This is a genomic window from Pseudomonas kulmbachensis, assembly GCF_963681935.1.
Lineage (GTDB): Bacteria > Pseudomonadota > Gammaproteobacteria > Pseudomonadales > Pseudomonadaceae > Aquipseudomonas > Aquipseudomonas kulmbachensis.
Window position 1 is genome coordinate 2,223,007 of record NZ_OY817088.1, and the last position, 57,671, is coordinate 2,280,677.

Annotated in this window: 45 protein-coding genes and 6 pseudogenes (1 of these 51 running past the window's edge); 29 read left to right on the forward strand and 22 right to left on the reverse strand. The window is 54.0% G+C overall.

Translation table 11 applies throughout. The features are described from left to right. On the forward strand, positions 1 to 1,114 hold the 3' portion of the coding sequence (locus U5A05_RS10130; RefSeq protein ID WP_321836252.1) for a sensor domain-containing diguanylate cyclase. The gene continues 518 nt to the left of window position 1, outside the view; only the last 1,114 of its 1,632 coding nucleotides appear in the window; its start codon lies beyond the left edge, outside the window; the stop codon is at positions 1,112 to 1,114. Between the two features lie 117 nt (positions 1,115 to 1,231). Here U5A05_RS10130 and U5A05_RS10135 read toward each other — a convergent pair whose 3' ends face one another. Next, positions 1,232 to 2,242 (reverse strand): zinc-dependent alcohol dehydrogenase family protein, encoded by a 1,011-nt coding sequence (locus tag U5A05_RS10135; RefSeq protein ID WP_261741961.1) that lies wholly within the window; start codon positions 2,240 to 2,242, stop codon positions 1,232 to 1,234. 166 nt (positions 2,243 to 2,408) lie between these two features. Here U5A05_RS10135 and U5A05_RS10140 point away from each other — a divergent pair, with 166 nt between their 5' ends. Continuing rightward, positions 2,409 to 3,347, forward strand: coding sequence for a LysR family transcriptional regulator (locus U5A05_RS10140; protein ID WP_321836253.1), 939 nt, complete (start codon positions 2,409 to 2,411; stop codon positions 3,345 to 3,347). A gap of 109 nt (positions 3,348 to 3,456) precedes the next feature. On the opposite strand, the gene U5A05_RS10145 is transcribed toward U5A05_RS10140, so the two are convergent. Both U5A05_RS10145 and U5A05_RS10150 read right to left on the reverse strand, forming a co-directional pair. After that, positions 3,457 to 3,774, reverse strand: a complete 318-nt coding sequence (locus tag U5A05_RS10145; protein ID WP_321836254.1) for a hypothetical protein — start codon at positions 3,772 to 3,774, stop codon at positions 3,457 to 3,459. Positions 3,775 to 3,948: 174 nt separating this feature from the next. Next, on the reverse strand, positions 3,949 to 4,836 hold the full coding sequence (locus U5A05_RS10150) for a LysR family transcriptional regulator (RefSeq protein ID WP_321836255.1): 888 nt from the start codon (positions 4,834 to 4,836) through the stop codon (positions 3,949 to 3,951). A 172-nt stretch (positions 4,837 to 5,008) separates the two neighbouring features. Here U5A05_RS10150 and U5A05_RS10155 point away from each other — a divergent pair, with 172 nt between their 5' ends. Beyond that, entirely contained in the window at positions 5,009 to 6,541 is a 1,533-nt protein-coding gene (locus tag U5A05_RS10155; protein ID WP_321836256.1) for an MFS transporter, read from the forward strand. Positions 6,542 to 6,966: 425 nt separating this feature from the next. Here U5A05_RS10155 and U5A05_RS10160 read toward each other — a convergent pair whose 3' ends face one another. Genes U5A05_RS10160 through U5A05_RS10170 form a run of 3 tightly spaced genes read right to left on the reverse strand, consistent with a single transcriptional unit; the run spans position 6,967 to position 9,739 of the window. Beyond that, complete coding sequence (locus U5A05_RS10160) at positions 6,967 to 7,995, reverse strand: alpha/beta hydrolase (RefSeq protein ID WP_321836257.1); 1,029 nt, start codon at positions 7,993 to 7,995, stop codon at positions 6,967 to 6,969. A gap of 25 nt (positions 7,996 to 8,020) precedes the next feature. Then, a complete protein-coding gene (locus tag U5A05_RS10165) occupies positions 8,021 to 8,524 on the reverse strand; it encodes a cyclophilin-like fold protein (RefSeq protein ID WP_321836258.1) in 504 nt (167 codons plus the stop codon). A 27-nt stretch (positions 8,525 to 8,551) separates the two neighbouring features. Continuing rightward, complete coding sequence (locus tag U5A05_RS10170) at positions 8,552 to 9,739, reverse strand: MFS transporter (protein ID WP_321836259.1); 1,188 nt, start codon at positions 9,737 to 9,739, stop codon at positions 8,552 to 8,554. 128 nt (positions 9,740 to 9,867) lie between these two features. On the opposite strand from U5A05_RS10170, the gene U5A05_RS10175 reads away from it, so the two are divergent. Beyond that, on the forward strand, positions 9,868 to 10,761 hold the full coding sequence (locus U5A05_RS10175) for a LysR family transcriptional regulator (RefSeq protein ID WP_321836260.1): 894 nt from the start codon (positions 9,868 to 9,870) through the stop codon (positions 10,759 to 10,761). 550 nt (positions 10,762 to 11,311) lie between these two features. Then, positions 11,312 to 12,835: a sensor domain-containing diguanylate cyclase gene (locus U5A05_RS10185; protein WP_261741969.1), complete on the forward strand. Its 1,524-nt coding sequence runs from the start codon at positions 11,312 to 11,314 to the stop codon at positions 12,833 to 12,835. Positions 12,836 to 13,249: 414 nt separating this feature from the next. On the opposite strand, the gene U5A05_RS10190 is transcribed toward U5A05_RS10185, so the two are convergent. The 3 genes from U5A05_RS10190 to U5A05_RS10200 form a co-directional block, all read right to left on the reverse strand. Next, positions 13,250 to 13,747 (reverse strand): lysozyme inhibitor LprI family protein, encoded by a 498-nt coding sequence (locus U5A05_RS10190; RefSeq protein ID WP_321836261.1) that lies wholly within the window; start codon positions 13,745 to 13,747, stop codon positions 13,250 to 13,252. 343 nt (positions 13,748 to 14,090) lie between these two features. Next, positions 14,091 to 15,068: an IS5 family transposase gene (locus U5A05_RS10195; RefSeq protein ID WP_106117532.1), complete on the reverse strand. Its 978-nt coding sequence runs from the start codon at positions 15,066 to 15,068 to the stop codon at positions 14,091 to 14,093. A gap of 297 nt (positions 15,069 to 15,365) precedes the next feature. Continuing rightward, the gene (locus tag U5A05_RS10200) at positions 15,366 to 15,935 is read right to left on the reverse strand and encodes a MepB family protein (protein ID WP_261741971.1); all 570 of its coding nucleotides are present in this window, start codon (positions 15,933 to 15,935) and stop codon (positions 15,366 to 15,368) included. Positions 15,936 to 16,464: 529 nt separating this feature from the next. On the opposite strand from U5A05_RS10200, the gene U5A05_RS10205 reads away from it, so the two are divergent. The 6 genes and pseudogenes from U5A05_RS10205 (at position 16,465) to U5A05_RS10230 (ending at position 23,204) form a co-directional block, all read left to right on the forward strand. Further along, a complete protein-coding gene (locus tag U5A05_RS10205; RefSeq protein ID WP_261741972.1) occupies positions 16,465 to 16,821 on the forward strand; it encodes an MmcQ/YjbR family DNA-binding protein in 357 nt (118 codons plus the stop codon). Positions 16,822 to 17,317: 496 nt separating this feature from the next. Beyond that, on the forward strand, positions 17,318 to 17,578 hold the full coding sequence (locus U5A05_RS10210) for a hypothetical protein (RefSeq protein ID WP_261741973.1): 261 nt from the start codon (positions 17,318 to 17,320) through the stop codon (positions 17,576 to 17,578). A 313-nt stretch (positions 17,579 to 17,891) separates the two neighbouring features. Then, positions 17,892 to 18,683, forward strand: a complete 792-nt coding sequence (locus tag U5A05_RS10215) for a bestrophin-like domain (protein ID WP_321836262.1) — start codon at positions 17,892 to 17,894, stop codon at positions 18,681 to 18,683. 1,102 nt (positions 18,684 to 19,785) lie between these two features. Next, a pseudogene (locus U5A05_RS10220) lies at positions 19,786 to 20,085 on the forward strand (P-loop NTPase); the annotation flags it as partial. Between the two features lie 246 nt (positions 20,086 to 20,331). Then, entirely contained in the window at positions 20,332 to 21,879 is a 1,548-nt protein-coding gene (locus U5A05_RS10225; RefSeq protein WP_321836263.1) for a sensor domain-containing diguanylate cyclase, read from the forward strand. A gap of 131 nt (positions 21,880 to 22,010) precedes the next feature. Continuing rightward, positions 22,011 to 23,204 (forward strand): MFS transporter, encoded by a 1,194-nt coding sequence (locus U5A05_RS10230; RefSeq protein WP_321836264.1) that lies wholly within the window; start codon positions 22,011 to 22,013, stop codon positions 23,202 to 23,204. 360 nt (positions 23,205 to 23,564) lie between these two features. Here the strand turns inward: U5A05_RS10230 and U5A05_RS10235 are convergent, their stop codons facing one another. Then, a complete protein-coding gene (locus U5A05_RS10235) occupies positions 23,565 to 24,503 on the reverse strand; it encodes a LysR family transcriptional regulator (protein WP_321836265.1) in 939 nt (312 codons plus the stop codon). Between the two features lie 225 nt (positions 24,504 to 24,728). Between U5A05_RS10235 and U5A05_RS10240 the strand changes: the two genes are divergently transcribed. Further along, positions 24,729 to 25,574 carry an SDR family NAD(P)-dependent oxidoreductase gene (locus U5A05_RS10240; RefSeq protein ID WP_321836266.1) on the forward strand — a complete coding sequence of 282 codons (846 nt, stop codon included), beginning with the start codon at positions 24,729 to 24,731 and terminating at the stop codon, positions 25,572 to 25,574. A gap of 1 nt (position 25,575) precedes the next feature. Further along, entirely contained in the window at positions 25,576 to 26,460 is an 885-nt protein-coding gene (locus U5A05_RS10245) for an SMP-30/gluconolactonase/LRE family protein (RefSeq protein ID WP_321836267.1), read from the forward strand. Between the two features lie 80 nt (positions 26,461 to 26,540). Here the strand turns inward: U5A05_RS10245 and U5A05_RS10250 are convergent, their stop codons facing one another. Beyond that, a complete protein-coding gene (locus tag U5A05_RS10250; RefSeq protein ID WP_321836268.1) occupies positions 26,541 to 27,257 on the reverse strand; it encodes a class I SAM-dependent methyltransferase in 717 nt (238 codons plus the stop codon). 145 nt (positions 27,258 to 27,402) lie between these two features. Here U5A05_RS10250 and U5A05_RS10255 point away from each other — a divergent pair. Beyond that, positions 27,403 to 27,698 (forward strand): annotated as a pseudogene (locus tag U5A05_RS10255) (IS66 family transposase); the annotation flags it as partial. Between the two features lie 131 nt (positions 27,699 to 27,829). Here the strand turns inward: U5A05_RS10255 and U5A05_RS10260 are convergent. After that, on the reverse strand, positions 27,830 to 28,840 hold the full coding sequence (locus tag U5A05_RS10260) for a proline dehydrogenase family protein (protein WP_321836269.1): 1,011 nt from the start codon (positions 28,838 to 28,840) through the stop codon (positions 27,830 to 27,832). Between the two features lie 448 nt (positions 28,841 to 29,288). Here U5A05_RS10260 and U5A05_RS10265 point away from each other — a divergent pair. After that, positions 29,289 to 29,509, forward strand: a pseudogene (locus U5A05_RS10265) (transposase domain-containing protein); the annotation flags it as partial. Here the strand turns inward: U5A05_RS10265 and U5A05_RS10270 are convergent. Further along, positions 29,472 to 29,861: a winged helix-turn-helix transcriptional regulator gene (locus U5A05_RS10270; RefSeq protein WP_261741982.1), complete on the reverse strand. Its 390-nt coding sequence runs from the start codon at positions 29,859 to 29,861 to the stop codon at positions 29,472 to 29,474. The pseudogene U5A05_RS10265 and the gene U5A05_RS10270 sit on opposite strands and share 38 nt — an antisense overlap. A gap of 150 nt (positions 29,862 to 30,011) precedes the next feature. Between U5A05_RS10270 and gstA the strand changes: the two genes are divergently transcribed. Continuing rightward, complete coding sequence (gene gstA, locus U5A05_RS10275; protein ID WP_321836270.1) at positions 30,012 to 30,641, forward strand: glutathione transferase GstA; 630 nt, start codon at positions 30,012 to 30,014, stop codon at positions 30,639 to 30,641. A gap of 67 nt (positions 30,642 to 30,708) precedes the next feature. Here the strand turns inward: gstA and U5A05_RS10280 are convergent. Then, positions 30,709 to 30,969, reverse strand: a pseudogene (locus U5A05_RS10280) (transposase); the annotation flags it as partial. Positions 30,970 to 31,078: 109 nt separating this feature from the next. After that, positions 31,079 to 32,335, reverse strand: a complete 1,257-nt coding sequence (locus U5A05_RS10285) for an FAD-dependent monooxygenase (RefSeq protein ID WP_321836271.1) — start codon at positions 32,333 to 32,335, stop codon at positions 31,079 to 31,081. A gap of 99 nt (positions 32,336 to 32,434) precedes the next feature. Here U5A05_RS10285 and U5A05_RS10290 point away from each other — a divergent pair. The 3 genes and pseudogenes from U5A05_RS10290 to U5A05_RS10300 all read left to right on the forward strand — a co-directional run. Further along, a pseudogene (locus U5A05_RS10290) lies at positions 32,435 to 33,304 on the forward strand (LysR family transcriptional regulator); the annotation flags it as partial. 37 nt (positions 33,305 to 33,341) lie between these two features. Beyond that, positions 33,342 to 33,419 (forward strand): annotated as a pseudogene (locus U5A05_RS10295) (integrase); the annotation flags it as partial. A 198-nt stretch (positions 33,420 to 33,617) separates the two neighbouring features. Then, the gene (locus U5A05_RS10300) at positions 33,618 to 35,744 is read left to right on the forward strand and encodes a TonB-dependent siderophore receptor (RefSeq protein ID WP_321836272.1); all 2,127 of its coding nucleotides are present in this window, start codon (positions 33,618 to 33,620) and stop codon (positions 35,742 to 35,744) included. A gap of 495 nt (positions 35,745 to 36,239) precedes the next feature. Here the strand turns inward: U5A05_RS10300 and U5A05_RS10310 are convergent, their stop codons facing one another. The 3 genes from U5A05_RS10310 to U5A05_RS10320 form a co-directional block, all read right to left on the reverse strand. Next, a complete protein-coding gene (locus tag U5A05_RS10310) occupies positions 36,240 to 39,350 on the reverse strand; it encodes an efflux RND transporter permease subunit (protein WP_321836273.1) in 3,111 nt (1,036 codons plus the stop codon). Next, positions 39,347 to 40,546, reverse strand: a complete 1,200-nt coding sequence (locus U5A05_RS10315) for an efflux RND transporter periplasmic adaptor subunit (protein ID WP_321836274.1) — start codon at positions 40,544 to 40,546, stop codon at positions 39,347 to 39,349. Before U5A05_RS10315 ends, U5A05_RS10310 begins: the two co-directional genes overlap by 4 nt. 121 nt (positions 40,547 to 40,667) lie before the next feature. Beyond that, the gene (locus tag U5A05_RS10320; RefSeq protein WP_321836275.1) at positions 40,668 to 41,258 is read right to left on the reverse strand and encodes a TetR/AcrR family transcriptional regulator; all 591 of its coding nucleotides are present in this window, start codon (positions 41,256 to 41,258) and stop codon (positions 40,668 to 40,670) included. A 291-nt stretch (positions 41,259 to 41,549) separates the two neighbouring features. Here U5A05_RS10320 and U5A05_RS10325 point away from each other — a divergent pair, with 291 nt between their 5' ends. After that, positions 41,550 to 42,596, forward strand: a complete 1,047-nt coding sequence (locus U5A05_RS10325; RefSeq protein ID WP_321836276.1) for an alpha/beta hydrolase family protein — start codon at positions 41,550 to 41,552, stop codon at positions 42,594 to 42,596. 52 nt (positions 42,597 to 42,648) lie between these two features. Here the strand turns inward: U5A05_RS10325 and U5A05_RS10330 are convergent, their stop codons facing one another. Beyond that, positions 42,649 to 43,224: an NADPH-dependent FMN reductase gene (locus U5A05_RS10330; RefSeq protein WP_321836277.1), complete on the reverse strand. Its 576-nt coding sequence runs from the start codon at positions 43,222 to 43,224 to the stop codon at positions 42,649 to 42,651. A gap of 456 nt (positions 43,225 to 43,680) precedes the next feature. Between U5A05_RS10330 and U5A05_RS10335 the strand changes: the two genes are divergently transcribed. Further along, positions 43,681 to 44,241 carry a hypothetical protein gene (locus tag U5A05_RS10335; protein WP_321836278.1) on the forward strand — a complete coding sequence of 187 codons (561 nt, stop codon included), beginning with the start codon at positions 43,681 to 43,683 and terminating at the stop codon, positions 44,239 to 44,241. 132 nt (positions 44,242 to 44,373) lie between these two features. On the opposite strand, the gene U5A05_RS10340 is transcribed toward U5A05_RS10335, so the two are convergent. Then, positions 44,374 to 44,871 carry a hypothetical protein gene (locus tag U5A05_RS10340; RefSeq protein WP_261741992.1) on the reverse strand — a complete coding sequence of 166 codons (498 nt, stop codon included), beginning with the start codon at positions 44,869 to 44,871 and terminating at the stop codon, positions 44,374 to 44,376. A 305-nt stretch (positions 44,872 to 45,176) separates the two neighbouring features. Next, a complete protein-coding gene (locus tag U5A05_RS10345; protein WP_321836279.1) occupies positions 45,177 to 46,574 on the reverse strand; it encodes an MFS transporter in 1,398 nt (465 codons plus the stop codon). Positions 46,575 to 46,687: 113 nt separating this feature from the next. Between U5A05_RS10345 and U5A05_RS10350 the strand changes: the two genes are divergently transcribed. Further along, positions 46,688 to 47,560, forward strand: coding sequence for a LysR family transcriptional regulator (locus tag U5A05_RS10350; protein ID WP_261741994.1), 873 nt, complete (start codon positions 46,688 to 46,690; stop codon positions 47,558 to 47,560). Positions 47,561 to 48,186: 626 nt separating this feature from the next. Here the strand turns inward: U5A05_RS10350 and U5A05_RS10355 are convergent. Continuing rightward, positions 48,187 to 48,642, reverse strand: coding sequence for a tautomerase family protein (locus tag U5A05_RS10355; protein WP_321836280.1), 456 nt, complete (start codon positions 48,640 to 48,642; stop codon positions 48,187 to 48,189). 96 nt (positions 48,643 to 48,738) lie between these two features. On the opposite strand from U5A05_RS10355, the gene U5A05_RS10360 reads away from it, so the two are divergent. The 7 genes from U5A05_RS10360 (at position 48,739) to U5A05_RS10390 (ending at position 57,595) form a co-directional block, all read left to right on the forward strand. Continuing rightward, entirely contained in the window at positions 48,739 to 49,698 is a 960-nt protein-coding gene (locus U5A05_RS10360; RefSeq protein WP_321836281.1) for a GlxA family transcriptional regulator, read from the forward strand. Between the two features lie 1,627 nt (positions 49,699 to 51,325). Beyond that, a complete protein-coding gene (locus U5A05_RS10365) occupies positions 51,326 to 52,264 on the forward strand; it encodes a LysR family transcriptional regulator (protein WP_261742414.1) in 939 nt (312 codons plus the stop codon). A 167-nt stretch (positions 52,265 to 52,431) separates the two neighbouring features. Further along, positions 52,432 to 53,886 (forward strand): FAD-dependent tricarballylate dehydrogenase TcuA, encoded by a 1,455-nt coding sequence (gene tcuA / locus U5A05_RS10370; protein ID WP_321836282.1) that lies wholly within the window; start codon positions 52,432 to 52,434, stop codon positions 53,884 to 53,886. Continuing rightward, positions 53,873 to 55,030, forward strand: a complete 1,158-nt coding sequence (gene tcuB, locus U5A05_RS10375; RefSeq protein WP_261741998.1) for a tricarballylate utilization 4Fe-4S protein TcuB — start codon at positions 53,873 to 53,875, stop codon at positions 55,028 to 55,030. Before tcuA ends, tcuB begins: the two co-directional genes overlap by 14 nt. A gap of 47 nt (positions 55,031 to 55,077) precedes the next feature. Next, entirely contained in the window at positions 55,078 to 56,379 is a 1,302-nt protein-coding gene (gene tcuC, locus U5A05_RS10380; protein ID WP_321836283.1) for an MFS transporter, read from the forward strand. Positions 56,380 to 56,744: 365 nt separating this feature from the next. Continuing rightward, positions 56,745 to 57,170 (forward strand): SRPBCC family protein, encoded by a 426-nt coding sequence (locus tag U5A05_RS10385; protein ID WP_321836284.1) that lies wholly within the window; start codon positions 56,745 to 56,747, stop codon positions 57,168 to 57,170. Continuing rightward, the gene (locus U5A05_RS10390) at positions 57,167 to 57,595 is read left to right on the forward strand and encodes a MarR family winged helix-turn-helix transcriptional regulator (protein ID WP_321836285.1); all 429 of its coding nucleotides are present in this window, start codon (positions 57,167 to 57,169) and stop codon (positions 57,593 to 57,595) included. Before U5A05_RS10385 ends, U5A05_RS10390 begins: the two co-directional genes overlap by 4 nt. Positions 57,596 to 57,671 lie beyond the last annotated feature (76 nt).

Below are 57,671 nucleotides of genomic sequence, written 5' to 3' on the forward strand. Positions count from 1 at the left end.
TCTGGTCGTATTCGTCTCAGAACCTATTTATGATTCCTCAAACCGTTACATTGGAATCATAGGCGGTTCGATTTACCTGCAGCAGGATAGTGTACTTCACACGTTAATCAGCCGGCACTTTAACCATGAAGGTACATTTGCCTTCATTGCCGATCAGGATCGTCAACTACTTTATCATCCTGATGCGTCGCGTATTGGTGAGACCCTCGGATGGAGCAAGACCGTGGATGCGGCTTTACGTGGCGAAAGTGGGTCCGTGGCCGTGCCTAATTATAAGGGCATACCGATGCTTGCTGGATATGCTCAGGTGCCTGGAGCCGGTTGGGCCGTCGTCGTACAGCAGCCTCGCGAGGTTAGCCTTGCACCCTTGAACACGTTGATGCACGACATGATTTTTGGGATGCTACCTGCTGCATTGATCGGCTTTGTACTGATTTGGATAGGTGCTCTGATGATCTGTCGGCCATTGCACCAGCTTTCCACGATCGCAGGGCAATTGGCTGCAACGCAAGCCTCTGAGCAACTTCGAAACGTGAAGGCATGGTATCTGGAGGCCTTTTCTATCCGTCAAGCGATGCTGGCCGGTGTGTACCTATTACAAGCAAAGATGGGGCGTCTAAGTCAGCAGGCGCTTTCTGACCCTCTGACAGGTCTGGCGAATCGTCGAGCGATGAATGATGAGTTGCGGGGGCTGGAGCAGGCAGGTCGAACTTACTCCATATTGTCACTGGATATAGACCATTTCAAAAGGGTAAATGACACCTTCGGCCATGACAAAGGTGATGTGGCGATAAAGCAGGTTGCGGAAACACTCCTCAGTCATTCACGCAATGGTGACTTCGCTTGCCGAGCGGGTGGAGAGGAGTTCTTGCTGATTTTGCCGGAGACCGGTGTCGATTCGGCGAGCATAATTGCCGAGCGAATTCGCCAGGCAATCGCTACATGCGACATTTCTGGTGTTGGGCATATCACGGCTTCTATCGGTGTCGCGACTTGTGAACACGTATCTACTACCTCAGAGGTTGTACTCAAGAGGGCGGACGAATGCTTGTATCGTGCCAAACAAGGGGGGCGTAATCGCGTGGAGTCGAGTCCTCAATCTGGATCCGAATGAATCGCCCCTTGATCGTAGACATATCCAATTACAACCCATAACGAGGCCAATCAAAGTAACAGAGGCAGCAGACCAGTATCGGCAAGCAGGGGTAATTCGAAATTACCCCTCAAGCAATTAGGCAATTTTGATAACTACCTTGCCGAAAGCTCCCCTCTCTAAATGTTCATAAGCTTGGCGTGCCTCTGCAAACGAATAGACCTTGTCTATTACTGGTCTGATTTGGTTCTCGTTGAGAAAGGCGTTCATACGGTCGAAAGCCGAGCGTGGCGCGACTGCAATGCCACGGATGGTCGTCTGCCGGAAAATCAACGGCATCAGGCCAAGCTCGGTGGTCTGCCCTGTCAGGAAGCCGATCTGTGCGATCTTGCCAGCCGCCTTGGTCGCTGCGATCGACTGGTTCAGGCCATTGCCACCGGCAACGTCCAGGAGCAAGTCGACCCCTTTGCCGTCGGTGAGCTTCAGCACTTGCTCTTCCCAGTCAGGGTGGGTCCGGTAGTTCACTCCGGCGACTGCGCCCAGTTTCATGGCAGCCTCCAGATTCGCGTCATTGCTCGATGTAACTATGACTCTGGCGCCCAGCGCGGTAGCCAGTTGAATAGCAAAGATCGACACACCGCCAGTACCCTGGACAAGAACGCTATCTCCCGCTTTGATCTGGCCGTAGTCCACGAGTGAGTACCAGGCTGTAAGCGCAGCAATAGGCAGGGTCGAAGCTTCTTCGTCGGACATATTATCGGGGGCGCGCACAGCGCTATCCTCGTGAATGATCATGTACTCGGCAAGACCGCCTGGTAGGGGCGAGCCAAAGCAGTAATCCGGTTCGTCCGGGCCAGGGGGGCCATCAATCCAGCGCGAATACAAGTGCGAGTTTACCCTGTCCCCAACCCTGAATCGGCTTACCCCTTCACCAACAGCTACTACCGTTCCAGCTGCATCACTCACGGGTATCAGCGGTTTGGGCACCTTATGTGGCTCGTAAATACCGTCGACGATGGCTTTGTCGCGGAAGTTGAGAGAAACAGCACCAACTTTGACCAGCAACTCTCCTGCCTTCGGTTCCGAAGTAGGGGTGTCACGAAGGACTAAATTGTCGAGACCAAAATCATTCAGAAGCCAGGCTTTCATTTCGTTTCTCCTTAAAGGGCACCAGTCATACCTGGTGTGGTGCAGCCATTGTTCCCTTTGAGTCGACTACGATAAATACGCTAGGCAGAACAAGACTATTTCCTCTGGAGGCAACAATGCCTTAAATTTGATGCTTTTAGCAGCAACAAAACCTATGTGAGGGTCTATGGAACTGCTTCAATCAATGCAGGTTTTTGTTCGTGTTGCCGAGCTTGGGAGCTTCACGAAAGCCGCTGATGCCACTCAATTGGGGCGGCCTCAGGTCACCAGAGCCATACAGGAGCTGGAAGCGTCTCTTGGGGTGAGACTTTTTCAGCGTACGACTCGACAAGTTCGGCTGACGACTGAGGGGGAGCAGTTTTACGAACGGGTCATGGATATTCTAGGACGCCTCGCTGAGACGACATCAATGTTCGATACTTCGGGGGCATCCCTTCGTGGAAAACTGCGAGTTGATATTCCATCGGCACTTTCCCAGCCTGCATTCATCACAAGTTTGAGAGAGTTCACCCATAGTCATCCGCAAATCGAAATGGCTTTGGGGGTTACCGATCGTACGGTGGATCTGGTCGCTGAAGGTGTCGACTGCGTGCTCAGGATTGGAGATTTGCCGGACTCCAGTCTGGTAGCTCGCCGTATTGGAATGGCAACTATGGTGACGTGCGCGGCGCCAGGATATATCCAAGAGTTCGGGGCGCCGGATACTCTGGAGGCGCTGGACACTCACCGTTGCATAAGTTTTCTCTCCGGTCAGAACCACCGTCGGCTCCCCTGGCAATTCTCGCAGGGCGGCATCGACAGGGGTTACGTAAGCCACCGCGGCATCGTCGTCAATGAGTCCAACGCTTATGTGCAATGTGGCGTAGCCGGTTTTGGCATTCTTCAGGCTCCGGGAATCGCGCTGGAGCGGTATCTGGCTGAAGGGTCGCTGGTTGAAGTGCTTGAGAACTATCGGCCAAGACCGCGCCCGGTGTCCGTGTTGTATCCGAGCAGAACGCACCTCGCCCCTCAGGTTCATGCTTTTGTCGACTGGGTAAGTCAGCGGTTTGCACTTCTTTATCCTGTATGGCTTGAAAAAATAGCTCCGGGACTGAATTGTCCCTAGTTTCGTTGACAGCTTTGAGCGGCTGCTTTGTATCCGTCCGGCGAAGTCATCTATCCCGGCCTGCAAAGCCAAGACCTGGTGTGCACTTAAATTTAAGTGGACACCAGTTCTAGCCTTTTAAGCGGGTCTTTTCATGCAGCCACAACGCCGTTCCTACTCCAAACCCTTCAAGGCCCAGGTTATTCAAGAGTGTGCTCAGCCCGGTGCCTCGATTGCCAATGTCGCGCTGACCCACAGCCTCAACGCGAACCTCGTCCATAAATGGATTCGAGTGCAAACGCAGAAAACCATGCAGCCGCTTGCGCGACCTTTCTTCGAGACCTGTTGCGATGATCCGTATCGACTCAATCTGGCTCGCCACCGAGCCCATGGATACGCGCGCCGGCACTGAAACCGCACTGGCGCGGGTGGTTGCGGTTGTTGCCACATCAGTGGGTGCCTTCTGACTGTCGCAAAGTGCGTTGACGGCACGCTGACGGTTGCCGTGGGCCAGGGGATCGCACTGATGGTTTAGCAGACGCGGCAGGCGTCAGCGCATCGCGACGAAGTGCCTGGATAGGCGCAGGTGATGGGCATCGGCGCCTACGTGGCCCAGTCCGGATCAGGCTTTGAAAAGCTCCGTGCCCATGAAGTCGATGAACGCGCGCAGCTTCGGCGCTCGGTGCTTACTCGATGGCCAAAGCATGCGGAAGGTGCCCTGATGCTGGTTGAAGTCGTCCAGCACCGTCACCAGTTCGCCGGCCGCAATGGCATCACGCACCATGAAGTCCGGCAGGCAGGCGATTCCAAGGCCATCGCGGGCGACGTGAAGCAGGGCCTCGGTGGTGTTGCATACCATCGAAGCCAAGAGGACGGGTTCTGCCTCGCCCTCCGGCCTGCACAAGGGCCACGGCTCGAGCTTGCCGGTACTCGGGAACTTATGTTGCAGGCCAGCGTGGCCACTCAGGTCGGCGGGTACGCGCGGAGTGCCGCGTGCGGTGATGTATAGGGGCGAGGCAACCAATAGCAGCTTGAAGGTGCCCAGTGTGCGGGACATCAACCGGGAGTCGGCCAGTTCTCCGGTGCGAATGACGGCATCGAATCCATCCTCAATTACATCAACCAGCCGATCCGAGAAATCCACATCCAGTTCGATGGCGGGGTAGCGGTGCATAAAGGCCGTCAGCGCCGGCATAACCAAGCTGCTGACCAGCGGAATGCTCACGCGCAGCTTGCCTTGAGGGGACTGCCTGGTTTCCGACAGTTCCAATTGCGCCGCCTCGACCTCGCAGAGGATGCGTCGACAACGCTCCAGGAACAGCGTGCCTTCGGCGGTCAGCGTGATGCTGCGAGTGCTGCGGTGGAGAAGGCGCACGCCTAGGCGCTCTTCCAGCCGGGCCACACTCTTGCCCACAGCGGAAGACGAGACGCCGAGCACGCGCCCGGCTTGCGAAAAGCTACGGGCTTCCGCCGCCTGCACGAAGAACGCGATGCCGTTGAGGGAGTCCATTCTTCACCGATATAAGAAAATTTGTCCGATATGTTCGGAACCTTAGCCTATTTTTCTTGAGCGGGCCCGCACTTACGCTGACGGCTGCACAGGTTAGATCCGGCTGTCTGCTTGGTTTTCGAGATTTAGGACGGCTGCCTGACCTTCTAATCACTCTTTGCGGATGCTTCCCATGACACAAGCCCTGACCGCCACAAGCGGTTCCACCGGACGCGACTGGCTGCAACTGCTAGCCGCATGCCTTACCGGCATCCTGATCCCGCTGTGCTTCACCGGGCCGGCCGTCGTGCTACCTGCCATCAGTCAGGAGCTGGGCGGGACCGCGATACAACTTAACTGGGTCGTCAACGGCTACATCCTGACCTACGGCAGCGCCATGATGGCAGCGGGCAGCCTGACCGACACCTATGGTCGCAAGCGCGTGTGGCTGGTCGGGCTGGCGCTATTCGTCCTGATGACGTTCTTAATCCCGCTGGCGCCGACAGTGGGCTGGATCGATGGGCTGCGCCTGGCACAAGGGCTCGGTGGCGCCGCGGCCTTCGCGGGCGCGATGTCTTCGCTGGCACAGACCTTTCGCGGCCCGATACGTACTCGCGTGTTCAGCCTGCTCGGTACCACGTTTGGTATAGGCTTGGCCTTCGGGCCACTGGCGGCAGGCTGGCTGGTGGAGGTGGCGGGCTGGCGCTGGGTGTTCCTGGCGACAGCGCTGATTGGCATGGCCGGTTTCCTGTTGGTGTGGGTCTGCGCCACTGAGTCCCGAGACCCTGACTCTACCGGCTTGGACTGGCCAGGCGCCCTCAGTTTCACCGCCGCGCTGAGTTTGTTCACATACGGCATTCTGCTGGCGCCGGAAGAGGGCTGGCGCAGTGCTTCGGTGCTCGGCACGTTGTTGGCATCAGTAGTGCTATTCATCGCATTCGTACGCATCGAACGCCGCGTTGCGTGTCCGATGCTCGACCTGTCGTTGTTCGGCAGTGGCCGATTCGTCGGCGTGCAGGTGTTGGCTGCATCGCCAGCCTTCTTCTTCGTCACGCTGATCGTGATGCTGCCGGGCCGCTTCATCGGTATCGACGGTCTGAGCGCATTGGAAGCGGGGCAAATGATGGTAGCCCTGGCTGCGCCGCTGTTGATCGTGCCGTTTTTTGCCGCGTTGTTATCGCGCTGGTTCACCTCCGGCATGCTGTCTGGCATCGGACTGCTGCTGGTGGCGGCTGGATTGGTCTGGGTGGCCCAGGTGTTGTCCGGTGGGGCAGGTTTTGCGCTGATAGCCCCCTTGGCGCTGATCGGCGTAGGTATTGGCCTGCCTTGGGGGTTGATGGATGGTATGGCCGTTAGCGTAGTGGAAACAGAGCGTGCAGGCATGGCGACCGGCATCTTCAACTGCGTGCGTGTTTCGGCTGACGGGATTGCCATCGCGGTGGCGGGCGCGCTGCTGGCGTTCTTAATTCAGGGCGGATTGCTTGGCACTTTATCCGCGACCGATCCAACCGTTGTGATCGAGGCAGCCAATCGCGTCGCGCTCGGCGATCTGGCGCATGCCAGTGCTTTGGTCAGCGGCGAGCGTGCTTTGCTGCTGGCGACCTACGATCAGGCATTCCGCTGGGTTTTGTACATCTTGGCTGCATCTTCAGCACTGACTGCGTTGCTAGTGTTCGCCTTGCTGGGTCGATCGCGTGCGCATGAAGAAGTGGGAGCCGCGGCATGAATCCGATTGGGACAGGCTCTCGGCCCCCCCCCGACCGCACATTGCATCGGCTATGCGCGGGTATCCAGCGGGGAAGGCTCGGCCCATCTTCGGTTTCATCACCCCAATGGAAGGCTACCCGGAGTTCTCCGTGCCCACGCTGGAGACATGTGTTATTGACTCGTCAAGCCGTGTTCGCCGGACGCTTACGCTGCTTTTGGCCCAGGCTGTGTAAAAACGTTTTTCAGTGCGCCAGGCACTCAAAACCAGACTGGAAGTCGCGCTTCTACGGAAAATCCACATTTGCAGATGTGCCGATAAATTCCAGATTTAACGTAGAAGCGCACACTTCAATTCTGGCGACGCGTTTTTACACACTCTGGGCCAGAAGCGGACGTTAAACAAACTCCGTTTAAACTGAAATGGTTAATTCGATCTAACAATAATCACTTCAAATTACTCTGGAAAAAGCTCGCCAGCTTGTCAAAAGGAATGAGGTCGACGCGGTCATAAAGGTCAACATGGCCAGCGCCAGGAATGATGACCAGCTCCTTGGGTTGCCCCGCGAGTTTGTAGGCTTCTTCGCTGAACTCTCTCGAGTGCGCATCGGCTCCGGCAATAAACAGCATCGGACGAGGTGAAATGGTCTCGATGTCATTGAACGGGTAGAAGTTCATAAATTTGATGTTGCTCGTCAGTGTCGGGTGCGTGGTCAGCGCTTTGGACGAACTGGCTGGCGTGTATTCGCCCCGTGGCGTGCGATAGAAGTCATAGAATTCTCGCTGGATCGGGTGCGTGTTTTCGTCCAGTTGGTGCACTGTGCCGCTGGTGTAGAGGGTTTCACCGCCCGTGAACTCTACATACCGCTGCTGTGCGGCTTGCGCGATGGTCTCTTTGCGTTGCTCAAGCGTCTGCCCATGCTTCAAGCCATTACGATTGGCTGCGCCCATGTCGTACATGCTGACCGTTGCGATGGCTTTCATGCGTGGGTCGATCTTGGCCGCGCTGATAACAAAGCTGCCGCTCCCACAGATGCCGAGTGCGCCTATCCGCTCTTTATCTATAAAAGGCCGGGTGCCGAGAAAATCCACCGCTGCGCTGAAGTCCTCAGCATAAATATCCGGTGAGACTGCATTGCGTGGCAGCCCCTCGCTTTCGCCCCAAAATGAAAGATCCAGAGACAGTGTCACGAAGCCTCTTTCGGCCATTTTGGTGGCATACAGATTAGCGCTTTGTTCCTTGATCGCGCCCATCGGGTGGCCAACAACAATTGCAGGGCTCATGGTTTTGGCATCGAGGTTTTTGGGGATGAACAGATTGCCCGACACGTTCATTTGATACTGGTTTTTGAAATTGACCTTCTGCACGGTCACTTTGTCGCTGGTATAAAAATTATCCGCGCCGTTGGACATATCGGCTCCTGTTGCTGAGAGTGAACTGACAAGAAGCGTTAATAAAACAATGATCTTTTTCATTGGAATTCCTATCGATGCAGAGCAGTCAGTTTTGGGAAAACATCACGTTCACCGCATGACGACCTAAAACCTGTGCCAGGCTCGCGTTGTCGTCCACACGCCCAAGGCGGGTGTATGCGTATGTCGATTCAAAGGTTGAATAGAAAACAACCAGGGTATCCGTGCCATACAGCATCAGATCACCCGCGTGTATCGTTCCCGGTTTGCTCGCATTGGCAGGCAGGGCTCCAGGAAGGCTGGCGTATTTTTCATTGCTGTTGAGATCGCTCATCTCCAGTGTTAGTGGCAGGAGCGTGACAAACGTACGAGCGGCTGCGTTGTCGGCCAAGGTGATGGCGAAGCGTTGTTCGCCGACTGTCATCCACATGCGAGATTTCTCCGTGATCGAGGACGCCGACGCGGCATCATTCATTAGGATGTAACTGCCAAGCACGAGAGCTGAATACAGCACGCCAGGCCAACGAAATGGCCGCTTGCCCCAGCCTTCGCGCTGTTCGGCATTTGCGGCGGGGTGAATGCTCCCGGTCATAACCCGTCTCCTGGATCGTTGCGTGGTTCAAGTGGTTCGAGAGGGGGTAGCGTGTGACGTCAGTACGGTCACCGCTGCACCCAGCAGCAGAACGATTGCACTAGCGACAAACGTGCTCTGATAGCCGTGACTATCGAACAGCATTCCACCCACGGTTGAGCCCAGAGCAATGGACAGTTGAATCACGGCTACCATCAGGCCGCCGCCAGCCTCGGCATTATTTGGCATGGCCTGTGCGATCCAGCTCCACCAGCCCACTGGGGCCGCAGTCGCCAACAGCCCCCATAAGCCCAGCAGTGCAGCAACAACGATGATCGAGTGGCCCAAAGGGATCAGTGCCAGAGCGATCAAGGCCATCAAGACCGGAATGACTATCAACGTCTGGAACAGGCTGCGCCTCAGAACACGGCCGATGATCAGGGTGCCGATAAAGCCTGCCGCACCGATCACCAGCAAGATCAACGACAGCGTGGATACATCGACGCGCGTTGCCGTTTCAAGGAAGGGCCGCAGGTAGGTAAATAGCGCAAACTGCCCCATGAAGAAGGCCCCGCAACCGACCATACCCAGCGCCACTGATCGATTCTTCAACAGTTTGAACACATTCCCGGAGCCTGGTCTGCGCGGCTCCACCGGCATGGGTGGCAGGCTGATGAGCATCCAGACGAGAGCAATCGCCGCGACGGGCACCACACAGAAAAAAGCCCCGCGCCAGCCAATAATGGAGCCCAAATAACTGCCCAGCGGTGCGGCAACTACGGTAGCCAGCGCGTTACCGCCATTGAAGATGGCCAACGCCTTCGGCACCTGCGGGGCGGGTACCAAGCGCATGGCCGTCGCCGCGGACATCGCCCAGAAACCGCCAATGACTACACCGATGAGCGCACGGCCGACCATGTAAGTTTGATAGTCGGGGGCCAGCCCGACGATCAAGCCCGAGACAGCCATTAACCCGGCCAGTGCCAACAAGAGCAGCTTGCGATCGAGGGTTCTGGCAAGCCACGAGATCGACAGGCTGGTCAGCACGGCAAATGCCCCGGAAATCGCAATGCCTTGCCCGGCCATCCCTTCGCTAACCTGAAGATCAACGGCCATCGGCGTCAGCAGGCTGACAGGCATGAACTCAGAAGCGATCAGGGCGAAAACACACAGTGTCATTGCAAAGACACCGCTCCAGTAGGCAGGAGCCTCGTTGCTGGTTGAAACAGTAGCCATCGGGGCCTCGCGGTTAATCGTATTCATACCGGTAATGGTGACGAACGAATACTCACGCGACTAGCTAATGAATGCTTAACAAGGCTATAAGCTCAGCTAATTAATAACTGTAAAAGGTGCTGCGTACCATGGTCAGAGGAAACCTCAACGATCTGCTTTCATTCGTGACAGTGGCGCGCGAAGGCAGCTTCACCCGTGCCGCCGGGGTACTGGGCGTTACCCAGTCGGCACTGAGCCAGGCCATCAGTGGTCTGGAAGCGCGCCTGCAAATCAGGTTACTGACGCGCACCACCCGCAGCGTCTCGCCGACTGTCGCGGGTGAGCGACTGCTGCAAGCGATCGGTAATCGCTTCGATGAGATCGAGGCAGAGCTGGATAACCTGACGCAAATGCGCGATAAGCCTGCGGGCACCGTACGTATCACCTGCGGCGATCATGTTCTGCGCACCACGTTGCTACCCAAACTCACTGCGCTGCTCCAGGAATACCCGGACATCAACGTTGAGTTCGACGTCAATTACGGGTTCAGGGACATTGTGGCGGATCGTTTTGATGCAGGCGTGCGACTGGGTGACACCATCGACAAGGACATGATCGCAGTCCCAATAGGCCCGTCATTACGGATGGCTGCCGTCGCTGTGCCCGCTTACTTTGCCAGCCGTGGCATGCCCAAAACCCCGCGCGACCTGATGAACCATCGCTGTATCAACCAGCGTATGCAGACATCAGGCGGGCTCTATGTATGGGACTTTGAGCAGCGAGGCAAGCAGGTGAACGTGCGCGTAGACGGCCAGCTTATTTTCAATACGTCGAGCCATATCGTGGATGCGGCCTTGGCCGGGCTCGGCATTGCGTACCTGCCACAAGAAGAGTTTGAACCGCATCTGCGCGAAGGCAGGCTGGAGCGCGTGCTGGAGGATTGGTGCCCACCGTTTTCTGGTTACTATTTGTATTACCCCAGCCGTCGACAACCCTCGCCGGCATTTACGCTGGTTGCCAATGCATTGCGCAAAGCGGGGTAGAGGAGACGGACTTCTGGTGTAGATACAGTTGGTCTGAAGCCTGCGCACCGCGAACATTTTCCCCTGCCTCAGATGACCCTCGCTGCTCAATCCAAATCGTTAGTTCCATGATGGCTGCTTCAAGGGCAAGCTGGTTTTCGTTGAATTTGTAAAGGAGGGCGGAACTAGATTTGAATTTGGCATATGTGATCCTCTGTGCAGGATCAATTTAGCTGCGTTGGGCACTGCTTGCGTGACCTGTGCACGCTATCTACTCGCCACCGCCGAGCTGGTCGAAGGCATTGCCCTGAACCTAACGCCTGAAATTTTGAGCATTACGTCCGACACCCTTGAAGCCCATTGAGTATCGTGGACACCGGCGTGCCTTGTGAAGCGGTTACATAACGTTGATCTCGCGTAGATTCATAGCGTGAGCGTTGAGATTATTAAGCCCATATTGACCCGGTAATCTGATCGCTGTGACTACGCTCAATCTGGATATTATTAATTATAGAAAATTCACAGGAAGGCTCCGCACACCCACGCTATGATGAGTTCAATGAAAACGATAATGCTCGTGTCTGGTCGATTAACACCTAAAGCCCTCTCTGTGGGCCTGATAGCTTTCATCTTCTTGGTCTGTGTCACGCTAGTCTCCGCAATTGCTTGGCAGTTAAAGCAATCGGCGGACGAACGATTGATGAATGCCCAAATTGCTGTCAGCAACATTGTTCGGGCTTCCGAGCAGCAGGCTCAAGATACCTTACGGCAGGCTGGAAGCATTCTAAGCAACCTTGCAGAGCGCGTGGAAAATGACAATCTTGACGCCAAACAGAGAACTCGTTTATTCAAAATAATGGCTAGCAATGTTGAGGCAACCGACGGAATTCAAGGGTTGTTCATTTATAACAAGAATGGCGACTGGATAGTCAATTCGTTCTCCGAAGAGACGGTCGCAAAGAATAATAGTGATCGTTCTTATTTTATCTACCACAAGAACCACCCTGACTCTGCCATCCATATAGGCCAGGTCATTTTGAGTCGCACCACCGGCGAAATGATCATCCCTGTCAGCCGCCGCACTCAATACCCAGATGGTAGTTTCAGCGGCGTGGTTTTGGCGACGTTGCCTGTCGCGTATTTTCAACATTTCTTTGAGCGTTTAGACCTAGACAAGCAAGGGGTGATACTGCTTGCACTCAATAACGGCGATTTGCTGGCCCGCCGACCAATGATTGACGGGCTAATGACGACTAATATCGCAAAGGGAGAGCTGTTTAGTCGATATTTAGTAAGCAGCGACGACGGCATAGCAAGCCTGACGTCCATCGTGGATGGGATAGAGCGAGTCTATGCCTACAGCCGCATACAGGGCCTCCCGATAGTCGCTGCAGCAGGATTATCGTTAGATTCAGTATTTGCAACATGGTGGACGTACGTCTATCAAGCATCGATTATGGTGGTGCTTGTAATTATTGTGCTGACCAGTTTGGGCTTTCTTTTTTACCGACAAATTCAACGCTTGTTGGTTGCAGAAGAAGAATTGCGTCTTGCGCAACACGATTTAGAGCATATTGCTAAAACAGACAGCCTTACGGGGTTGCCTAACCGTAGGTATTTCGACGCTACACTGGCACAAGAGTGGTCGAGAACATGCCGCACTGAAAGTAGTATAGCGCTCATACTTATCGATATAGATTGGTTTAAGCAGTACAACGACCATTATGGCCATGTTCTCGGTGACGAATGTCTAAGGCAAGTTGCACAGTTAATAGGCAAAAATATAAATCGCCCAACCGACCTGGCTGCCCGGTATGGTGGGGAAGAGTTTGTAATCCTGCTTCCTGAGACGGACTTAGCAGGAGCAATAAAGATCGCTGAGGAAATGCGGTCAGCAATAGAGACCGCAAAAATTGAACACAGGGGCAGTACGGCAGGTATTGTGACCATCAGCGCAGGTGTCGCTTCCAACCACCAGAATGGCATAATTGAGGCGACTGATTTGCTGGAAAAGGCCGACAGCCTTCTGTATCGCGCAAAAAAAATGGGGCGCAACCGAGTTGAGCATCAATTGCGGGAAGTCCTCGAAACATAAAGTATCGCAGCAACATATCGACTCCCGCAGATCCTTTTAAATCAATAGCACGGAGTTTCTCAGATCATCGGGGTGCTACTGAATCGCCCCTGGTTTCGTTGACACCTTTGAGAGACTGCTTATGGCCGATTGCGGCGACCCATTGCCGTCTTTCCCGGTAATCCGTGAAGAACCTTATTTTTGCCATTGAGGACCAGGGGATGAGCTCTAGCCAGCACTCCGGTGCCATCGGAGCAGCGAGCGTCATTTTGATGACCTCTTCGTTCTTGTCGATGGTGTCCGGGGCGCCGTGCACGTTATTGGCGACGTCGGCCTAACCGCGCGCCTCAACCCTGCTCGATAGCTCTACGATAGCTGCTTCAATGGCGAACTGGTTCTCGTTAGTGGGATAGCCGGTTGTCTATGTGAATAAATTTAATCGGAAAGTTGCTTAGTTCTAAAGCGCATCAAATCGACTTCGCAGGACCTTAAAAAATCTCCAGCGCCCGTGCCCCCCATCGCCGAGTCGGCTTCCCATTGACACTGAGCATCCTTGAACTTCTCGAAAGTTCTCTGAGAGGCGAGTAGCGAGGCAAGGGCTTTGGGCGTCGCACTTGAATCGATTTCCTTTGTCTGGGCTTCCAGTTTTTTGTAGGCGATATTCATTTGTGACGTGACTTCGCGAGTCTTACGCTCAAGGCAAGGCTGCAACGCTGTCCGTGGCTGATCATCGCCAATGGCGTCGTAGCATTCTTTCAATGCTCCAGCGTCGCTGGTCACCGCAGTTTTTGCTGTGGTGGTAGTAGGTGTAGATGCCATATTGACCGCGCCGTTTGTAACTGGATTCACATCAGGTTTCGCGGGTACTTGAGCGAATGCCGCACCAGTAGCAAATGAAGTCGCTACAACGACCACAGAAATGATTTTTCTCATTTTTATCTATCCTTTGGAAAGTTTTTCTCGAGGAGCAGAAACAGCTTTGAGTGCTAGGTGCGCATGATTAGGCCCATTGAAGTCTTATAGGGCTCACAGTCCCAGCGCCTGTTTGACTGCATACAGGGCAAACTGTTCAACACCGCTAAGAACAAGCATCAGCAACAGTTTTGGCGTCCGGTAAATACATCATCTCTAAGGAAGGTCTGAAGTAAGCAGCCGTTTTTAACGGTCTCGCTGTCTGAGGTGCAAAAAACACCGACTTAATCGAAAAACAGACCTTTCCTCCTGTCAGTTCACTATTTTTTGCGGAAGAGCACCTTTTCAGGGCTCATTGTCCACATCACAGGCGCACCTCGCCTGCATTCAATAGTCGTTTTCGCATCATCCAAAGGTTCGATAAGGCAAACAGTGTGGTCTGCTGCGCGGTGTTTTTCACCAAGCCTCGGAAGCGGACTTTCGTATAACCAAACTGGCGCTTTATTACCCGGAAGGGATGCTCAACCTTGGCCCGGACTTGGGCTTTCGCGTATTCGATTTTGCGGCGCATGCGACCGATCAGGCTCTTTTTTGCATGCTTCTTATAGCTGCTGGGTCGCGCTGCGATCGACCAGATCATCTGGCGATGTTGATGCTCCGCACGCTTCTCCACGCCGGTGTAACCGGCATCGCCAGAGACGTAAATTTCCTCGCCATGCAGCAACTGATCGACCTGAGTCACGTCCGCCACATTCGCCGCCGTACCCACTACGCTATGCACCAGACCGGATTCAGCATCGACACCGATGTGCGATTTCATCCCGAAATAGTACTGATTTCCTTTCTTTGTCTGGTGCATTTCGGGGTCGCGTTTACCGTCCTTGTTCTTGGTCGAACTGGGCGCATGAATGATCGTCGCATCGACCACAGTTCCTTGACGTAGCAGCAAACCTCGGTCGCCCAAATAGCCGTTGATGACCTGCAAAATCCCACCGGCCAGCTCATGTTTTTCCAACAGCCGGCGGAAGTTGAGGATAGTGGTTTCATCCGGAATCCGATCCAAATGCAGCCCGGCAAACTGGCGCAGAATCGTGGTTTCGTAGAGGGACTCTTCCATCGCCGGGTCGCTGTAGCCGAACCAGTTTTGCATCAGATGAACCCGCAGTATGGCCATCAACGGATACGCCGGACGACCGCCTTCACCCTTCGGATAATGCGGCTCGATCAACGTAATCAGGCCTTTCCAGGGCACGACCTGATCCATCTCAATCAGGAAACGCTCACGGCGGGTCTGCTTACGTTTGCCTGCGTACTCGGCATCAGCGAAAGACATTTGCTTCATCGGGGCTCAACCGTTCAGTTCGTGGGACAGGCGTATTTCACCAGACTTGGAAGTCTTTTTCAGAGTTTCCCTAAGGGGGGCTGGATGGGTGCATCGGCCAAGCTCTGATCGACGCCAAGCAATGGGGCCGCGACTCGTGCGCCGTCATCAAGGCTGTCATGTCCCTGGACGCCTTTGCCGAGTGAGTCATCGAGGTATGGTTGGCGCTGATCCCAGCGATAAGGTCGATGTTGTCCACTTAAAAATACTGGACAACATCGACCTTACCCAGAACCTCATGAGTGACGGATAAGGGTCTTAAACTTCAAATAGCCGACGCACCTGCACGGAATCGGCGCTTGCGCTTTGTTCAAGAGAAAGGAAGTATCGTAGTTGCCATTGTTGTGTCCTGACGGCCTCTTTGGCGACTGGTTTGACCCAAGGTGGATAAACGCGGATGGCGCGCTTACCGCCTTTACCGTTAATCGCCATGATGCCCTTTGCTGCCAGTATCGTATGGTCGAAAACAAACTGTCCGCGATGAGTTGCATCGGACACACTCACAACAACAAAAGCTACACCGTCATCGACATCGAGAGGCGCAATGGTGCTGCCTGAGCTCGGGCGCTTCCATATTGTGACGAACTGTCCAATCTTCGTCGGCGTTGTTTTAGCCACGCGGAAGACAATGGTGTGTCCGTCCAGGCCAAAGCGGGAGGCACCATACTCGGCACTCTCAGCCTCGCGTAGAGGCAGATCCGTCAATTGCATTCCCGCCGGCTTGTACACATCCTGGATAGCAGCTATCAATTCGCTCGGAATATGGCCGAGGGCAGGGTCTGCCGCGCCTGAATATTTTGTGTCTAGTTCAGTTAAAACGGATTTCAACGGGAACAACTCCTTAACGACTCATGACCACACGATCCATTCCAGAGCATATGTTACTCCCTTCGACATGCCAAAGCGGACTACGACATCTCGTGAACGCAAGGTGGGATAGCCAGGCGGTTAGGAATGGCTCGCACTCGCCAAGGGCGAGCTGTGGAGTAATCCAGTCACGCGAAATGGTGAGTTTCGATTCCAGCGAGGCACCTATCGCCGTGCAGGCCTCGGAGCTAAAGGACGCGCTATTTGTGCTAGGTTCGGATGAGCTACACCTTGGGTATTACTCTGGGCATATAAGTGCGCAGGCGCTGGAGCAGGGTGTGCGACGTATAGCCGAGCAGGGCAAGAAATTGAACGTTGTCGGGAGCGTCGTACAGCGTCAGGAACAATTCCGGTATTTTGCTGCCGCGATTGTAATCTCACGGTTAAGGCATCAGCCTCTGAGAGGAATTCTTTCCAGCCGAGCTTGCCACACTGCCGAATGCCAGATGGCTCCTCAGCCACCAAATAATCAATGAGCAAGGAGAGCCCCATGTCATCTAGAAAAGCCGTATTGAGCTATGTTGCGAAAGAGTTCGATATTCAGCCAGATTACCCTTGGGCTAAATTCCCCAAATATGCCGTCCTAAGGCACGCGGGGTCTGAGAAATGGTTTGGAATAGTGATGAACGTACCCAAGGAAAAGCTAGGTCTTGCAGGCGAGGGGGAGCTTGATATTTTGGATGTGAAATGCCATCCGGGCAAAGTGGGTTCACTTCGTCAAATGGAGGGTATTCTTCCGGGTTACCACATGAACAAAGAGCACTGGATAAGCGTGGTTTTGGACGGCACTGTCGCAACCGAACACATACACGAACTCATTCAAGATAGTTACGAGTTAACCAAGTAGCGGCTCGAGCTGACGAATCATAGTTATTCGGCTCCACAGATTGTATTTGCACCCCCCGCATCGGGTGGTGTTTGGCTGTCTTGACCGGCTGCAACCTTGCACGAACGTCTGCTTATGGCTCAGGCGGTGTAAAAACGTTTTTCAGTGCGCCAGGCACTCAAAACCAGGCTGGAAGTCGCGCTTCTACGGGAAATCCACATCTGCAGATGTGCCGATAAATTCCAGATTTAACGTAGAAGCGCCCGCTTCAATTTTGGCGACGCGTTTTTACACACTCTGGCCAGAATTGGTGTTCAGATTGACCACCGCCGAACAGGCTGCCAAGGCGCGTTTAGCGGTGTTCAACCGCTCGACTGCAGGTGTGCGGCTGGAAATGCCCGGGCTCTGAAGGTATGGGCCGTAAAATGTAGTGGTTGATACTCGGCCTTACGGTTGGCATCACAGATACGTTCATACGCGGCTATAGTGAATCTTCCCCCTAATAAGAGAGTGTCTTATGAAACGTTCAGTTTTGTTTTTCTTAGCAGGTTTTGTCGTGACTCCAATTTTTGCTGCTGATGATATGTGCACCATAAATCTGCAGAAGCTGTCCGACTACAAGGCCACGGCCAGCACTCTGGGGCAGCCACTGCTTGGACAGATCCACGACGCGAGAGTTGAGGCACAAAAAGCACAGGCTGAAGGTGATACGCAGAAATGCATCAGTCTGACCAACAAAGCGCTGCAGGATGTTGTGAACTCACAAAAAGGCCAGTAACGGAGGGCGTTGGACGGCTACGTCACTTAGGTAGCCGTCCATGCTTTGCGGAGGAGGGCCTGGGATTCACGAGCCTTGCCATAAATCTCGCCGCCGTTGGTCTCGCATGAGATGCCACTCTCTTCTCGTTAATACAACTTCATCTCCATGAGCAAGAACCTCCTCTTGAGCTATAGTTTTAAAGCCGTTCGTTCGGTTTGAGGGGGGCAGTAGTGATAGCTGTTCCAGTATCATCTATGATGTACAAAGCATGCTGGTGCAGTTGTAGTCGTGCTATAAGGGTTTAAATCAAAATCACAATCAAAAGTGACATATGCTTTCTATCTTAAATTCTATTGATGTCTACTCTTGGTGCCTGTTGATCTCTCTGCTGCTGGGTCTGTGTTTGGCAGCTTTTGCAGGGAAAATCACATGGGGGGCTAAAACTGGTCGTAATGTTGATTTTGATGATGAGTTAAAAGTAGTGCTGGGTGGTACGTTGTCTATGCTTGGTTTACTTATAGGGTTTATTCTTTCGTTTGCAATTAGCGGGCTAAATACTCGCGTGGTTGCAGAAGAAAATGAAGCGATTGCAATCGGGAATGCATTCCAGCGTACGACGTTGCTTAGTGAGTCCCAGCAACAAAAAGCTGAGATAATGTTGCAGGACTATTTGGCGCTGCGTATTTCGTTTTTTGAGACGAACGATGACAGCAAAAGAGCGGCTATCCGAATGGAATCAATTAACGCGCAATCACATATGTGGGCTTTAATCAGCAAGATCGCAAAAGAGAAGTCGGGCTCGGTAATTCTAAGCGTTCTTAATGCAAGTGGTGAGCTGTATGTATCACAACAAAAGACGATGTCTAGTTGGCGGCGTCAAATACCCGGGGTGGCGTGGGTGTTGTTGGTTTTATGTGCTGCGTGTTCTAATTTTTTAATTGGTTACAATGCCAGAGGAAGTTCGAGGGGTAATACGCTGGTTTGTATTATGCCGGTTTTTACTGCGCTGGCATTATTTATGATTGCGGAAATTGATGTTCCAGGGAAAGGCCTTATACAAGTATCGCCCGATAATTTGAGGGCTCTCGTATTGACTCTGAAGCATGGGGGGCTAACTTTGTAGTTGATGAAGCTGTCTATCTTGTGTGCAGGGTACAACTGCCTACTATTGGGTGTGCTTGGAATTGTTTGGCTTGGATTTCTAATAGCACTGATTGAGTGTTTGAGGACATGACAGAAAAGCCAAACCCCGGAGTTTCGCGATTCTAGGGCTTCTATTTTTGCCTCCATTTCTTTATGCCTGGCGAACCTGGTACAGAGATTAGCCGCCACGTGTCAATTTTTTACTACTGCGATAGGGCGATTGTGTCTGGTCGCACGATGCAGGAGAAGAGGTGGAACGTTTCTGTATGCGGGAGCATACATCTTGATGTACATGATGTTTTTCCTCGATGCCCTACTGAACTGGGTAATTCATCGCGTCGTTGAGAAGAATATTACAGATCACAGCATTAGCACCATGGTTCGGGCTTGAGTCACTGTTGTCTATCATCTGATAAATCCTGAACCTGTCAGCCTGACTCAACACACTGAACGCTTCTAGAGCGTCGCCAAAGCCCTCGGTTATTTCTGCGGCTAAGTAAACCTGATGAGTGTCGAAAGTTTCTTCAGCCGGGCTAAGTCGATGGCGCTGGCCCGCAAATATTTCATAAAACGGCGCGCCGGGCCGCGGTATTGAATTTATCAGAGCGCGTCTTGTTTTTAGTATCGACGTTCCGGCGGGAGGGTAAAACTAGAAGTCGACATATTTGCGTATTCAGAGGCGGAGCGTTGGAGTTGACAATGATGGGGGCAGTTATTTTTTTGATCGATTTTAGAGGTGTGCTCTTAAGAGTCTTTAGAGCGACCAATTATTGGCGTCATATGTTTGGCTTGTTGGTACGCACGATGTGTCCTTTTTTTATACAGTAATTACTTCTTTGAAACGTTTGTTTGACTGGTTGTTGGCGCCATTAGGTTGGCAAGTTTAAGGTTGGTATTTTTTTATTTTTTTTGGGGACTTTTCTCTGATTTACTTGTCAATTAGGATCGGTGGCTATTTGTCTTGAATGGATTTCTAGTTCCTCAAGAGCTAACGGAATAACTTAGGTGTGTCCGCTAACGTAGTAGATTGTCTCCAGGTCTGCGGGGATGATCTCAAGTCGCGAGCGGTAGGGAGCAGGAATATGGAACATGGGAATTTAGTACAAGTTGTCGCAGTAGCCAACGGCAAAGGCAGGGTGGGAAAGACAGCTGTAGCCATAAATCTCTCCCTGGCGCTGCCGGAGCTCGGGAGACGACTTATATTGCTAGAAGCTGATCCGGGTTTACCGAATATAGGTGTTCTTTTGGGGCTTACTTCAAAATACACGCTTGTCGATTTAATTGAGAGTCGCTGTCCATTGTCCGATGTACTAGTGCAAGGTCCTGGCGGGGGGATCATTGCTCAGTCGGCATCAGGTATGCAGAGTTCGTCGCATTTGTCGTCTACGCATTTAGAGTTTTTTTAGTAAGATTTGTTGGACGGTCTAAAGGCTGATTTTTTCGGTGTATGAGGGTGGAGATATCGTCCTGTTATTCACTAACACTGGGAGTTACATTTGGCCTGCTATCGTTCGCTATGCAATTAATTAAACTCGGCTTTTTGTTGGTGTTGCGGTTTAGGACAGTCAAAAGCTAGCATTATACAAATGGGTTGAGAAAAACCGTCATGTAGTGTGGGGGCTGTAAGGATGGCGGCACATGTATTTTTTAAAAAGGCAAGTCGTAAGCGCGAAACTAACGTGGTTGTCTTCCTGTTGTTTGTTGCTTGCCTTTCTTTGGCTATGTTGTCGATTTGGAGTGTTTGGTTATCTCGTGGTCGGGTTTTAAATGACGCTGAGCTTCGCGCTCTGAATTTGGCTAAGGCGCTTGATAGCTACGCAGAAAGTGTTATTAACAAAAGTTCTTTGTTGCTTTATGATTTGGTGGATCACCTGGAAAAAGATGGAATTGAGTTTCAAAAAATAATTCGCTTGCGGGATCTGGTGGATAATCGACAGCATCTAATGGCACCCAGTAGTAGTGTGACTATTTATGATGAGAAAGGGGGCTGGGTTATGTCCTCAGCTGGGTCAATGCTCAAGGAGGTAAATAGCAGTGATCGGGAATTTTTTTCATACCATCTAAATAATCGTACAGAGAATATATTTATTGGCCCTCCTGCTGAGCGGCTCACTGCATTTCAATGGGTGGTTACAGTAAGTAAACGATTTAATGATAAGGATGGACGTTTTGCGGGTGTGGTTGTAATTACGTTAGCAGTCGAGGATTTTTTGGGTGTTTTTGGAGCTGTTGATCTGGGCAGTGATGGTGTTGTTGTGCTGACTAATGGTGACGGCAGAACGTTAGTTCGCTATCCGCTCTATGAGCAGAGTGTAGGCTGGAGCTTCTCGGAGTCCATAATTCACCTTGGGTATCTTGTTGATAGCATGGTTGCCTCAACACGTTTGGTTTCAAGTGTTGATGGAGTAGAGCGTATTTATGCATTCCGTAAAAATAGAAACCTTCCTTTGGTGGTGACGGTTGCTGTTGGTGTGGAAGAGTCTCTTGCATCTTGGCGTTTAGACGCTGAGCGCATAGCAAGCGCTGTACTGATATTGATGCTGTTTGTTGGGCTAATAAATGTTGTGTTGATTGTAAATGTAAAGAATAGGGATGAGGTGGAAAGCGACCTGATTGATGCGCGTGAGGAGTTACTCAAGGTGAATAATGAGTTGGAAGAGCTTGTTTCTATCGATCATTTGACAGGGTTGTTTAATCGTAGGTCTTTTGATGAGGCTCTTTCAAAGGCTTCTCTGCGTGCATGTCGAGATGGATGTTCACTCTCTCTACTAATTATAGATGTTGATTATTTTAAACGCTTTAATGACTTTTATGGTCACCTGCTTGGTGATGAATGTTTGAAAAAAATTAGCCTGGTGCTTAAGCGATGTTCAACTAGAGAGCTTGATTTTGTTGCGCGATATGGAGGTGAAGAGATAGCAATTATTTTGCCTGATACAGACATTCTCGGCGCTATTTCAATAGCTAAAAATGCCCTTGATGCAGTGCACAGATTGGGTGTTGCCCATGTCCGGAGCCCGCTTGGCAGGGTTACTGTAAGTATCGGCGTGGCCTGTATGGAGGGGGGGGAGTTGATAAGGAATGAGTTGATGTTAATTGAAGCGGCTGACAAGGCAATGTATGAGGCAAAAGCTTCTGGACGAAACTGTTACAAGGTTTTTAAAATACAGCATTAACTATCACAAGAAATGACGCAAGCCGGTGCCGGCGCTTGAATATCGTCAGGGGCGGCGCGGCCGTTAGTTTTCATTGATGATCGGCACGCTGCACCTGTATTCAGGGACAAATAATTCAAGGGAGAGAAGTCGTGTCAGCCACATCTGGAAACAGCAACATTTTTCGACTGGCAACCGCCCAGGCATTGGCGGGCGGTAACTCAGTCATCGTCTACGCAACCGGCGCTATCGTGGGGGACATGCTTGCACCGGATAAAGCATTGGCGACGCTGCCTATCTCCATTTTTGTCGTGGGCATGGCGAGTTGCACGCTACCTGCCGGAGCCATTGCGCAGCGCCATGGGCGCAGTCTCGTATTTATGCTGGGAGCGTTGTGCGGCATCCTGATGGGAGTGCTGGCTGCGATTGGCATTTATTTGTCTTCCTTCTTCATTTTCTGTGCTGCGATGCTGTTTGGTGGCGCTTATGCCGCAGTGGTGCTGACGTTTCGTTTCGCCGCCGCAGAATGCGTTCCAGAAAACAGGCAACCCTGGGCGCTTTCAATCGTCATGGCTGCCGGGCTAGTAGCAGGTGTACTTGGTCCACAGACGGTCACCTATACGATGGACCTATGGGAGTCCCACCTGTTTGTCGTTACTTATGTTGCAGCCGCATTAATGGCGGTGGTTTCGGCGGCGGTGCTGCTAGGTGTCGATTTTCCACGCCATGAGGCGGCTGTTCGTACTTCAGGTCGTCCGCTTGCGGTGATTGTTCGGCAGCCTCGACTCATCAAGGCCATGCTCTTTGGTGTCGTAATTTACACTTTGATGAACTTCCTGATGACGTCGGCCCCACTAGCAATGAAGAATGAGGGTCTTTCACAGGAATCATCGAATCTGGCATTGCAGTGGCATATAATTGCAATGTACGCACCCAGTTTTTTCACTGGAAATCTGATCCGCCGTTTTGGGGCAAATCGCGTTGTGTTTATGGGGTTGATGCTAACCGGCGCTGCTATTGCTGTCGGGCTTGCCGGCATGCAGTCCTCTCACTTTTATCTATGTTTGGTGCTTCTAGGGATCGGTTGGAATTTTGGTTTTGTCGGCGCCTCTGCGCTCGTCCTTCAGTGCCATAAAACAAGCGAAAGAAACAGTGTCCAGGCGCTCAATGATTTCATTGTCTTTGGCGCCGTGGTGCTCGGCTCGTTTGCATCGGGAGGTATATTGAATCAATACGGTTGGACCGTTATCTGTGCGCTTGCCTCTGTACCTGTACTGGTTGCTATGGCGACGTTGATACTGAGCGAGCATCGCGTCAGATATTCAACTCAGGAACGAACAAGCTAGGTAACGTCTGCTAATTACTGAATCGCCCCTAGTTTCGTAGACGCCTTTGAGAGGCTGCTTTTGGCCCCGAGTGTGTAAAAACGGTTCGCCAAAAATGAGGTGTACGCGTCTACGTTAAATCTGAAATTTATCGGCACGTCAGCATATGTAGATTTTGCGTAGCCGCGCGATTCCCCGTTCGGTTTTGACTGCATGTCGCGCTCAAAAACGTTTTTACACAGCCTCGGCCGGTTCCGGTCTCTCGCGACCGGCTACGAGCGACCCAAACCGGTCAGTCGTAGCAAACAGAAATTGGCCGATAGCGACCACCGATTCAGTGGTTCTCCCGGGGGCTTGGCGCAAGCACTACAACCTTGCGCTCTAGCGAACCTGTTCGGCCAGAGCACATTCGACCTGAGGCCCTCTGCTGAAGTCGAGCATGGAAATGAAACTGTCTATCAGCGGTGATTCGTTGTGGGTATGCCAGCTCATGTACAGCCCGATGGCAGGGTTGGGAGACTCTGTTACAGGGGAAATTCTGCGAATCAGAACCTTGTCGAGCATGATCGAGTTGGCGATGGATTCGGGCACCAGGGCTACGCCGAAGCCGCAGGCCACCAGGCCGATCAAGGTATGGATCTGCGCGCTTTCCTGCACCACTTTTGGGTAAAAGCCAGCGGCTTCGCACAAGGCAATGAGCTGGCTGTGATAGCCGGGGCCCAGGGCTTCGGGTGTGAACACGAAGTCTTCGCCGGCGAAATCCCGCAGGTCGATTTGCCCGGTCTGTGCTTTTGGATGATGAGTGGGCAGCGCCATTACTATTTCTTCATCGAGCAACAAGCGCGATTCGACGTTTTCCGCCGAAATGGGCAGCCTGCGCATGAAGGCGATATCTGCCTCTGCGGACAAAATCGCTTTGGCCTGGCTGGAGGAGGGCATTTCCTTGATGATTAACTGGACCTTGGGAAAGGTTTCGCGAAACTGCCTGAGGGTGTTGAGCAACGACTCGTAGTAAGCGATGGACACCGTGGTGACAGTGAGTTTGCCGGCGATGCCTTCGGACACTTGGCGGGCGTGTTCCACCCCCAGTTCCAGTTCCTTGAGTGTGCTATAGGCGGCGCTCAGAAAGGCACTGCCTGCGGGTGTCAGTTTCACCTCGCGTTTGTTACGCGTGAACAGGCTGAAACCCAGTTTACCTTCCAGGCGATTGATGGCCTGACTCAGGGGGGGCTGGGCCATGTGCAGGCGAATCGCGGCTTTGTGAAAATGCAATTCTTCAGCCACTGCGATGAACTGCCTGAGCAGTCGGGTTTCGATCATTTCTTCCGTTCCTTCATTTGAACTGATCTGTGTTACCCGTGGAGGGGCGGCATGTACTTGGTCAATATCGAACTCCGTGGTTGATCAAGGGATATGTTCCCTAAACAGGTCACGGGATTTAAGCAATAGTTTGATATGAGCAGGGTATCAACTTCGGTCCTGATTAGTATTAAACAACCCGCATATTCATTGTTAAGGTGAGGTGGCAATCAAGAGGAAAAATCAATGAACTTTACAGGAAAGACTGCAATTGTAACGGGCGCTGGCCGAGGCCTGGGTTTCATCTATGCACGGGAATTGGCAAGGTTGGGCGCGAATGTCGTGATCAGTGATATCGGGGCGGACAACATCGGCGATGGTGCGGATACATCCATTGCCCTCGATGCCGCACGAACGCTCCAGTCCGAGGGGTATAGCGTCGTCGGTCATCACGGCGATTTGGCCAGCGAGCAGGGTTGCCGGCAATTGATCGAGACGGCCATCGAGGCGTATGGGCAACTTGATATCGTGATTCACAACGCCGGTTGGGTCGGTTATCAATCGATTGAAGAGGCGGAGTCGTCATTCATTGAACGCGCGCTCGATATCAATATCTTTACGCCCATCTGGTTGTGTAAGCATGCCTGGAAATACCTCAGGCAATCTGCTGTTGCGCGCGTGGTACTGACCTCTTCGGATCGGGCGATGTATCAGCAATATGCTCAGCCGGGCCTTGTGGCTTATGCAGCAGGCAAAATGGCGCAACTGGGCATCATGAATGCGCTGAGCATGGAAGGCGCGACAGATGGCATTCTGGTCAACGCGGTATCGCCGGTCGCCAAAACCAGAATGTGGGGTGTGACCGGGGAACCGGACAACCTGAAGCCTCAGTGGGTGGCTCCCGGTGTGATCTTTCTGGCCTCGGAACTGTGTCAGGACACCGGCTACATTCTGCGGGCCAGCAATGGCCAATTCACCGCTACGCGGTTTGCCGAGAATAAGGGCGTCGACTATCCCGTCGACCTGGCTCGGGTCAAGGCATCCAGCGCCGAGCAGATTGCTCAATTGTGGGACCACATCAAGGAGTGTTGATATGCCTGCTCAGGAAGCGCTGCGTCTTTTTTCACCGTGTCAGTCTGATCTGGGTGAAAGCCCGGTCTGGGACGAAGCCTGTAATTCCCTATTGTTCGTGGACATCTCAGGTGGGCAGATAAACGTCCTGGACGAACAGGCCAACCTTACGCGGCTTTACGAGTCCCCATCAAGGATCGGCGCGTTGGCATTGACCAATGCCGGTAACCTGATTTTTACCCGGAATGCCGGCGTCGCCATTCTGAATCGCTCCAGCCTTCAGGTGAGCAACAACTCGAAATTGGCCATCACGCCCTCGTCCTATCGTTTCAATGACGGCGCTTGCGACCCTCAAGGACGCTTCATCACCGGTTTGATGGACGAAGCTCACAGCAAAAACACCGGCAAACTGTATCGATATGATGCAGGGCTGAACGCCTCGGTAGTGCTGGACAATATCGGCCTGCCCAACGGCCTGGTGTGGTCAATCGACGGCAGTGAACTGTTTTTTGTCGATTCGGTGGCCCGCACGATTTATCGCGCCCGCTATCCGGCTACCGGCAACTATCTGGAGCAGGTGTCGGTGTTTGCCCATACACCGCCAGACCTCGGCCGCCCGGATGGGTTGGCAATGGACACGGAAGGGGGCATCTGGGTGTGCCAGTTCAATGGCGGCTGCCTGCTCAGGTACGATCGCCACGGTGAGCTGACCCGGACGATTGAGATGCCGGTCCCGCGCCCCACCAGTTGCTGCTTCGGCGGGGCCGACATGCGCACATTGTTCATCACCAGTGCCAAATTCGGCATGTCGCCCGCCGAGCAGGCCGACTTCCCCGCAGCCGGGAATATCTACAGCATCCGACTGCCGATCTCTGGCGTGCCCCGGCACCGGTTCAAGGAGCTTTGAGGCGTTTACGGCTCTTTTGCGTTGGCGGTTGGTCCGAGGCTCCGCCGGCTAACGGGCGTGAGCAGTCTATCGGTTCCGTTTTAAAGGGGCTTCTGCGTTAGCCAAGCTCCCCAGAACAGACTGCTGAAGAAACGAGTAGCGTCTCCGAATCCTGAGTCATGCATCAATTGTTGAACTGCTGCCTCGGAATGTGGCGGGTCAGCTCCCTGGAGAATTTTTCCTAGTTTGGTCTTCACTTCATCCGGGCTGGCGCCATGTTGTCGCCACCTTTGCCCCCAAGCGGCCAGCAATAACGGTTGGCTGGCATAAGCATATTGATTGCCAGCCACAATCAGCGGCGCGCCCGGTTTTAGATGAGCCCGTATCGATCGTAAAATTTTTCGCTTCGCAACCTCCCCATCGAGATGATGGAGCACACCGATCAAGGTCGCTGCGTCGTATGAATCGTCCGCTGTCAGGTCTTCAACATGCCCAAGATGCAGGCTTGTTCTTTCGAGCAAATTGTTTGCCCCCAGGTGCTGCGCCGCAACCTCCAGCATCGGCTCGGATGGATCAACGGCAGTGAAGCGCCATGTTGGCTCCAACATGGCCATCGCAATAATTTCCTGAGCCGTACCGCCAGCGCCAACGACTAGCACTTTTGCAGAACGTGCATTGCCGAGGCTTGCCGACAGCATGCATGCAGCAAGATCATGGCAGGCGTCATACCCAGCTAATGCGATACGGCTCTGTCGTCCGTACTCATTGGCCCGTGAGGTATCAAATTTTTCAGCTGCGTTTAGATGGGATGATTTCAAGGCGCTTCTCCGTGTCCTTGAATTAAGTTACGCCAGAGAGTTTTATAATAAAAATTCATTAGTTTTATGGTATGCATTCCTCAAGGGAATGCTTGCCTCGCCTTCGCGATAGACAGTTATGGGGCGAAAGATGACCTCTATCAGGAGAGCGCTGGATTACAGCTTGAAACGCTGGACGGCGCTATCGCACTCTCGATGACGGGGCCGTACACATTGGCAATAATTGGGCGCAGAACCAGATCAGGCCTTGGGCGCCAGGGCGAAAGAGCTGGCTCTTTGCAGGCTCGGAGCGTAGCGGCGGCGATCATGAGTTTAATCCCGTCTGCGTGGCTCAACGGGCATGACCCGTACGCTTATTTGAAGGGCGCTCTCACGCGCCTGCCGACACAGCGGGCTAGTGAGTTCACCGAGCTTTTGCCACATAAGTGGATGCCCGTTTAATGACGTTGGCGTGATGGGCAGATGCTCACAAAAAGCCTCCACGAAAAGCGATGCCTCCCTCCAGTTTTCACTGGAGGGAGGCATCCCATCGCACTTACTGAATGCAGCGACCCTGTTGTTTTACTCGCTCGTCAGAGGCCGATAAGCGCTTTGGCGACATGGCCCGCGATACTAGGGTTCTCATTCAGTCTGCGCGTGCTGTAACCGTACCAGTCCATCCCAAAAGGTACGTAAATGCGCACGCTGAATCCCATTTTCAACACCTTGTCACGCAAGGGTTCGCAAACACCTAGCAGCATCTGGAATTCAAACTGGGTGCTATCGATACCGTTGTCTCGGGCCAGCGCAATAACTTGCTCGATCAATGCAGCGTCATGCGTGGCCACACCGACAAAGCTGCCGGTGTTAAAGCAGCGCATAACGTGATTCAAAAAATGAGTATTGATGGCGGTACGGTCACTCCATGAGCCGTTTACAAGGTGCGATCGTTCCTCCACATAGATACCCTTGCAGATGCGAAACGTGTTTGTTTCACGTGTGAGCGCCTCAATATCCTGATAAGTACGTTTCAAATAAGCCTGCAATGCCAGCCCTACATTGTCATGGCCTATTCTCAACTGGCGGAACAGATCGATTTCCTTTTGGGTGCAGTTAACATCTTCCATATCTATGCAAACAGAGTTTTGATGACCCTCTGCGGCTTCAAGAATGCGCTCTGCGAGACGTGTGCATTGCTGCATGTCGAGGAGTAATCCAAGCGAGGATGGCTTGATCGAAATATTGGCTTTTAATCCGTTGGCTTGAATCGCCTCAAGCAAATCAATGTAATCGATCGCCGTATTCTCAGCCTGTTGTGGAGTCGAAACAGTCTCGCCCAACACGTCGAGGGTCACACAAAAACCTTGTTCATTTAGCTGTTGAACTCGCGCAAGGGCTTCGCCTAGCGTGGCACCAGCAATGTAGCGGCGGGAGATTTTTTGGATAATTGCGCGAGGAATAAAAGGGATGGCACGAGCCATCAAAGCGTTAAAAATTTGCATATCAAGACCTGAGACGAAAAACAGCCAACTTCCATTTCTTCGAGCCAAAGCGTCGAAAAACCACGGACGAAGCAAAGCAACCACTCCTTTGGGGAGCAGCATGAAGCAGAGTCACAACCGTATGTGTCAGTACATAGCGGCAGCGTCTACTGCGAACTTCAGTTCATCGATGGGGGCCAGGCGGCGGCGTGCATGCTTTCTTCTCTAGGTGTTTGCTAACGTCAAATGTTGTTGCCCCAGTATTGCCCAAGCTATTTGTAGAGCTTGAAGGGTGCTGAACGTTGATCGATACCACAAAAAAAAGCAAGGCGAGTTGGGCGTACGCTTACTTTCAAATGGGTATTTCATGCAGCCAACACGCCGCTCCTGTTCCCAGTCCTTCAAGGCCCTGGTCATTCAAGAGTGCGTCCAGCCCGGCGCTTCGATTGCCAGTATCGCGCTCAGCCTCAACGCAAACCTCGTCCACTAATGGATTCGGTTTCACGCGCAGAGAAGCACGGCGCTGACACCTGCATTCGTCCCCAAGTTCTTCGAGTTGCACGCAACGAACAAGAGCCAGATCCGACCATGGGCCCTTGGACGCAAGAACTGGCTCTTCGCCGGATCGCTACACAGCGGAAAACGGGCGGTGGTGATCATGAGCTTGATCCAGTTGGCGCGGCTCAACGGGCATGACCCGTACGCTATCTAAAGGATGTTCTCACGCGACTGCCTACGCAGCGCGCGAGTGATATCAGCCAGCTACTGCGGCATCGGAGGAAACCCCGCTAACTGACGCAAGGTGAGCTGGACAGACGCTATCAAGGGGCGGGCGACTCTTGACCCATAGCCCAAACTGTTTCATTACCTCAACAACAGGCTCTAACCGCCGTCCGTCAACGGTGAGTTCGTATTCAACCGTGACGGGCACGGTGGGAAATACTGTACGTTTTACGAGTCCAGCTTCCTCAAGGGCGCGTAAATCAATGGTCAGCATTCGTTGCGAAATAGCGGGAATGTCCCGCCTAAGCGCATTAAAACGCTTTGGCCCATCGAGCAGGTAGGATGCAAGAAGCAGGCGCCAACGGCCACCTAGCAAACGCATCGCTTCTTCGACCGAGCAGCCTGAGATGTTGTCTTTCATGGTCAGAGTCCTGCATTGGTTTAGGTATACTTTTTGTACCTATACTACAAAATAGTGCCTTCTTCCTATTTTATACCGGATATCTAGAATGAGCTGAAGCCGTCTCTCAATTGGAATTGACAGCGCTTACTCATGCTCTGGAGTCTGCAAATGAAGCTGTACTACATCCCCGCGTCTTGCTCCCTCTCGCCACATATCGTCCTGAATGAGCTTGGTCTAGATGCCACACTGATTAAAGTCGATCACAAGAAGCACCTCACCGAATTGGGCGCCAATTACTTTGAGGTCAACAACTTTGGCTACGTACCTGCAATCGAGCTGGACGACGGCACTCTCCTGCGTGAAGGGCCAGCAATCGTGCAGTATTTGGGTGACCTGAAGCCGGAGCTTGGACTTGTTCCCACTCATGGCACCCTTGATCGATATCGACTTCAAGAATGGTTGAGCTTCCTGACGTCTGAAATACACAAGGGGTACATTCCCTTGCTGTACTCAACACTCGCGGGTAAGTACGTAGACACTGCCAAGCCAAAGTTGGAGAAGCGTTTCGCCTGGATTGACGAACAATTGACTACCCGACCATATCTCATGGGTGACTCCTTCACTGTGGCTGACGCCTATCTGTTCGCATTAATAGGCTGGGGTCAGGCCGACTGGTTGACCAGCTATTACAAGGCCGACATACACTTCGACGATTTGCATTACCTTCGTGCATGGTATGAACGGGTTAAAGTTCGTCCCTCGGTTCAGAAAGCGCTGCGAGAAGAGGGTCTTGTGTGACGGCAGATGCGTGCTGATTGAGAGGGTTATCGACAATGGAAGGGCTAACGTCCGCTCGTAGTTGATAGCTGCCATGAACGTGACAAGGATTCTCTTCAAACAATCCCAACTGCTGACACAGCACAACAAGCTGTCGACAGACGCCTCGGATGGCTTGGCTGTTGTCTTTTCGCAAGTTGGCGATGGTCTTGAAGTCGGGCATCAAACGCCCGGTCAGCCACATCAGCTCGACGTTGCGTTGGGCTTCTCGTTCCAGGCGCCGGCTCGACTGAAGGCGGTTCTGATAACCGTAGATACAGATCTTCAGCAGAGTAGCGGGGTGGTAAGCCAGGCTAGACTTGGCGCTCCAGCGCGGTGGGCAAAGTCATGGGGCTCGGTTTACAGTGAGGCGTCTCGGGGCCGGAGACGCCATGCAGTGTCCAGATTGCCAGAGTCTTTCAGAGGCGGTACAGACTGCCTAAGTCAGCGCCATCCATCGGCGTGCTGTCCGTGCAGCCCGTCATCGGCAAACCCTGTGACCATCCTGCCGCCAAGGCCTGCACGTCACGCAAGGGGTCGGACGCCTTGGCGCGTTCATTGCGAATGCGGCAGGTTTCAGGATCAGTGGCAAACAGACCGCGAGCGAAGACTCGACCCTGCTCGGCCAGCTTGGCTGTCTTCGGCCCGCGAATCTCCGCGAAGCGCTGCAAGGCTTCATCAAGGCCGTCCGTTCCTTCCAGGCACCTGGCAAGATGCCAAGCGTCTTCCAACGCCTGACAAGCGCCCTGGCCTGATGTCGGCAACGGCGCGTGCGCCGCATCTCCCACTAGCAGCACATTGGCTCGGCTCCATGTGTGCAGCGGCTCCAAGTCGTGTACGGCAATCATTCGGATGGCGTGCGCCGGCGTCGCCTGGATGATACGGGCGATAGGCTCTGGCCATCCCGCGAACAGATCCTCGATCTCCTTGCGCATATCGGCTGCGGGCGTCGCGCCTGACAATGGCCGCGCCTGCGCCGCTGCCCAGTAGACCAACTCCGGCCGGACCGCCACGCAACCGAAGCGATTCCCCGAACCCCAATAATCCTGAATCGCCATATCGCTCACCAACGCACGCTCTCCTTGTGCCACCCCGATCCAGTTCACAAATCCCTGATAAACCGGCGTGTTATCCCCTGCAACGAAATCGCGTGCCACCGACCCCATACGGCCATCGGCGCCGATAAGCAGATCTGGACGGATACTCACCCCGTTCTCGAAGCGCGCCATCGCTTTGCCATTTGCCTCCAGATCGATTCCCACCGCCCGATGCCCGAACTCCACCGGGATTCCGGCCTGTGCCGCATGGTTCAGCAGCACTGCCTGCAAGTCCCTTCGCAAAATGGTATGAGTCGGATATCCCATTGTCTGGTCCAGCAGCGCGATATCGATGCCCCCCAACGAATTGCCCGCAGCGTCCTGGCGGCGCACTACCACTGGCCGGCCACCCGCTGCCGCGATGTCCTGGAGGAGGCCCAGCTCCTCCAGCACAAAGCCAGCGTTGGGCCAGAGCGTCACGCCAGCCCCCATAGTTGCTGGCCCGGCCCGGCGCTCATATACCCGGGGGCGGTATCCCCGTTTGCGCAAGGCAAGCGCCACGCTCAACCCCGCAATTCCGCCGCCAAGTATTCCGATTTCCACGCTGGATCTCCTATTCAATCCGTCCCGACGCGTCATCGGCGACAACCCATCGGACGAGACGGCATCTTAGATTCCGTCAATGTGGAGAACTATTATGTAAAAATGGGCGACTTTAATACCTTGATCGGGACAATCATGCGCAATGCCCTCGACCTGAACACCGTCCGTGTATACGTGGCGGTCGTCGATGCACAAAGCTTTGCCGGTGCGGCGCGCCTACTGTCCCTGCCATCCTCTAACGTCAGCCGCCACGTTGCCTCGCTGGAACGCAGATTGGGCGTCCGCTTGCTGGAGCGCAGTACTCGTCACCTGCGCATGACTGAAGCCGGCAGACTTCTCTACGAACGTGCCAAACCTTTGCTCGACTCCTTGCTCTCCACTGAAGAAGAGCTTGGCGCGGTGCAGCGTGAACTGCGGGGGCCCTTAAGGATGTGCATGCCAGGCGAAGCGCCAAGGCTACTAGCCCCTATCCTGGCCGAATTCTGTAGCCTCCATCCCGGCGTCGAACTGGAGTGCGACACGCGCCTGACCGGTATAGAAGCGCTACGGGAAGACGTGGACCTCTCCATTGTCTTCCATCGTGGTCGCCAGGATGACAGCACCATCATCACCCGCGAACTCGCTACGCTACCCAGCATTGTGGTTGCGGCGCCCGCTCTGTTAGCCAAAACGGGAACTCCGCGCCAAGTGCGCGAGCTTGAGTCCTTACCGTGCATTACTACTCTGAGCGCATTGAAGGGCCAGCCCTGGATGTTTCTCGACGCCACAGGCGAAATCGTGAAGGTATCTGTGCGTAGTCGCTATCGTGTCAACAGCGGAGAACTTGCGTTGGCAGGCGCGCGGCAAGGCATCGGTTTCGCGATAGTAGCAGCCCATCCATGCCAGGAAGATCTTGCCGCGGGCCGATTGCGGGAAGTGTCGCTGGACCTGCGCCCAGCGCCGCTGCAATTGCTTGGCGCGTACAGCCACCGGCATTCCGTGACGGCGCGGGTTCGGGCATTGCTGGAATTTATACAGCTGCGGTTGGAACGAGTTGGGAGCGGTGCAACAGGCCCAGCTACGCAGCGAGAACTGCCTTTTCCCTAGCCGGCTGCATACCTCAGACCATCTATCCACTCGCTAGCCGACCCATAGCGGGCAGTTGCATTGATTGACGAATGAAGAGTTGTGTTTTGTTGCCCAAGAATGACCGCAACAGCACCTATTCAGAAAAAATCAAATACAAATGCGTATCAGTACATATGGTTTGGATATAACATACGCCGCGTTAAATTGGCACGTATGCCGTCCTATATGGCTATATCACAAGGTTCCCTCGATGCGTCGTACTCTGGTTTCCATCTGTGTGCTTCAGGCGTTTTCCGCTTCCTCTTGGGCAGAGCAACCTGCAGCCGATAAACCCAGCCTGGAGTTGCAGGCCACTGAAGTCGTCGGCACACCAGACTTTGAAACCGCGCTGGGGCCAGTGGACGGCTATCGCGCAAGCCGTTCGGCGAGCGCCACGCGTACCGACACTTCGATCCATGAGACGCCGCAGTCCATCAGCGTGGTGAGCAAAGATGTTGTAGAGGACATCAGTGCCACGCGATTGCAGGATGCGCTGGATTATGCAGGCGGAGTGGGGCGTGCCAACAACTTTGGTGGCCAGGGCCTAACCACGTTTACGGTGCGCGGGTTTACGACCGGTGAGTTTTATCGCAACGGTTTCCCGATCAACCGTGGCTACCCAAACATGCCGGATGCGAACACTATCGAGCGACTCGAAGTGCTCCGGGGGCCGGCGACCATGCTCTATGGCCGTGGAGATCCGGGCGGTACGTTCAACGTCATTTCCAAACAGCCGCTGGCGGTGCCAACGGTCACCCTGGGTAGCCAACTCGATGACCAGGGAATGAAACGTGGCACGCTGGATGCGTCCGGCCCGCTCGACGAAGAAGGGCGTCTGGCTTATCGCTTGAATGTGGTGGGTGAGGGTGGTGACACCTTTCGTGATCATGTCGAGGGCGAACGATACGGCGTGACGCCGGTCATTTCCTGGCAGGCCACTGACGATACCAAAGTGATTTTTGAAGGCGACTTCATGCGCAATAATCACCCGCTGGATCGCGGTGTGACGCGCTATCCCAATCAAATCGGCACCGCTTCACGCGACACCTTCTTCGGCGAAAAAGACGTTGGCAAATTGCACAACGACAACAACATGGCGCAGCTGCGTTTCGAGCACGTGTTGAGCGATAACTGGACGTTGGGCGGTGGGTTCCAATGGCTCGACGGCACCCTGAAGGGGAATGCCATTGAAGCCAACGGTGTGGCCCCAGACGGACGTACCCTGGGCCGTAACTTCAACTACCGCAAGCTGGAGTGGACGGACAAGGACACCCAGCTCAACCTCACCGGGCACTTCACCGCAGGCGGCTTTGATCACACGTTGCTGATAGGAATCGAGTACGAAGATTACGACTACAAGTCGATCATCCAGCGCTCCAGCGGGGAAGTGAGTGCCTACCCGATTGATATCTTCAACCCGGTGTATGGTCAACCTCGTCCTGCATTGACCCGAACCCCGACGAACGACAAGGAAAACCTCAAGACCTACGCCACTTTTCTTCAGGATCAGGTGGTCTTGACCGAGCGCTTGAAACTCCTGGCCGGTGCTCGTTTCGAGCGCTTTGATCATGACTATGAAACCTTCGTGCAGGACGGCAAAAGCTGGGAAGCCAGCGGTAATGCCGTGACCCCGCGCGTGGGAGTGACTTATGACCTCACCGACACCGTGGCCATCTATGCCGACGCGGCTCGCTCGTTCAAACCCAATACCGGTGCCAGTCGCCAGGGCGGTGGTTTTGATCCGGAAAAGGGCAAGTCGTATGAACTTGGTATCAAATGGGAAGCGCTGGACGATCAGTTGAGTGTCGACGCTTCGATCTATCAGATCGAAAAGAGCAACGTGCTCACCACCGATCCTGTGGTCTCGACCTTCAGCGTGGCAGCGGGCGAGGTGCGCAGCCGTGGTTTCGACCTGAACGTTGCCGGCAACCTGACCCCGCAATGGCGAGTAATCGGTGGCTATGCGTATGTTAATGCCGAGGTAACCAAGGACAACGTCATCCAGTCCGGTACCCGCCTGGCGAACATTCCGAAAAACAGTTTCAGCCTGCTCAATGTCTATGAGTTCCAGGATGGCGCACTGAAGGGTCTTGGCCTTGGCACCGGCCTGAAGTACGTCGATGAGCGTGCGGGGCAGACGGCCAACACAGCTTTTTCGATGGGCAGCTATACCGTCGTCGATCTGCTGAGCTACTACAAGGTCAACGACCAGATCAGGCTTAATCTGGATGTTAAAAACCTGACTGACGAGGACTATGAGGAGGGTTCGTTCGGCAACGTTTACGCCTATCCGGGGGCGCCGAGAACCGTGCAGGTCGGAATCTCGTACACGTTGTAAATTGATAGGTCATTGCGTCGAGAAAACACCCCTCGGCTTCATTGAGTCTGTTGTGTCCGGGTAATTTCGGTTTGAGCGAAATTGCCCTTCGAAAGGCCGGTTCGATTCCGGCTTCGGCCTCCACATTCGAAAGCCCCGTAGACCTTGTTCTACGGGGCTTTTTATTGAGCGCAGGAAAGTGAAGTGTTCCATTGCTTTGAACATGCTTGCTGACGCTGGCCAGTTCGACAAGATCACCCAGCGTATCAACGGTGGCCAGAACGGCGCGGCCGATCGGCAGGCGCTGTATGCCAGTGCGCTTAAGGTGTTGGCGTGAAGATCGATGCGGTGAAGTGGGGCGGGGTGCTGCTGATCATCCTGGCCCTGATGGCGGGCAGCGAATGGGCTGCACGGGCGTGGCAGGCTAGCGCCTGCTGCGATTAGCCACACAGATGCGCCATAGTAACGTCCAAGACTGCCAACTCCAGGTCGATGAAATACGCAAGTGGTCCATCGTTACACTAACGAATCATCTTCCTTGCGATCCATCTCGGTGACCGAGGTCAATCGGGTTAATTTTTGTGCGAGATACATGCGCAAGTCGTCCATATAAGTGAACACCACCGGAACGAATACCAGACTCAGGACAGTCGACGTGATCAGCCCCCCAATCACAGCAATCGCCATCGGCGCCCGAAAGCCGCTGTCGGCACCACTGCTGAGAACCGCGGGGACCATGCCGGCGGCCATGGCGATTGTCGTCATGATGATAGGGCGGGCACGCTCTGCTCCTGAACGCAGAAGTGAGTCTTTGCGCGAAACGCCTTCGCGGCGCTTTTCATTGGCGAACTCGACCAGAAGAATAGAGTTTTTCGTGACGATGCCCATTAACATCAAGATGCCGATGATCGCGGGAAGGTCGAGTGCTGCGCCATAGAGCAGCAGGCCTAGAATGGCGCCACCGATGGACAGAGGAAGCGCGACCAGGATAGTGATGGGCTGCAGAAAGTCCTTGAATAGCAACACGAGGACGGCATACACCATCAGGATGCCAAAACCCATGGCAACCCCAAACTTGTCGAACATCTCACTCATGTACTCGGCATCGCCATATTCAACACGGTGCACGCTCTCAGGCAGTGTCTGCAGTACAGGCAAGGTATTGATGCCGTCCAGGGCGTCGCCAAGGGTGACGCCAGAGCTCAGGTCCGCATCCACCGACACCCGTCGAAGACGGTCAAAACGCTCGATACGAGCGGGTCCATCCGCGAAGTCGAGTGTGGCGACGGCGTGAAGAGGAACGCTACTGCCATCGCCGGTTGGAATGTGCAGATTTCGAAGAATTTCCAGATCACTGCGTGAGCGCTCATCCAGTGCAACGCGAATAGGTATCTGGCGATCGGGCAGGTTGAATCGAGCAGAGCTTGCGTCAACTTCGCCGAGCGTGGCTATGCGAATCATATTTCCGATACTGGCAGCAGATATGCCCACAAGTGCCGCCTCGTGAAGGCGGGGCAGGATCAACAATTCCGGACGGGCAAGCGGCTCGTTGACTTGAGTATTGACGATGCCTGCGACGCCTCGCATTTGTCGCTTAAGTTCGTTCGCTGTCTCTGACAGCTCTTTGGGATCCGCGCTGAGCAGGATTATGGAAACATCACGTGTATCGCTGCCCCCCTGGAATGTGAATCGTATGTCATCGAACTGATTCAGGTCTTGCTGTAACGAGTGTTCGAACCCTTTTTGATCCAGCTCCCGTTCGCTCGGGGGCTTGAGGCGGACCAGAAGCATGCCCTTCGTGACATCATTCACACCCGCAGCATCCTGTCCTCCAGCTAACGTAAATACGGTAATCACTTCCTTGTGTTGGGCGATCTTGCTGCCGACTTCTCGCAGTTTTTGGTCGGTCTGAGTCAGTGGTACACCCGGTGTCATCTCGACGTTGACTTGTGTAAGGCTCAGATCGCTAACGGGCAGGAAGCCCGTAGGGAGCAAAGGAATCAAAAGAAGCGAGCCCAGAAGGAACGCTACCCCGGCTCCTAGTGCTGCACGGCGATGCTGAAGTGACCACTCCAACAATCTTAGATAGCGTGCCATCAACTTGCCTGGCTGGGCGTGCCTGGCATGAACAACTGACTCCACTCCAGACTTTGGCTGCATCAGATAGGCAGCGAGAAGCGGTGTTGCTAGTCTTGCGACCAGCATAGAGGCCAGCACGGCCACGGAAACCGTAATGCCGAACTGTGTGAAGTAGCGTCCAATGTAGCCGCCAATGAAACTGACCGGAAGAAACACCGCCACAATGGTAGCGGTGATGGCAACGACCGCGAAGCCTATCGCACTGGAAGCATCAATCGCGGCCCGGAACGGACGTTTGCCCATATCCAGATGGCGCTCAATGTTCTCAATTTCGACAATGGCATCATCGACCAGAATACCGATAACCAATGTCAAGGCCAGTAAGGTGATGCTGTTCAGGGTGTAGCCCAGCAACGCCATGGCGGCGAATGTAGGGAGAATCGACAGCGGTAGCGCAATGGCCGCGACCAAGGTGGCGCGCCAGTTGCGCAAGAAGAAGAACACCACGATGATCGTCAACCCTGCGCCTTCCAACAGGGTCATCATGGACATTTTGTAGCTTGAGCGGGTGTGGTCTACCGTGGAGGCGAACAGTTGGATCTTGAGATCGCCATAGCTCCGTTGCAGGCCAGCAATGGTGTCTTCAACGCCCTGAGCAACCACGGTATCGCTGGAACCTTTGGTGCGATAAACGGCAAAGCCGACAACTTCCCGGCCATTTAACCGGGCAAGTTCCCGGCTCTCGCTACTGGCGTCGCGCACGGTCGCAAGGTCGCCCAAGGTGGCCCACCGCGCCCCTGGTAGAGAAATTGGACGAGTCGCGAGCGCCTCTACGCTTGCGGCGCTACCCAGCGTTCTAATGGTTTGTTCGCGGCCGTAAAGAATGATGCGTCCGCCAGGTACATCCACATTGCTCTGCACCAATTGTGTGTTGACCTGTTCGGCGCTGATGCCTAGTGCTGCAAGACGATCCGGCTTGAGTTCAATCAGGATTTCACGGTTCACGCCTCCCATGCGCTGTACCCGCTGTACGCCGGGTGTCGTGAGCAATGCTCGGCTGACGGTATCGTCCACGAACCACGAAAGCTCCACGGTACTGCGCTCAGCGGAATCGACTGCGTAATAGAGGATCGCGCCGCCTTCTACATCTACTCGTGAAATGCGTGGTTCCAGTACGGCTGGCGGCAATTCAGCGCGCACCTCGGTGACGGCCTCACGCACGTCACTCGTTGCGCGATCGGGATCGACGCCGAGTTGAAATTCAACCGTGGTCAAAGAGGTGCCGTCGCTCAGCGTTGAACTCATATGCCGGATACCGGCAAGCCCGGCAATGGCATTTTCTACGCGGCGGGTGACAGCATTTTCCAACTCGCTCGACGCGGCTCCCGGCAGGGTGACAGCCACGGTGACGACGGGAAAGTCCACTCGCGGATTCGCGTTGATGGGTAAGTCGATAAATGCGCTTATGCCGACGACAGCCAGTAACAAGAACAGAACCAGCGTGGGAATGGGCTGGCGAATGGCCCAAGATGACATCTGGAAATTCACGGTGTTTCCTCGGTCAGATGTGCATCGGCGTCGGAGGTGGTCACAACATCTCCTTCGCGCACAAAAGCGGACGCATTTGCCACTACCCGCTCGCCCGCTTGCAAGCCCGAGGTGATTTCCAGTAAGGCACCGCTGCGCCGACCGGTTGTCACCATCCTGCGCACGATGATCCCCTTGTCATCGACCTGCATCACGGAGGCAAGATTGGTATCGATGACAGAAACCGCCCGAGCCGGCAAAGTCACGTCGAGCTTGCGTCGTTCCAGGCCTAGCGTTGCTTGAGCATAGGTGCCGACGCGAAGCAGTTGAGAGTCGCTCAACGCAATGCGCACGCGGCCGAGCCGGGATCTGGCATCAACCTTTGGGGCGACCAATCGAAGGGTTCCCTTCACGGGGGAAGTAATCCCGGTAATTTGAACGTGAAGCGTTTGTCCTGGTTCAATGTCGATCAGATCGGTTTCCGCCACCTCACCCTCGAATTCGATGAGCCCCTCTCTAATCAACCGGAACAGGGGATCGCCACCGCTCAACGAGCCTGCACGTGCCGTGCGCTCCGCGATAACGCCTGCAAAGGGCGCCTGGATGTCGGCCTTGCTCCGCTGGTGGCGAGCGTCGACCAGTTGCGCGAACGCTTGTTCAACTTCGGCGCGTGCTGCCCGAAGACTAGCCGCTGCAGTGAACGCTTGAGCACGACTCTGATCTACCTGCTGCTCACTGACCGCTCCGCTTCCGCTCAGCAGTTCGATGCGTTTGAAGCTGGCTTCTGACTCAGCTTTGACAGCTTCCTGCTGGGCGACTATTGCACAGGCACGCGCCCACACTGCTTTGGCTTGACGAACTTGCGCGTCCAGGCTTTGAGTTTCCAGCCTCGCCAGCAACTGACCAGCCTGGACACTGTCTCCTTCCTCTACTTTTACCTCTGCCACACGCTGCTCCGGCAAGGAGGAACTGATCGCAATTTCCTCGCGTGCAGCGAGCGTTCCATTCAGGAGCAAAGAGCTATCGAGCATCGCAGGGCCTGCCGTGACTGTGCTGACGCGCAGTGGAGGTATTACCGATGCCGCTGGTTCGTAGGAAGGCCAGAGGAGCCATGCTCCCAAGCTGACCAGCAGCAGGCTGACACCCGCCCAAAGCCACAAGCGGTGAGAGCGTGACGCACTAGCAAGGGCGAGGTTCGGGTTCATCGGAGTTTTCATTGAGGTAGTCCGAAAAAGCACGTCGCAATGACGGAGAGTAGGGCTTGACGCGCGCACCCGTGCCGCTCCAGCGTTTACTGGAGAAGGGGCGTCAAGCAGGCAGTGAACCTAGAGAAATGGCCTATTCAAGAAATCGTCTGATCATGCGCATCAGCGTTGGCGTATAGGTACTGAGCTCGAAGTCCGGATCCAGCACAGAGCGGGTGACTGCACCATCAATAAGGGCTATTAGCCAAGTGGCGGCAAACTTCGGCTCTAGGGTGGCATCGATCTGACCCTGGACGATGCCCCGTTGCAGAAGCGCGACCAGATCGTTTTTGATTGCTGCTTCGCTGGCAGCGAACAGCGTTGCTATTTCAGGGTTGCGCATGGATTCGGCGACCACCTCAACGCCGATCTTGGCGTAGACCGGATCGGCGCACTGCAGCAAGAGGCTGTTGACCAAGCGCTCAATCGCCACGATTGCATCGGGTTCTGCGGCAAGTTGGGCGAAGCGCTCGCTCATTTCGCGTCGATCTTCCTCCGCTATGGCCTCAATGATTGCCTGTTTACTGGGGAAGTAGTGAAACAGGTTGCCAGGGCTCATACCCGCAGCTGAACAGATCTGGTTGGTCGAAGTGCCGCGAAAGCCTTTCTCGGCGAAGCACACTACAGCTGCCTCGAGGATCTGGTGCAGCTTGGCCTGGTATTTATCAGGATCAACTTTTCTCATGTCATCTCCGCGGTGCAGGGCTGTATCTTTATTTACTAGATAGACTACTTAGTCTATTATTTGGCAGCTCCCACGCAGAGTCAAGCAATGCAGCAAAAGGATCTTTCTGTGAGCCGACAGGCGACATCCCATATTTGGCAAAGGCTCCATCTATTGCGGCCGCCCAACGCATGGTTGCCCATGGCAATACGCAGCCCTGGCGCGGCGTAACAAACCATAAGCCCGGCTTGATCCGGTACTGACAATTTGGCTCGATTGGCTGCAGTTCATGAAACCTGAAAGGTAGTGACTATGCATAAAGTAATCTGGATGAAGCGCTATCGCGGATGGTTGATTTCCATTGTTTGTCTCGTCATGGCTATCGCTTTTTTTGTTCTCTCGCGGCTTGATACTTATGGTCTGGATCGCAGAGTAAGCGAGCCTTTTTCATTCGAAGCCAATGGATTACTCCTGGCAGGTACGCTTTGGCTTCCCGATCAAGCTGCAATAGCGGCAGTCGTTCTGGTGCACGGGGATGGCCCACAAGATCGCACGTCGCAACAAGGTTACGACCCACTCATCAACGCTCTTTTGGATGCTGGCATTGCGGTTGTTTCGTGGGATAAGCCGGGTATTGGGGGGTCACAAGGAAATTGGCTCAGTCAGTCTATGACTGACCGCTATGTGAACGCGCGCAGCGCGGTCTCTACCCTGCGAAGCAAGCTGCAAGGCATCCCGGTAGGTGTGCTTGGATTTTCGCAAGCCGGTTGGGTATTACCTCGCCTTGGACCAACTGAAGCGGACTTTATTGTGCTTGTTGGAGGCGCCGTGTCCTGGCAGCGACAAGGAGACTATTACACCAGGACGCGGTTGCAACGCACAGGGATGTCAGAGCCAGATGTCGAACGTGTGATGGCGCAGATGGCGGCAGCCGACGAGCGTTTGTTTGCCTCTTCGCAGGTGCCACCAATTGCCCTGCTGGGCAGTATGAGTCCAGAGCGGTGGGCTTTTGTACGGCGAAATCTTCACCAGGATGCAACCCATGATTTGCAAGAGCTCAAGGTTCCAGTGCTTGCGTTGTGGGGCGCGGACGATCTGAATGTAAATTCGGAGGTCAACGCAGAGATCTACCGAAAGACTGCAGGAGGCAACCATCCCGCCAACCGGATTGACGTCATCCCGGATGCAACTCATGGGCTCCTGAAGACGGCTCCCTACAACACACAACTCACCAGCGAATGGCCCTGGTTCACTACGCTGAGGTTTCTGATGGAAAGTCGTCATGCCTACGCCCCAGGTGCCCTTGAAACGATAACCGAGTGGGTGCATGCAAGAGCTGGTGTGACTGAGGCGCGCTAGCAGGCGGATGTGTTACGCCGCCGAGCCTGCCGCTGGAACCCGTGCCGGAGCGTCAAAGATGTTGATTTTCGAGGCGGTGTTTAAAGGCTCCGAGCGCAGTACCAATCACTGGGCCCAGCACCGGATCGGCGGTAATGCTTTCGGCGCTCAAGCGGCTAGACAGGAGGTTAACGGTAATAGACGCCTCCTCGATGATACGAGCTGACATCGTCTCCAGGACCAGCCGCAATGCGGCTTGCGCGTGACTGGCTCTGGGCGATGCGTTGAAAAGCGCTACTGGCTTGCCTGGGAACTCTTCACTGCTCACGAGCCAATCGAGCATGTTCTTGAATGAGCCGGGAATGCCTCTAGCGTACTCGGGACATGAAATTAACAGCCCATCCGCCTGCCCAACAATTGAGCATAACTCTGCGACTGCCTCGGGGGGATCCTCGAGCAGATCCGGATTGAAGTGAGGCAATTTATCAATACCTTCGTAATGAATGAGCAATACCCCTTCGGGGCATAGACGCTCAGCCGCACGTAGCAAAATCGAGTTGGAGGAGGCCTGGCGCAGACTCCCCGAGACCGCAAGCAAACGCACCATTTCAACACCCATATTGATTCGGAAGTTGGTGAATTTTCGCACGAACTGAGCTTCGTGCTCCATTGCAAAAGGTTAGGTATTCAGTCGATTGCGCATGATGGGGAATTACGCTCAACCTGACCACCCGTTTGCATTGCACTTACCCACCCATTGCATTCGACTTGACCAATCCTTTGCATTGGATTTGACCAGCGGACTGGGTGGCCATAACAGGCAGCAGTCGACCCACTACTGAGGTCGTCGACAGGCAGAAATCGGCCAATAGGAGCTGCTGGACAGCTTGGGCAGGTGTTGTCGTTCTGCGTTTGCCTTCAACGTTCGCGGGTTCGCACTGGGTTGGGGTAAAGAAAGCATGGCGGCGGCCTTTTCTCTCTCCCGAAGTGTCGCGCGTACAGTCTGCCCTGTTATGCTGATTCAGCCGTCCAGCGTGTAGATAAGATGCTATACGGCGTTAAGTGACAGGTATGTTGGCTAATTGATAGTTAGGGAAAACTGAGTATGCGTCGCTTAAAAGCCAACGGGTTTGTGTTTGTCAGCATTGCGATACTCTGTTGCGGCTGCACATCTTATTCGTCCCAGCCGACAATCAACGAACCCGTTGAACCCGAAACACAAGAAATCATCTCCAGCTTCAGTTACGCAATAAACTCCCCATGGAAAGACAGTCGCTTCGGCAAGGACGCATACTCAGCGACACTCAACGTTATTCCCGATGCACAGGATAAGAGCTCCAGCCTTGCCGCCCCGAGCCTGCCGGCATTAGAAATAAAGATCTCGGAGTTTTCATCTGGCGGCGCTTGCGGACAAGATTACTTGACGGGTCTGAGTCTGGGTTTGATCCCCAGTTGGTGTACGCGGACAAACCTTTTCAAGTTTGATTTTATATTGAATAAGGACCAGCGCTTTTGCAGGCAGAAAACCTACTCGATAAACTCCACGTCGTTTTCACATCTCACGATGATTCCGTTTGCACTCTTCAATACGGGCAATCAGCCATTGACGCTCTATCAGGCGGCGCTTAAAGATTTTCTTCGCAGAGGTCAATGTGCGACGCGTTGAGAGGCTGCTTTTGGCCGATTTCTGCCTGTCGCGAAGGGCAGAAATCGATCCATTGCAGTCGATGACGAGCGTTAAGCTAAGGGGGGCTGCTTCTCCCTCCTTAAGGAGCGAAGCGAACGGCTTTAACCATTATTAGGTGTTTCCAAATAGTTGGCTGTATAACTCATGTATGGTTTTCAATTCAACGAAACTGCCCTTGTTCAATATGCGGATATTCGGCCTTTCTGATTTTAAACCGGCGGCATTACCTTTTGTGTGTTTGGCGGTTTTTAGACTCTCTAGACTGGCTAGTGGTTGGCCAGGGCAAGCGCCAAAATAATAATATGGTCCAAGTTCAAGTGTTTCATTATTGAAGTAAACTAAAACTACGCAGCCAGACGGTTTCTTTGCCAGCGAAATATGGATTTTATGTGTTGCCGTCTTCGACCCAATAAATGTGGCTTTGAGTTGAATGTGTCTAATTATGCCATTTGCTTCGGCAATGATATCGTAGCCAGATCTGTCGACCTCGGGTTTAGATATTTCAAGACTGAAGTCTTTGGCTTTCCATGAAAATTTCAATAACTCACCAATAAGCAAATGCTCGATTAGCTTTTCACGGTATGAAGAGTGCAGCGAGTGTTCAGTCATGTTTGGTTGCCTGCGATCGAATAGGGCCAAATGGTTAAGCTAAAGGTTCGGCTTCTCCGGTTCCAGCAATCGGAGAGGGCGACTTGAGAGGCCGTGTGTAGCCTCCTCGTACGAATCTCCTTAAGCTACAGGTCAATACGCCGCCCCATCAACGCTAACTGACCGCTTATGGCCGATAAGAGTCATTCGCTGACGGACGTTTTCGGCCAACAGCAGCCGTTCAGCCTAAAATTCAGCGTGTCCGCTTACAGGCCAACATAAGTCATTGCTATTAACACGGAATCGCACACCTGAGGACTCCAGCTTTATCTGTCAGGGGCAAAAATCTTCGGAGTGGTCTCAATGTGCCCGGGCCGTGGTACTCGTATTCCATACAGGCACACAACGCTACCGAGCAGCAGGAGCGCCGCAGCGGTCATGATGGAAAGATGCATTCCGTGCATGAATGCTTCAGGGTGAGTATCGCGCACAAAAAAACCGAATACCGCCACGCCTAACATCCCGCCGACCTGCCTCGCAGAGTTCAGTATTCCCGATGCGATACCGGAGCGTGAGGCATCCACGGATGACAGTGTGATGTTTGTCATGGTTGGTACCATGACGGCAATGCCACTTGCGGCAATCAGCATTGGCACGACCAGCATCCAGTACGAACCGTCTATGCTGACCGGCAGCAGAAGCAGATAGCCTGACGCGGCGATTAACATGCCAACAATCATGAGTTTCTTTGGGCCGACACGGTTGAGCAGCCGGCCTGCCAGGATGTTCACTCCCATTAGAACAACTGTCATGGGCAAAAAAGCGAGGCCGGTCCATTGAGCCGACAACTGCTGCTCTATCTGAAAGAAGAGACTAAAAACAAAGATCAAACCATAGTAGGCAAAATTCACGACGACGCCGGCTGCTGACGCTGCAGAGAACGTAGCCGTTCGAAAAAGTGCCAGTGGGAGCATTGGCTCTGTGCTCCGTGACTCCAACCAGAGAAAGGCCAGGGTGGCAACAACGCAAAGCAGCATCGCACCATAAACCAGAGGGTGATGCCATCCTAACCGGGCTGCTTCGGTGAGGCTCACAGTCAAAGCTATCAACGCCAGAATAGCCACCAATTGGCCTGGAAGATCAATACTGCGACCATGAGTCGATACGACGGCAACCGCATGACGAAAAGTGAGAGCTACGCCCACGACGCCGATCGGTAGGTTAATCAGGAAAATGCTGCGCCAACCTACATGCGTTACCAGCAGGCCGCCCAAGACTGGCCCTGCGGCAAGCGCAATTCCTCCCGCCGCGCCCCACCAGCCCACAGCACGGTTTCTCTGCTCAGTATTCGGGAACGCCTGGCGCAGCATCGCCAGCGAATTGGGCACCAGCAATGCGGCGCCAATACCCTGTGCTACGCGTGCGGCCACGAGAAACGGCAGCGAGTTGGCGATTCCACACCCGATTGATGCCAGCGTGAAGACTGCGAATCCTACAGTGAAGATTCGTTTTGCGCCGAAGCGGTCGCCTAAAGCTCCCGTTGTGAGGAGGAGCGACGCGAACGCGAGCGTATACGCATTGACAACCCATTGCAGGCCCGCCACGCCAGTATCGAAGCGGCTTCGCAAAGCATCAAGCGCGACGTTGACGACGCTGACATCAAGTAAAACGACAACAAAGCCCAATCCTGCGGCAGCGAGGGTGCCGCACTGATTGCGGCTCATGGACATGCTCATATGGAATAAACCTTATCGGTTGAAGACGTTCCGATATTAGGCATGTTGGCTTTGTGCGAATATTCCATATAACTGCAAGCCATCCTTGAGAAAATGCACAGATGTTCGATTGGGAAAATATTCGTCATTTCCTGGCTGTCGCCCGCATCGGTACGTTGTCGGGGGCTGCTCGCATGCTGAAGGTTGATCACGCGACGGTGAGCCGACGCTTGAGTGCACTGGAGGACCAGATGAAGACCCGCTTGGTTGAACGTCTCCCCAGGGCGTGCAAGCTCACCCCCGTTGGTCAACGGGTGTTTGAATTGGCGCAGGGAATGGAAGAAGACGCTTACGCGATTGAGCGATACCTGGATGCCAGCCGTTCACCGCTGAGCGGCAAGGTCACGCTGAGCGCACCGCCTGTGCTAGTGGCCAATTTTTTGGTGAAGCATCTGGCGGACTTCCGACTTGCACACCCCGGCGTAAAACTGTCTGTTTCTGCCCAGGCGCGGCAGGTTTCTCTTAGTCGAAGGGAGGCAGATATCGCCTTAAGGCTGGTTCGGCCCGAGGAAGTCACCAGCGTGGTACGCAAGCTGGGGCGTATGTCGTTCGACCTTTACGCGAGCAGAGACTATCCGCACCTGCACAATCCATCTGCCTGGGAGTTCATTGCCTACGATGCCGGATTCGCGGACATGCCACAGCAGAAGTGGTTGATGAGCATTGCAAGGGGTAGACCCATTGCTTGCGAAATCAGCGATATCAATGGTCATCTGGCAGCAACTCAAGCAGGCGCCGGCGTGTCTGGCCTACCGTGCTTCCTGGCAGATACCGATGCCAAGCTGCAACGCGTCGCATACGATGGCGAACAGTTTTCGCGAGAGATCTGGATGGCCGTTCATCGGGACCTCCGCCGTTCGCCGCAAGTACGGGCAGTCATGGATTTTCTGCTGAAAATTGTGACGGAAAATTCCGCCTTCACGATAAGCAGCTAGAACGCGGATGTCTGGGTTACCGCTTGCGCTCGACAGAATCGACTGGCTGTCTATCGCCGATAGCCCATGTCGAGGCGATCCAGTTCATATCACTAAATGTCTGTTCCCGCGCGGAAAGCCGTCAGTCAGAGCTGCGTGCTGGTCGGCGGCTACGGGTCGATTTCTTCCGGTCAAGGCCCACCCCGTGGGCTGGTCAGATTCCATGCAAACAACTGGTCAAGTCGAATGCAAATGGCTGGTCAAGTCCATGCAATTACGCACATGAGGTGATGGGCCTCCAGGCGCACCATTTTGCTGAAATAAAGAGGAAGTATTTATCGGCAGGACGCCGGAGCGATTAACTCACACGCCTACGGGCATACAGCTTCATTGAATCGAGACCGACAAGCTCGCGCAAACTTGGCTGACGCTGTTGCCTCCAGGTTCAGCAAGACTGGATACAGTTGCATAGGATCATTGGACTGGTTAAAAGTGGATTTGCTGCCAATTTTGACCTGCTTCCTGGCTGAAATAACAAGAACCTGTGGCTCGATAGCTGTCCTTTGTGACTGGCAGCTATCGACCCTGATGCGGCAACTCGAGCTGGCGCTCTGCATGTCGTACCAGATCAATGAATCTTTGCTGTATTACTCCCCCCTCAGTCCCTGCAGATGTCGGTACCCGGCCGCCTGAGCGAAATCGATCAAAGACCAGATTGCCCCGTTGGCTCCCCAAAACCCATCGTTGATCTCTTCAAGGATGATCGACGTCATGATGACTCTGTGGTCGTTAGTTTCTTTAGACCGGCTTACCGCTTGATGCAGGCGCTGGACGTAGTCGTCTCGCATGGCCTTGCTAAGTACTCCACTGGGGATTTTGACCTGGATGATGCAAGGAATGGCTTGAGCGCTGACATCCACCCCACCACATTTCCAGGAACCGCTAGGCACTTCTTCAATTAGCGTCCAGCACAAGCTCCGTTGACGTGGATCGCTGCCCATTTGCTCGACCTCGACTGCTTCTTTCGTAATCGCTTCGCTAAGCAGTGCCTGTTGTTCGTAAGTAAATGAACCTTGAGGCACTTTGATCAGAATATTGGGCATACAGATTAACGCTCAATGAAATGGAGTCGTTATTGAGCCAGCACTGAAGCGTCGCAGCCAGCGACCGAATTGACATCTTTCGTGCATAATCAGCCAATGAATGATTTCAAAATTGTGGTAGTTGAGGGCGCCTTTGCCTCCAGTGTCGCACTGACCCTGGATATCCTTTCGACGGCAGCGATCCTCGCCAAGCGATTGGGCATTGCCGCCCCACGTTGGCAAGTCTGTGGACTGAGTACGGATCGCGTTCCGCTCGGCCAAGGCATGCACATTTTTCTTCAGCCTTTGGTTACCGACGCTGATGACCGCTCATGCTGGATCATTCCGGGCATCGGCATAGCGGACGTAGCCTTGATTGAGCAGCGGTTGCAACAGCCGGACATTACATCGCTGGTGCCGGCATTACAGGCTCATATAAGGGCTGGGGGTACCGTAGCTGCCTCATGTTCTGCAGTATTCGTGTTGCAGGCTGCGAATGTGCTCGTTGGGCGCTGTGTTACCACTTGCTGGTGGATGGCACCCTTGCTCCAGCAGTGGGCGTCGGAGTGCCAGGTAGATGCTGATCGCATGGTCATCTCTGATCCCCCGTTGCTTACCGCAGGCGCAGCGTTAGGTCACAGCGATTTGATGCTGCAACTTCTGCGCAGTTATTTTTCCCCGGCGCTGGCAGATGCCGTTGCACGAACGCTACTGATAGACGCCCGACAGTTGCAATCGCCCCTCATGGTCCCGGCAATGATGGCTCAGGGAAATGAACTGATCGCAAAGCTGACGGCTCATATCGAAGCCTCGCTACCCGCGACCATTAGCGTGAGTACACTTGCATTCGACTTTGGCTTGTCAGAGCGAACGTTATCTCGACACATACACAAGGCTACCGGCTATAGCCCGTTACGGCTGATCCAGCGTGTCCAGGCCAATAAGGCCCGTGAGTTGCTGGCAAACAGTAAATACTCGGTCGATACTATTGCCGAGCGCGTCGGATACCGGGATGCCACATCTTTGCGGCGATTGATGAAGAAAATGCTTAATGCCACACCTCGGCAATTGCGTTAAGTCGACAAAGCAGTCGCCCAATAAGCAGTGAGCCTGTGGCACTTGCCAGGTGAGGAGTGGGGCTACCAGCTCCCAGTGCTGATGGGCGCGTCAAACATCGTCGATGTGTGTGAGTTGACCTCTGAAAGAAATCGGACCCTGAGTATCACTTCGCTGGGCAGTGACATGCGCTTTCGAGTTCACGTTATAGTTGTTCTTGATACTGGTTTGTTTAAAAGGATTTTGATAGTGATATGTCGATGTAATAAATTTGTTTTAAGGGGCCAACAGTGGAGATGTTGTTTGTGTCTATGAATAAGCGGCTGGTAATAATCCGAAGAGATACAGGTTGTAGTGTCTCTTCGGAATCCGCTGGTTATGCCGTAGTGCTTAGCATAGTCCAAAGAGCATCACAGTGAGGAGTACACTACCGTTTAGGTATATCGTTGCTTTAAGGCCGGTAGGCATAAATGTACCGCATGTTTCTGCGCAAACTTTTAACTGGCCACTGATCGGGATTGAAATCGGTGAATTTACACAGTAGTCACCGAAAACCGGGAGGGTAAAGCAGATTTTGTTGGTTGCCTGATTATAGCTAGCCCCAACACAGACTGACATCCTCAGCGCTAGCACACCCTCAAATGTCGGGGGGGAATCAGCCGTAACGCCGAACCCGACAGTCGTGTAATCAGGGATATGTTCGCTGGATGCTAATTTGTTATGTTCCTTGCAAGTGCAGTCGCTCATCACAATAGCCTCATCCTGAGTATTTGTTGGTGATTACCAACAGGGCTTAACTTAGCCCTGAGATGGTAAGTTCGCAAGTTATCCTGGGCCAGGTTTGATATCGAATCGAGATTGTGGATTTTCCGTATTGGTTATTTTGATATAAGAGGTGTTTGTAGCGTTTTTTTTGTTTTTTAATTGCCTTTTGTTGTAGGGAATATAGATGAATGCTTTAAAAAATATTTCGATTTTTATCTGTTTGGTATTGCTGTCTTACAGTACCTGTGGGCCCCGTAGAGACCAACTTGACCCAGCGAATGCTCATTGAATTATCGGAATCACCGGCGACGGCGATCAAGGACTGATCGCGCTTCAGGTCTACATCAGAGAGACTTCAGGTACCCACTAAATGAGTCGCCCACAAACGGTGTCAACACCCAGCTATCAGGGCCGGTGTTGGGTCGTAGGGAAGGGCGGCCGTCGTGTTTCCTCTGATAATGAGGAAAGCCTGGCAGGCACAATAAAACCCGCCTGCTGGGGACGGGTCACAACTGAGAGGGGAGCCTCATCTGAGTTTGGAGTTCGGTCAGAAGCAGCCTTTCAGGATTGTCCACTTCGGCCCATAGTTGACGGTGGCGATAGGGCAGAGTCGGGCATTGTAATATCCCCCGCCTATGAGAAATGACTGGAATTGAGTGAGGCACCGTCACGTCGAGGAGAGGGGCGCACCTGGAAGAGGCCATTAGGCACTGGGCCAGCTGCCTAATGTGCGGCATCACGCCACCCGCCGATATTCACGTCGCTGCCCAAGGCTTTCGCCTGAACTTGAGCAGCAAGGAACAGCTGTTATCAGGTTTTGTCGTTGCGTATTTGCGTGACAACATTCAAGTTTCGATTAGCCTTTTTGCGGGAAGCGACAGCATTGGAATTAAGACAACTACGTTATTTCGTAAAAATCATTGAGCATGGCAGTCTAGGGCGGGCGGCACTCGAGTTGGACGTGGGCGTGTCGGCCCTCAGTCAGCAGATTTCCAAGCTCGAAAGCGAGTTGTGCACCCGCCTCTTGAATCGCACCACTACGGGCGTAACGCCTACCAGCGCTGGATTTGCATTTTTACACCATGCCCAGCTGACCCTGCGCCAAGCAGAGAACGCCATCATGGCAGCCCATCGCGGGCGCATGAGTGGCTATGTCAGTGTCGGCCTGCCACCTACTACCGCGACGGTGCTCGCTCTGCCATTGATCAACGCCATGCGTAGCCGTTATCCGGATATCCAACTCCATTTGGTGGAAATGCTCTCCGGACACTTGGCAGGCCAGTTAAACGCCAGGCAGATTGACCTGGCAATTCTGTTCCAGCTCGAAGGAGGTAAACGTTGGAGCGTAACTCCCTTGCTGGATGAAAAGCTGTTTGTTATCTCCTCGCCAAAACTACCGCAAGCGCCTCGTGGTGACAGTGTGCAGCTAGCCGACCTAGGCGGCTTGCCGCTAGTGATGCCCAGTGCCCAGCATGGTTTACGTTCGGCATTGATGAGCGCATTCGAGCGGGTCGGATTAACCCCCAATGTCATCATGGAAGTGGATGGTCTCGCGGTACTGATGAACGCCGTGCGCGCCGGTCATGCTGCAACGATACAACCCGGGGCAGCAGCTGCATTGAAGGACGAGTCAGGACTTTCACTGGTTAAAATTACCGATCCACATGTGGGGCGGCGCAATCTGCTGGCGACGTTGGCTGATGACGAACTGTCTCCAGCGGCATTGGCAACCCGGCTGGTTATCGTCGATGTCGCACGTCAACTGGTTATCGACAAACAGTGGCCAGGCGCAACCTGGATTGAAGAGTTAGACGTGCAATAGCGTGCGCTCAATCACGGCCGTATGTGCTTCGGAAGGACTCAAAGTGTTTAGGGAAACTAAACACCCCGTGTCAAAAGCAGCCTTTCGACTATCGGGCTCCCTCTCTATCGTTCCCCTACACGCAAGGAGCAGTTCGTTCCAGCCTCCTTGCAGATCGAGGAGCGATGATGATCGATGTCTTAATTATAGGGGGCGGCAACGCAGCCTTATGCGCCGCTCTGATGGCGAGAGAAGCTGGCGCCAGCGTGATGCTGCTGGAAGCCTCTCCGAAAATCTGGCGCGGTGGAAACTCCCAGCACACGCGTAACCTGCGGTGCATGCACGACCAGCCGCAGGATGTATTGATCGACGCCTATCCGGAAGAGGAATACTGGCAAGACCTGTTGAAGGTCACCGGCGGTCTTACTGATGAGAAGCTTGCACGCATTGCCATTCGGGCATCCTCTTCTTGCCGCGACTGGATGCGCTCACATGGGGTGCATTTTCAGCCACCTCTGTCAGGTGCGCTGCACGTGGCCCGTACCAATGCTTTCTTCATGGGTGGCGGCAAGGCGCTGGTGAATGCGTACTTCCGCAGCGCCGAACGGTTGGGTGTGAAAATCCGCTACAACGCCCAGGTCACCGACATTGAATTGGACGATGGAAAGTTCGTTGCGGCCCACATTGGCGAGCATCAAGTCGACGGTCAGCGCGTAGCCGCAGAGCGTATTGAAGCCCGGGCCTGCGTGTTGGCTGCTGGTGGTTTCGAATCCAATCGTGAGTGGTTACGCGAAGCCTGGGGCCAGAACGAGCGCGGTGAATGGCCAGCTGACAACTTCCTGATTCGCGGCACCCGATTCAACACCGGTATTTTGCTGCGGCGCATGCTTGATCTTGGCGCTGACGTGATCGGCGATCCGACGCAAGCACACATGGTCGCAATCGATGCCCGCGCGCCACTCTACGACGGCGGTATCTGTACGCGAATCGACTGCGTATCACTGGGCGTAGTGGTCAATCGCGACGGCGAACGTTTCTACGACGAAGGTGAGGATTTCTGGCCTAAACGCTATGCGATCTGGGGGCGCCTGGTCGCCGGACAACCAGGGCAGCAGGCCTACTCGATCATCGATCAACAAGCCATCGGGCGCTTCATGCCTCCCGTCTTTCCAGGGACTACCGCGAATACCCTGCAAGAACTCGCCCGTCTATTGAAGCTACCCGAAGATCAATTCGTAAGGACCGTAGAGGGTTACAACAACGCCTGCCGCGTCGGTACGTTCGATCACACGGTACTGGACGACTGTCACACCCACGGATTGACCCCGGCCAAAACTCATTGGGCGCGGCCATTGGTGAAACCGCCTTTCTACGCGTACCCGCTGAAACCCGGTGTCACGTTCACCTACCTCGGCCTCGCCACCGACGAAACCGCCGCCGTGCACTTCAACGGACAGGCGAGCCCCAACCTGTTCGTAGCCGGAGAAATGATGGCCGGCAATGTACTGGGCAAGGGCTACACCGCAGGTATCGGCATGGCCATCGGTACAGCGTTCGGCCGTATAGCCGGTGCACAAGCGGCCGCCGCTGTGGGCTTTGACGCTTCATCAGTGAATACGGAGTCCTCACATGCAACTGTTTGATCCCAAAGCTTCGGGCGACTTGATCCCGGTGCTCAATCTTGACGAAAGTGAAGTCGAGAGGCAGATGACCATCTGCAATGCCTGTCGTTATTGCGAAGGTTTCTGCGCGGTATTTCCGGCAATGACCCGGCGCCTGGAGTTCAATCAGGCGGACATCCATTACCTGGCGAACCTTTGCCACAACTGCGGTGCGTGCTTGCACGCCTGTCAGTACTCCGCCCCCCATGAATTCGAGGTCAATGTACCGAAGGCAATGGCCAAGGTGCGCCTTGATACTTACGCCGAATACGCATGGCCACGGGTGATGGGCAAGTTGTATCAGCGAAACGGTATGACTCTGGCGCTGGCTTCGGGAGCAGGGCTGGCATTGTTTCTATGTCTCACCCTGTTGATCATGGGAAACCTCTTCGTGACGATTCCGGGAGGTAACTTCTACAAAATTTTCCCGCACAACACCCTGGCGTTGATGTTCGGCGCGGTGTTCGGCTTTTCGGTACTCGCGCTAACCATTGGAGTGCGACGCTTTTGGCGCAACGTCTCACCAGTGGCAGCGTCTCTGCCAGTAAGAGCGTCCGCGGCACTGGAAGCTACGGCCAACGTCGCGAAACTCAAATATCTGGACGGTGGCCACGGTAAGGGCTGCAACAACGCCGACGATCAATTCACCCTCTGGCGTCGTCGCTTCCACCATCTCACCTTCTACGGTTTCATGCTGTGCTTCGCCGCCACGGGTGTGGCCACGCTTTTTCACTATTTGCTGAACTGGTCGGCCCCTTATCCGATCTTCAGCTTGCCGGTGATGCTGGGCATTGTCGGTGGTATCGGTTTGCTGATCGGCCCGGCAGGTCTGCTCTGGCTGAACCTGCGTCGCAACCCCGCGCACGGTGACGAGAATCAGAAACCTATGGATCGCGGTTTCATCGCGTTGCTGTTTTTGGTTAGCGCAAGCGGCCTGGCGCTTTTGGCGCTTCGAGAAACCAGCGCCTTGGGCTTGATGCTGGCTATTCATCTCGGTCTGGTCATGGCGTTTTTCCTGACCATGCCCTACAGCAAGTTCGCCCATGGAATCTTCCGCAGCGCAGCGCTGCTCAAACACGCCATCGAGAAACGCCAACCCAACCCGGTCGTTGCCGGCAACGACTAACAGCTTAAACACTCATTCCAAAAACAATAGTGAGCATAACGGCAGCCATGATGAAAACTACTACGGCCACAACCCGCGCCAAGGGGTCCAAGCTAGGGGCCATTTTTCGGGTCACCAGCGGTAACTTCCTGGAACAGTTCGATTTCTTTCTCTTCGGGTTCTACGCAACTTACATCTCCCAGACCTTCTTTCCAGCCACCAGCGAATTTGCTTCGCTAATGATGACCTTTGCTGTGTTCGGCTCTGGATTCCTGATGCGTCCGTTGGGAGCAATCGTACTGGGTGCGTACATCGACAAGGTTGGCCGTCGTAAGGGGCTGATCGTGACGCTGTCAATTATGGCCGCTGGTACGGTGTTGATCGCCCTGGTGCCTGGCTACGCCAGCATCGGTGTAGCGGCACCGATTCTGGTGTTGCTGGGCAGGCTGCTGCAAGGCTTCTCCGCCGGGGCAGAGATGGGCGGTGTTTCCGTTTATCTTGCGGAAATTGCGACACCCGGCCACACCGGTTTCTACACCAGTTGGCAATCGGCAAGTCAGCAGGTTGCAATCGTCGTCGCGGCCGCGCTGGGATACACCATCAACGCTACGATGCAGGCCGCTGAAATCGCCGACTGGGGCTGGCGCATTCCTTTTTTCATTGGCTGCGTCATTATCCCGTTCATTTTCATTATCCGGCGCTCACTTGAAGAAACTGCGGCATTCACCGCACGCCTGCACCGTCCAACGACTCGTGAAGTTTTTCGCTCGATGCGTGACAACTGGCGCACCGTACTTGCGGGTGGATTGCTAGCCTCCATGACCACCACCACGTTCTACTTGATTACGGTCTATACCCCCACGTTTGGTAGAACTGTGCTGAACCTGAGCACCACCGATAGCCTGGTGGTCACGTTGCTGGTTGGCGTCAGTAACTTTTTCTGGTTACCAATAGGTGGCGCGCTTTCCGATCGCATAGGCCGTCGCCCGCTGCTTCTCGCGATCTCCTTGTTGTGCATCTTTACCTCCTATCCCGCTATGCATTGGCTGGCAGAGGCGGCTAGCTTCGAGCGATTGCTTGCCGTCCTGCTGTACTTCTCGTTCTTTTTCGGTATTTACAATGGCGCTATGGTCGCAGCATTAACTGAGGTGATGCCTCAGAACGTACGTGTGGTTGGCTTCTCGCTGGCGTTCAGTCTGGCAACTGCTGTGTTTGGCGGTTTCACCCCGGCAATCTCGACCCTGCTTGTCCAGGCCACAGGGGATAAAGCATCGCCAGCTTACTGGCTTATGTTCGCGGCGATGCGCGGGTTTACGGCGACAACGGTTCTCTATCGCAAGCAAAAAACATTAGCGGTTAAACTCGTCTAGTTCCCGCTCGATAGCCGTCGCTACTACTCGGTAGCGACGGTGCGTGAGTAGCGGCCGCAGCACCCAATCAGCCAGAGTTTCGGAAAGGAATATCGCTACAGCCCAAGGCTTTCTTGAATTTACCTACCGGGTTGCAAATTCGCCCACATCGGTTCGATTCCGGCTCCGTCCTCCACATTCAAAAGCCCCGTAGATCAAGGTCTACGGGCTTTTTTATTGCCTGCGATTTGACGATCACTTGCACAACTATTTGGACCACTGGGCATCGAGTAAGTAGCGATTTTTATGAGCTGTGCTTGGCGCGTGGTTTTATATTGTAAATGCATTTACAATTATCTCGACGCTACTGACGTAAGGCAAAAGCCATGGAAATCAAAGAGTCTATTGAAATTAGATCGACCCCTGCGCAGGTGTTCCGTTTGTATAGGGATGCGGCGCGCTGGACCGATTGGGACCCAGAGGTGAGTTGTGCAAGCTTGCCTGGTGGTCTTGAGCTGGGTGCGAAAGGTTGGCTTAAACCAAGGGTCGGACCCAAAGCCAACATTCAGATTGTCGAAATGACCGAGGGCATGTCTTTTTCGGCGCAAAGCCGTTTGCCGTTATGCCGTATGGAATTCGGGCACTTGCTAACGGAAAAAGAGGGGGGGACGGTCGCAACCCACTGGGTTGAATTCTCCGGGCCACTGAGCTTTCTGTTTCGATACCTGGTTGGTAGATCCATTCAGGCATCGCTACCCAACACGATGCAGGGGCTCAAAAAGTTCAGTGAAGCCCAGGCAAGTTGCTCATGAGTGCGAACAAGGATAGCGTCGAGAAGAACTGGAGTGGTTCGGCCTTCGCGGGGCCGAGTGAGAGTCCTGGATTCAGACTATGGCGCGATTTTTTGGACTGGCAGCGTCAACTCAATGCGCGCTTGAAACCTTTGGGGCTTACTCAGCCGCAATTCGCGATCCTGGCTGTCAGTGGTTGGCTGACGAGAGAGGGCGAGCAGATCACTCAGCATGGCATCGCCAGCTTTACCGGTATGGATCGCATGCATATTTCGCAAATCATATCTCGCTTGGAGAAAGATGGGCTTATTGGAAAGCAAACAAACCCGCAAGACCAGCGAGCAAACTTGGTGTCACTTAGCGAAGAGGGCCACCGTCGATTGTGTACGGCTATGCCTGTTGTTGAAGCATTCGACAGAGAGTTTTTTCTAAAACATGACAGCTGAATGCCTGTTTCAGAACCCTATGTGATACCCCCGAGCCTCGCCTAGTGCGGGGCTTTGTGTCCGCTTGGCGCAGGAT

Coding starts and splice junctions, on each gene's coding strand:
- U5A05_RS10190 (WP_321836261.1), bottom strand. CDS start 13,747: ATGAGAAAAATCATTTCTGTGGTCGTTGTAGCGACTTCATTTGCTACT.
- U5A05_RS10235 (WP_321836265.1), bottom strand. CDS start 24,503: ATGATCGAAACCCGACTGCTCAGGCAGTTCATCGCAGTGGCTGAAGAA.
- U5A05_RS10350 (WP_261741994.1), top strand. CDS start 46,688: ATGTTCGATTGGGAAAATATTCGTCATTTCCTGGCTGTCGCCCGCATC.
- U5A05_RS10390 (WP_321836285.1), top strand. CDS start 57,167: ATGAGTGCGAACAAGGATAGCGTCGAGAAGAACTGGAGTGGTTCGGCC.
- tcuA (WP_321836282.1), top strand. CDS start 52,432: ATGATCGATGTCTTAATTATAGGGGGCGGCAACGCAGCCTTATGCGCC.
- U5A05_RS10215 (WP_321836262.1), top strand. CDS start 17,892: ATGCTTTCTATCTTAAATTCTATTGATGTCTACTCTTGGTGCCTGTTG.
- U5A05_RS10225 (WP_321836263.1), top strand. CDS start 20,332: ATGGCGGCACATGTATTTTTTAAAAAGGCAAGTCGTAAGCGCGAAACT.
- U5A05_RS10340 (WP_261741992.1), bottom strand. CDS start 44,871: ATGACTGAACACTCGCTGCACTCTTCATACCGTGAAAAGCTAATCGAG.
- U5A05_RS10185 (WP_261741969.1), top strand. CDS start 11,312: ATGCTCGTGTCTGGTCGATTAACACCTAAAGCCCTCTCTGTGGGCCTG.
- tcuB (WP_261741998.1), top strand. CDS start 53,873: ATGCAACTGTTTGATCCCAAAGCTTCGGGCGACTTGATCCCGGTGCTC.
- U5A05_RS10315 (WP_321836274.1), bottom strand. CDS start 40,546: ATGAAAACTCCGATGAACCCGAACCTCGCCCTTGCTAGTGCGTCACGC.
- U5A05_RS10345 (WP_321836279.1), bottom strand. CDS start 46,574: ATGAGCCGCAATCAGTGCGGCACCCTCGCTGCCGCAGGATTGGGCTTT.
- U5A05_RS10195 (WP_106117532.1), bottom strand. CDS start 15,068: ATGAAGCAAATGTCTTTCGCTGATGCCGAGTACGCAGGCAAACGTAAG.
- U5A05_RS10260 (WP_321836269.1), bottom strand. CDS start 28,840: ATGCTGCTCCCCAAAGGAGTGGTTGCTTTGCTTCGTCCGTGGTTTTTC.
- U5A05_RS10385 (WP_321836284.1), top strand. CDS start 56,745: ATGGAAATCAAAGAGTCTATTGAAATTAGATCGACCCCTGCGCAGGTG.
- U5A05_RS10210 (WP_261741973.1), top strand. CDS start 17,318: ATGAAACGTTCAGTTTTGTTTTTCTTAGCAGGTTTTGTCGTGACTCCA.
- U5A05_RS10155 (WP_321836256.1), top strand. CDS start 5,009: ATGACACAAGCCCTGACCGCCACAAGCGGTTCCACCGGACGCGACTGG.
- U5A05_RS10245 (WP_321836267.1), top strand. CDS start 25,576: ATGCCTGCTCAGGAAGCGCTGCGTCTTTTTTCACCGTGTCAGTCTGAT.
- U5A05_RS10165 (WP_321836258.1), bottom strand. CDS start 8,524: ATGACCGGGAGCATTCACCCCGCCGCAAATGCCGAACAGCGCGAAGGC.
- U5A05_RS10150 (WP_321836255.1), bottom strand. CDS start 4,836: ATGGACTCCCTCAACGGCATCGCGTTCTTCGTGCAGGCGGCGGAAGCC.
- U5A05_RS10355 (WP_321836280.1), bottom strand. CDS start 48,642: ATGCCCAATATTCTGATCAAAGTGCCTCAAGGTTCATTTACTTACGAA.
- U5A05_RS10300 (WP_321836272.1), top strand. CDS start 33,618: ATGCGTCGTACTCTGGTTTCCATCTGTGTGCTTCAGGCGTTTTCCGCT.
- U5A05_RS10170 (WP_321836259.1), bottom strand. CDS start 9,739: ATGGCTACTGTTTCAACCAGCAACGAGGCTCCTGCCTACTGGAGCGGT.
- U5A05_RS10140 (WP_321836253.1), top strand. CDS start 2,409: ATGGAACTGCTTCAATCAATGCAGGTTTTTGTTCGTGTTGCCGAGCTT.
- U5A05_RS10240 (WP_321836266.1), top strand. CDS start 24,729: ATGAACTTTACAGGAAAGACTGCAATTGTAACGGGCGCTGGCCGAGGC.
- gstA (WP_321836270.1), top strand. CDS start 30,012: ATGAAGCTGTACTACATCCCCGCGTCTTGCTCCCTCTCGCCACATATC.
- U5A05_RS10135 (WP_261741961.1), bottom strand. CDS start 2,242: ATGAAAGCCTGGCTTCTGAATGATTTTGGTCTCGACAATTTAGTCCTT.
- U5A05_RS10320 (WP_321836275.1), bottom strand. CDS start 41,258: ATGAGAAAAGTTGATCCTGATAAATACCAGGCCAAGCTGCACCAGATC.
- U5A05_RS10160 (WP_321836257.1), bottom strand. CDS start 7,995: ATGAAAAAGATCATTGTTTTATTAACGCTTCTTGTCAGTTCACTCTCA.
- U5A05_RS10205 (WP_261741972.1), top strand. CDS start 16,465: ATGTCATCTAGAAAAGCCGTATTGAGCTATGTTGCGAAAGAGTTCGAT.
- U5A05_RS10270 (WP_261741982.1), bottom strand. CDS start 29,861: ATGAAAGACAACATCTCAGGCTGCTCGGTCGAAGAAGCGATGCGTTTG.
- U5A05_RS10285 (WP_321836271.1), bottom strand. CDS start 32,335: ATGACGCGTCGGGACGGATTGAATAGGAGATCCAGCGTGGAAATCGGA.
- U5A05_RS10175 (WP_321836260.1), top strand. CDS start 9,868: ATGGTCAGAGGAAACCTCAACGATCTGCTTTCATTCGTGACAGTGGCG.
- U5A05_RS10360 (WP_321836281.1), top strand. CDS start 48,739: ATGAATGATTTCAAAATTGTGGTAGTTGAGGGCGCCTTTGCCTCCAGT.
- tcuC (WP_321836283.1), top strand. CDS start 55,078: ATGATGAAAACTACTACGGCCACAACCCGCGCCAAGGGGTCCAAGCTA.
- U5A05_RS10335 (WP_321836278.1), top strand. CDS start 43,681: ATGCGTCGCTTAAAAGCCAACGGGTTTGTGTTTGTCAGCATTGCGATA.
- U5A05_RS10325 (WP_321836276.1), top strand. CDS start 41,550: ATGCATAAAGTAATCTGGATGAAGCGCTATCGCGGATGGTTGATTTCC.